The organism is Klebsiella oxytoca NBRC 105695, from assembly GCF_001598695.1.
GTDB classification, from domain to species: Bacteria; Pseudomonadota; Gammaproteobacteria; order Enterobacterales; family Enterobacteriaceae; genus Klebsiella; species Klebsiella oxytoca.
Genome location: NZ_BCZK01000019.1, coordinates 1 through 57,318, shown reverse-complemented (window position 1 = coordinate 57,318; position 57,318 = coordinate 1). Strand labels below are relative to the sequence as shown.

The 57,318-nt window shown below is 56.1% G+C and carries 53 protein-coding genes, 4 tRNA genes and 1 pseudogene (1 of these 58 only partly in view); 43 read left to right on the top strand and 15 right to left on the bottom strand.

Annotation, left to right across the window (positions count from 1 at the left end; all coding sequences use genetic code 11):
* The 7 genes from wzyE to KO1_RS24220 form a co-directional block, all read left to right on the top strand.
* Window positions 1–615 carry the 3' end of an ECA oligosaccharide polymerase gene (gene wzyE / locus KO1_RS24250; protein WP_004107667.1) on the top strand. Its footprint begins 732 nt before the window's first position, so the window shows 615 of its 1,347 coding nt (coding positions 733–1,347); its start codon lies off the left edge, out of view; its stop codon occupies window positions 613–615.
* Window positions 616–626: 11 nt separating this feature from the next.
* A complete protein-coding gene (wecG, locus tag KO1_RS24245; RefSeq protein ID WP_004107669.1) occupies window positions 627–1,367 on the top strand; it encodes a lipopolysaccharide N-acetylmannosaminouronosyltransferase in 741 nt (246 codons plus the stop codon).
* A 231-nt stretch (window positions 1,368–1,598) separates the two neighbouring features.
* Window positions 1,599–2,981 carry a bifunctional threonine/serine APC transporter ThrP gene (thrP, locus tag KO1_RS24240; RefSeq protein WP_004107670.1) on the top strand — a complete coding sequence of 461 codons (1,383 nt, stop codon included), beginning with the start codon at window positions 1,599–1,601 and terminating at the stop codon, window positions 2,979–2,981.
* Between the two features lie 105 nt (window positions 2,982–3,086).
* Window positions 3,087–3,163 (top strand) — tRNA-Arg (locus KO1_RS24235).
* A gap of 55 nt (window positions 3,164–3,218) precedes the next feature.
* A tRNA-His gene (locus tag KO1_RS24230) sits at window positions 3,219–3,294 on the top strand.
* Window positions 3,295–3,316: 22 nt separating this feature from the next.
* Window positions 3,317–3,403 (top strand) — tRNA-Leu (locus KO1_RS24225).
* Between the two features lie 45 nt (window positions 3,404–3,448).
* Window positions 3,449–3,525, top strand: a tRNA-Pro gene (locus tag KO1_RS24220).
* A gap of 584 nt (window positions 3,526–4,109) precedes the next feature.
* Here the strand turns inward: KO1_RS24220 and hemY are convergent.
* Genes hemY through hemC form a run of 4 tightly spaced genes read right to left on the bottom strand, consistent with a single transcriptional unit; the run spans window position 4,110 to window position 8,194 of the window.
* Window positions 4,110–5,306, bottom strand: a complete 1,197-nt coding sequence (gene hemY / locus KO1_RS24215) for a protoheme IX biogenesis protein HemY (protein WP_004107671.1) — start codon at window positions 5,304–5,306, stop codon at window positions 4,110–4,112.
* Between the two features lie 3 nt (window positions 5,307–5,309).
* Window positions 5,310–6,494, bottom strand: coding sequence for a uroporphyrinogen-III C-methyltransferase (gene hemX, locus KO1_RS24210; RefSeq protein ID WP_024274882.1), 1,185 nt, complete (start codon window positions 6,492–6,494; stop codon window positions 5,310–5,312).
* Between the two features lie 21 nt (window positions 6,495–6,515).
* Window positions 6,516–7,256: a uroporphyrinogen-III synthase gene (hemD, locus tag KO1_RS24205; protein WP_004107673.1), complete on the bottom strand. Its 741-nt coding sequence runs from the start codon at window positions 7,254–7,256 to the stop codon at window positions 6,516–6,518.
* The gene (gene hemC, locus KO1_RS24200) at window positions 7,253–8,194 is read right to left on the bottom strand and encodes a hydroxymethylbilane synthase (RefSeq protein ID WP_016808212.1); all 942 of its coding nucleotides are present in this window, start codon (window positions 8,192–8,194) and stop codon (window positions 7,253–7,255) included. Before hemC ends, hemD begins: the two co-directional genes overlap by 4 nt.
* 346 nt (window positions 8,195–8,540) lie before the next feature.
* On the opposite strand from hemC, the gene cyaA reads away from it, so the two are divergent.
* Window positions 8,541–11,090 (top strand): class I adenylate cyclase, encoded by a 2,550-nt coding sequence (cyaA, locus tag KO1_RS24195; protein WP_016808213.1) that lies wholly within the window; start codon window positions 8,541–8,543, stop codon window positions 11,088–11,090.
* A gap of 156 nt (window positions 11,091–11,246) precedes the next feature.
* Here the strand turns inward: cyaA and cyaY are convergent, their stop codons facing one another.
* Window positions 11,247–11,567, bottom strand: coding sequence for an iron donor protein CyaY (cyaY, locus tag KO1_RS24190; RefSeq protein WP_004107678.1), 321 nt, complete (start codon window positions 11,565–11,567; stop codon window positions 11,247–11,249).
* Window positions 11,568–11,705: 138 nt separating this feature from the next.
* On the opposite strand from cyaY, the gene lptM reads away from it, so the two are divergent.
* From lptM to corA, 8 genes are all read left to right on the top strand, one after another.
* Window positions 11,706–11,909 carry an LPS translocon maturation chaperone LptM gene (lptM, locus tag KO1_RS24185; protein ID WP_016808214.1) on the top strand — a complete coding sequence of 68 codons (204 nt, stop codon included), beginning with the start codon at window positions 11,706–11,708 and terminating at the stop codon, window positions 11,907–11,909.
* Between the two features lie 25 nt (window positions 11,910–11,934).
* Window positions 11,935–12,759, top strand: a complete 825-nt coding sequence (gene dapF / locus KO1_RS24180) for a diaminopimelate epimerase (protein ID WP_004107680.1) — start codon at window positions 11,935–11,937, stop codon at window positions 12,757–12,759.
* Window positions 12,756–13,463: a DUF484 domain-containing protein gene (locus tag KO1_RS24175; RefSeq protein WP_004107681.1), complete on the top strand. Its 708-nt coding sequence runs from the start codon at window positions 12,756–12,758 to the stop codon at window positions 13,461–13,463. Before dapF ends, KO1_RS24175 begins: the two co-directional genes overlap by 4 nt.
* A complete protein-coding gene (gene xerC / locus KO1_RS24170; RefSeq protein WP_004107682.1) occupies window positions 13,460–14,362 on the top strand; it encodes a tyrosine recombinase XerC in 903 nt (300 codons plus the stop codon). The genes KO1_RS24175 and xerC overlap by 4 nt, the downstream gene beginning before the upstream one ends.
* On the top strand, window positions 14,362–15,078 hold the full coding sequence (gene yigB, locus KO1_RS24165; RefSeq protein WP_016808215.1) for a 5-amino-6-(5-phospho-D-ribitylamino)uracil phosphatase YigB: 717 nt from the start codon (window positions 14,362–14,364) through the stop codon (window positions 15,076–15,078). Before xerC ends, yigB begins: the two co-directional genes overlap by 1 nt.
* Before the next feature lie 77 nt (window positions 15,079–15,155).
* The gene (gene uvrD, locus KO1_RS24160; RefSeq protein ID WP_016808216.1) at window positions 15,156–17,318 is read left to right on the top strand and encodes a DNA helicase II; all 2,163 of its coding nucleotides are present in this window, start codon (window positions 15,156–15,158) and stop codon (window positions 17,316–17,318) included.
* A 148-nt stretch (window positions 17,319–17,466) separates the two neighbouring features.
* On the top strand, window positions 17,467–17,523 hold the full coding sequence (gene ysgD, locus KO1_RS28945) for a YsgD/CorL family protein (RefSeq protein WP_349817343.1): 57 nt from the start codon (window positions 17,467–17,469) through the stop codon (window positions 17,521–17,523).
* 149 nt (window positions 17,524–17,672) lie between these two features.
* Complete coding sequence (gene corA / locus KO1_RS24155) at window positions 17,673–18,623, top strand: magnesium/cobalt transporter CorA (protein WP_004107687.1); 951 nt, start codon at window positions 17,673–17,675, stop codon at window positions 18,621–18,623.
* A gap of 41 nt (window positions 18,624–18,664) precedes the next feature.
* Here corA and rarD read toward each other — a convergent pair whose 3' ends face one another.
* Entirely contained in the window at window positions 18,665–19,558 is an 894-nt protein-coding gene (gene rarD / locus KO1_RS24150; RefSeq protein ID WP_004107689.1) for an EamA family transporter RarD, read from the bottom strand.
* A gap of 49 nt (window positions 19,559–19,607) precedes the next feature.
* On the bottom strand, window positions 19,608–20,072 hold the full coding sequence (gene yigI / locus KO1_RS24145; protein ID WP_004097567.1) for an acyl-CoA thioesterase YigI: 465 nt from the start codon (window positions 20,070–20,072) through the stop codon (window positions 19,608–19,610).
* A 155-nt stretch (window positions 20,073–20,227) separates the two neighbouring features.
* Between yigI and pldA the strand changes: the two genes are divergently transcribed.
* The 3 genes from pldA (at window position 20,228) to rhtC (ending at window position 23,679) form a co-directional block, all read left to right on the top strand.
* Window positions 20,228–21,100, top strand: coding sequence for a phospholipase A (pldA, locus tag KO1_RS24140; RefSeq protein ID WP_004107691.1), 873 nt, complete (start codon window positions 20,228–20,230; stop codon window positions 21,098–21,100).
* A 67-nt stretch (window positions 21,101–21,167) separates the two neighbouring features.
* The gene (gene recQ, locus KO1_RS24135) at window positions 21,168–22,994 is read left to right on the top strand and encodes an ATP-dependent DNA helicase RecQ (RefSeq protein ID WP_004107693.1); all 1,827 of its coding nucleotides are present in this window, start codon (window positions 21,168–21,170) and stop codon (window positions 22,992–22,994) included.
* A gap of 61 nt (window positions 22,995–23,055) precedes the next feature.
* Complete coding sequence (gene rhtC, locus KO1_RS24130; RefSeq protein WP_004107695.1) at window positions 23,056–23,679, top strand: threonine export protein RhtC; 624 nt, start codon at window positions 23,056–23,058, stop codon at window positions 23,677–23,679.
* Window positions 23,680–23,721: 42 nt separating this feature from the next.
* Here the strand turns inward: rhtC and KO1_RS28825 are convergent.
* Window positions 23,722–23,994 (bottom strand): annotated as a pseudogene (locus tag KO1_RS28825) (Rpn/YhgA-type helix-turn-helix domain-containing protein); the annotation flags it as partial.
* A 12-nt stretch (window positions 23,995–24,006) separates the two neighbouring features.
* Complete coding sequence (gene rhtB / locus KO1_RS24120; protein WP_004107699.1) at window positions 24,007–24,627, bottom strand: homoserine/homoserine lactone efflux protein; 621 nt, start codon at window positions 24,625–24,627, stop codon at window positions 24,007–24,009.
* A 109-nt stretch (window positions 24,628–24,736) separates the two neighbouring features.
* Here rhtB and pldB point away from each other — a divergent pair, with 109 nt between their 5' ends.
* From pldB to KO1_RS24105, 3 genes are all read left to right on the top strand, one after another.
* Window positions 24,737–25,729, top strand: coding sequence for a lysophospholipase L2 (gene pldB / locus KO1_RS24115; protein ID WP_004107700.1), 993 nt, complete (start codon window positions 24,737–24,739; stop codon window positions 25,727–25,729).
* Window positions 25,730–25,772: 43 nt separating this feature from the next.
* Entirely contained in the window at window positions 25,773–26,594 is an 822-nt protein-coding gene (gene yigL / locus KO1_RS24110; RefSeq protein WP_004107701.1) for a sugar/pyridoxal phosphate phosphatase YigL, read from the top strand.
* Window positions 26,595–26,661: 67 nt separating this feature from the next.
* Window positions 26,662–27,561, top strand: a complete 900-nt coding sequence (locus KO1_RS24105) for a carboxylate/amino acid/amine transporter (protein WP_064407147.1) — start codon at window positions 26,662–26,664, stop codon at window positions 27,559–27,561.
* Here KO1_RS24105 and metR read toward each other — a convergent pair.
* Entirely contained in the window at window positions 27,449–28,402 is a 954-nt protein-coding gene (gene metR, locus KO1_RS27700; protein WP_004107703.1) for an HTH-type transcriptional regulator MetR, read from the bottom strand. The genes KO1_RS24105 and metR overlap by 113 nt on opposite strands.
* A 231-nt stretch (window positions 28,403–28,633) precedes the next feature.
* On the opposite strand from metR, the gene metE reads away from it, so the two are divergent.
* The 6 genes from metE (at window position 28,634) to KO1_RS24065 (ending at window position 37,263) form a co-directional block, all read left to right on the top strand.
* The gene (gene metE, locus KO1_RS24090; protein WP_004107704.1) at window positions 28,634–30,895 is read left to right on the top strand and encodes a 5-methyltetrahydropteroyltriglutamate--homocysteine S-methyltransferase; all 2,262 of its coding nucleotides are present in this window, start codon (window positions 28,634–28,636) and stop codon (window positions 30,893–30,895) included.
* 300 nt (window positions 30,896–31,195) lie between these two features.
* Window positions 31,196–32,611, top strand: a complete 1,416-nt coding sequence (locus KO1_RS24085) for a PTS transporter subunit EIIC (RefSeq protein ID WP_016808224.1) — start codon at window positions 31,196–31,198, stop codon at window positions 32,609–32,611.
* Between the two features lie 22 nt (window positions 32,612–32,633).
* Window positions 32,634–34,379 carry a sulfatase gene (locus tag KO1_RS24080; RefSeq protein ID WP_064407146.1) on the top strand — a complete coding sequence of 582 codons (1,746 nt, stop codon included), beginning with the start codon at window positions 32,634–32,636 and terminating at the stop codon, window positions 34,377–34,379.
* Window positions 34,380–34,422: 43 nt separating this feature from the next.
* A complete protein-coding gene (locus KO1_RS24075; protein ID WP_004107711.1) occupies window positions 34,423–35,145 on the top strand; it encodes a GntR family transcriptional regulator in 723 nt (240 codons plus the stop codon).
* A gap of 40 nt (window positions 35,146–35,185) precedes the next feature.
* Window positions 35,186–36,478 (top strand): anaerobic sulfatase maturase, encoded by a 1,293-nt coding sequence (locus KO1_RS24070; RefSeq protein WP_064407145.1) that lies wholly within the window; start codon window positions 35,186–35,188, stop codon window positions 36,476–36,478.
* 95 nt (window positions 36,479–36,573) lie between these two features.
* A complete protein-coding gene (locus tag KO1_RS24065) occupies window positions 36,574–37,263 on the top strand; it encodes a transporter substrate-binding domain-containing protein (protein ID WP_023329104.1) in 690 nt (229 codons plus the stop codon).
* 3 nt (window positions 37,264–37,266) lie between these two features.
* On the opposite strand, the gene KO1_RS24060 is transcribed toward KO1_RS24065, so the two are convergent.
* Window positions 37,267–38,079: a dienelactone hydrolase family protein gene (locus KO1_RS24060; RefSeq protein ID WP_004117059.1), complete on the bottom strand. Its 813-nt coding sequence runs from the start codon at window positions 38,077–38,079 to the stop codon at window positions 37,267–37,269.
* Between the two features lie 267 nt (window positions 38,080–38,346).
* On the opposite strand from KO1_RS24060, the gene udp reads away from it, so the two are divergent.
* The 9 genes from udp to tatD all read left to right on the top strand — a co-directional run bounded on the left by udp (window position 38,347) and on the right by tatD (window position 46,250).
* Complete coding sequence (gene udp, locus KO1_RS24055; RefSeq protein ID WP_064407143.1) at window positions 38,347–39,108, top strand: uridine phosphorylase; 762 nt, start codon at window positions 38,347–38,349, stop codon at window positions 39,106–39,108.
* 138 nt (window positions 39,109–39,246) lie between these two features.
* The gene (rmuC, locus tag KO1_RS24050) at window positions 39,247–40,695 is read left to right on the top strand and encodes a DNA recombination protein RmuC (protein WP_004107774.1); all 1,449 of its coding nucleotides are present in this window, start codon (window positions 39,247–39,249) and stop codon (window positions 40,693–40,695) included.
* A 70-nt stretch (window positions 40,696–40,765) separates the two neighbouring features.
* A complete protein-coding gene (ubiE, locus tag KO1_RS24045) occupies window positions 40,766–41,521 on the top strand; it encodes a bifunctional demethylmenaquinone methyltransferase/2-methoxy-6-polyprenyl-1,4-benzoquinol methylase UbiE (RefSeq protein ID WP_004107776.1) in 756 nt (251 codons plus the stop codon).
* Between the two features lie 13 nt (window positions 41,522–41,534).
* The gene (gene ubiJ / locus KO1_RS24040) at window positions 41,535–42,140 is read left to right on the top strand and encodes a ubiquinone biosynthesis protein UbiJ (RefSeq protein WP_004107778.1); all 606 of its coding nucleotides are present in this window, start codon (window positions 41,535–41,537) and stop codon (window positions 42,138–42,140) included.
* Entirely contained in the window at window positions 42,137–43,777 is a 1,641-nt protein-coding gene (gene ubiB, locus KO1_RS24035) for a ubiquinone biosynthesis regulatory protein kinase UbiB (protein ID WP_024274886.1), read from the top strand. Before ubiJ ends, ubiB begins: the two co-directional genes overlap by 4 nt.
* A gap of 77 nt (window positions 43,778–43,854) precedes the next feature.
* Entirely contained in the window at window positions 43,855–44,106 is a 252-nt protein-coding gene (gene tatA, locus KO1_RS24030; protein ID WP_004107782.1) for a Sec-independent protein translocase subunit TatA, read from the top strand.
* A gap of 3 nt (window positions 44,107–44,109) precedes the next feature.
* On the top strand, window positions 44,110–44,649 hold the full coding sequence (gene tatB / locus KO1_RS24025; protein ID WP_004107785.1) for a Sec-independent protein translocase protein TatB: 540 nt from the start codon (window positions 44,110–44,112) through the stop codon (window positions 44,647–44,649).
* A gap of 2 nt (window positions 44,650–44,651) precedes the next feature.
* Entirely contained in the window at window positions 44,652–45,425 is a 774-nt protein-coding gene (gene tatC / locus KO1_RS24020) for a Sec-independent protein translocase subunit TatC (protein ID WP_004107787.1), read from the top strand.
* 30 nt (window positions 45,426–45,455) lie between these two features.
* Window positions 45,456–46,250, top strand: a complete 795-nt coding sequence (tatD, locus tag KO1_RS24015; RefSeq protein WP_160887395.1) for a 3'-5' ssDNA/RNA exonuclease TatD — start codon at window positions 45,456–45,458, stop codon at window positions 46,248–46,250.
* A gap of 6 nt (window positions 46,251–46,256) precedes the next feature.
* Here tatD and rfaH read toward each other — a convergent pair whose 3' ends face one another.
* Window positions 46,257–46,745 (bottom strand): transcription/translation regulatory transformer protein RfaH, encoded by a 489-nt coding sequence (rfaH, locus tag KO1_RS24010; RefSeq protein ID WP_004097595.1) that lies wholly within the window; start codon window positions 46,743–46,745, stop codon window positions 46,257–46,259.
* Between the two features lie 176 nt (window positions 46,746–46,921).
* On the opposite strand from rfaH, the gene ubiD reads away from it, so the two are divergent.
* The gene (ubiD, locus tag KO1_RS24005; protein WP_004107790.1) at window positions 46,922–48,391 is read left to right on the top strand and encodes a 4-hydroxy-3-polyprenylbenzoate decarboxylase; all 1,470 of its coding nucleotides are present in this window, start codon (window positions 46,922–46,924) and stop codon (window positions 48,389–48,391) included.
* 54 nt (window positions 48,392–48,445) lie between these two features.
* The gene (gene fre, locus KO1_RS24000; protein WP_004107791.1) at window positions 48,446–49,147 is read left to right on the top strand and encodes an NAD(P)H-flavin reductase; all 702 of its coding nucleotides are present in this window, start codon (window positions 48,446–48,448) and stop codon (window positions 49,145–49,147) included.
* Between the two features lie 42 nt (window positions 49,148–49,189).
* Here the strand turns inward: fre and KO1_RS23995 are convergent, their stop codons facing one another.
* The 3 genes from KO1_RS23995 to fadB all read right to left on the bottom strand — a co-directional run bounded on the left by KO1_RS23995 (window position 49,190) and on the right by fadB (window position 53,106).
* A complete protein-coding gene (locus KO1_RS23995) occupies window positions 49,190–49,501 on the bottom strand; it encodes a hypothetical protein (RefSeq protein WP_004107793.1) in 312 nt (103 codons plus the stop codon).
* Between the two features lie 242 nt (window positions 49,502–49,743).
* Window positions 49,744–50,907: an acetyl-CoA C-acyltransferase FadA gene (gene fadA, locus KO1_RS23990; RefSeq protein ID WP_004107794.1), complete on the bottom strand. Its 1,164-nt coding sequence runs from the start codon at window positions 50,905–50,907 to the stop codon at window positions 49,744–49,746.
* A 9-nt stretch (window positions 50,908–50,916) separates the two neighbouring features.
* Window positions 50,917–53,106, bottom strand: coding sequence for a fatty acid oxidation complex subunit alpha FadB (fadB, locus tag KO1_RS23985; RefSeq protein WP_049593752.1), 2,190 nt, complete (start codon window positions 53,104–53,106; stop codon window positions 50,917–50,919).
* Between the two features lie 191 nt (window positions 53,107–53,297).
* Here fadB and pepQ point away from each other — a divergent pair, with 191 nt between their 5' ends.
* From pepQ to hemG, 4 genes are read left to right on the top strand one after another with little or no spacing between them, the layout of a single operon-like run.
* A complete protein-coding gene (gene pepQ, locus KO1_RS23980; RefSeq protein ID WP_004107798.1) occupies window positions 53,298–54,629 on the top strand; it encodes a Xaa-Pro dipeptidase in 1,332 nt (443 codons plus the stop codon).
* Window positions 54,629–55,243 (top strand): IMPACT family protein, encoded by a 615-nt coding sequence (locus KO1_RS23975; RefSeq protein WP_004107800.1) that lies wholly within the window; start codon window positions 54,629–54,631, stop codon window positions 55,241–55,243. Before pepQ ends, KO1_RS23975 begins: the two co-directional genes overlap by 1 nt.
* Before the next feature lie 41 nt (window positions 55,244–55,284).
* Entirely contained in the window at window positions 55,285–56,736 is a 1,452-nt protein-coding gene (trkH, locus tag KO1_RS23970; protein WP_004107802.1) for a Trk system potassium transporter TrkH, read from the top strand.
* An 11-nt stretch (window positions 56,737–56,747) separates the two neighbouring features.
* Window positions 56,748–57,281 (top strand): menaquinone-dependent protoporphyrinogen IX dehydrogenase, encoded by a 534-nt coding sequence (gene hemG, locus KO1_RS23965; RefSeq protein WP_023329109.1) that lies wholly within the window; start codon window positions 56,748–56,750, stop codon window positions 57,279–57,281.
* Window positions 57,282–57,318: the final 37 nt, after the last annotated feature.

The following is a 57,318-nucleotide window of genomic DNA, read 5'->3' as shown; positions in this document are numbered from 1 at the left end:
CTCAAACGCTACGGAATGAACGTCAGCGGCGATGAAGCGTTTTATACTTTCCTCTATCTGACCCGCGATACCTTCTCGCCGTGGGAGAACCTGGCTCTGCTGCTGCAAAATTACGACAAGATTGAGTTTCAGGGCCTGGCGCCAATCGTCCGCGATTTCTATGTTTTTATCCCCAGCTGGTTGTGGCACGGTCGACCGACAATGGTGCTCAATACTGCGAACTATTTCACCTGGGAAGTGCTGAATAACCATTCTGGCCTGGCGATTTCGCCAACCCTGATTGGCTCGCTGGTGGTGATGGGGGGCGTCTGGTTCGTGCCGCTGGGCGCGGTAGCGGTTGGGCTGATTATTAAATGGTTTGACTGGCTGTACGAGCTTGGCAACCGGGAAACGAACCGCTATAAAGCGGCGATCCTGCACAGTTTTTGTTTTGGCGCTATCTTCAACATGATCGTGCTGGCGCGTGAAGGGCTGGATTCCTTTGGCTCTCGCGTGGTTTTTTTCCTCGTTATCTTTGGGATCTGCCTACTGGCGGCGAAACTGCTGTACTGGTTCCTCGATAGCGTCGGGCTGATTCATAAGCGGGCTAAACCGCTGACGCAACCTCAAGTCTGATAAGGGTGTACATGACTGAGACTACATCCGCGCCGTTGTACCTGCTGAGAGGGTTGCAACTCATTGGTTGGCGCGATATGCAACATGCTCTGGACTATCTGTATGCCGATGGCGAGATCCGTACGGGTACGCTGGTGGCGATTAATGCAGAGAAGATGCTGGCGGTAGAGGATAACCCCGAAGTTCGGGCGCTGATCGAAGCCGCAGAGTTTAAATATGCTGACGGCATCAGCGTGGTGCGCTCATTACGTAAAAAATACCCTCAGGCGCAGGTATCGCGCGTCGCCGGGGCTGATTTATGGGAAGCGCTGATGGCGCGCGCTGGCGCTCAGGGAACGCCGGTATTTCTGATCGGCGGTAAGCCCGAAGTGCTGGCGCAGACGGAACAGCAGCTTCGTCAGCGCTGGAACGTAAACATCGTCGGCAGCCAGGACGGCTATTTCGCTGCTGACCAGCGTCAGGCGCTGTTTGAACGTATTCGCGATAGCGGGGCGAAGATCGTCACCGTGGCGATGGGGTCGCCGCGTCAGGAGATCCTGATGCGCGATTGCCGGGAAGTTTATCCGCAGGCGCTTTATATGGGCGTAGGCGGAACCTACGATGTCTTTACCGGTCATGTTCAGCGAGCGCCGAAGTTCTGGCAGGACCTGGGGCTGGAGTGGTTTTATCGCCTGGTTTCGCAGCCGAGCCGAATAAAAAGGCAGGCGCGTCTGCTGCGCTATTTACGCTGGTATTATACCGATAAGCTTTGATATTCCACTGCGAGCGGGCGGGTTTACCTGGATATTCTGTGTAATGTCTTCACTCGCCTGATACTTTATTTGCCATTTCCCTCAAATTCATTAACCATTCGCATGCTTAAAACGCGACGGTCAGGTTTACCGTCGCGCAGGCAGGGCTATTCGTTCATAAAAATAACCGGCATAAGCCCATCTCGCCTGGGATGCGCTTAAATCCGGAGCAGGGCAAACACAAGAGGCTATATGACTGAGAAAAAAGCGGAACTTCAGCGGGGACTGGAGGCGCGGCACATTGAGCTAATCGCCCTTGGCGGCACGATTGGCGTGGGACTATTTATGGGGGCGGCAAGTACGCTGAAGTGGGCCGGACCTTCGGTTCTGCTGGCGTATATTATCGCGGGGCTCTTCGTCTTCTTTATTATGCGTTCGATGGGCGAAATGCTGTTCCTCGAACCGGTTACCGGCTCGTTCGCTGTTTATGCGCACCGCTATATGAGCCCGTTTTTTGGCTATCTGACCGCCTGGTCCTACTGGTTTATGTGGATGGCGGTCGGGATATCGGAGATTACGGCGATCGGGGTCTATGTCCAGTTCTGGTTCCCGGAGATGGCGCAGTGGATACCGGCGCTTATCGCGGTTGGGCTGGTCGCGCTGGCGAATCTGGCGGCGGTACGTCTGTACGGCGAAATTGAATTCTGGTTTGCCATGATTAAAGTGACCACCATTATTGTCATGATCGTGGTGGGGCTGGGCGTCATCTTCTTTGGCTTTGGCAACGGCGGACACTCCATTGGCTTTAGCAATCTGACCGAGCACGGCGGTTTCTTTGCCGGCGGCTGGAAGGGCTTTCTGACGGCGCTATGCATCGTGGTCGCCTCCTATCAGGGCGTCGAGCTTATCGGGATCACCGCCGGTGAAGCGAAAAATCCGCAGGTCACTCTGCGTAGCGCGGTCGGCAAAGTGCTGTGGCGAATCCTGATTTTCTATGTCGGGGCGATTTTTGTGATCGTCACTATTTTCCCGTGGGATCAGATAGGCTCCAACGGCAGTCCGTTCGTGCTGACCTTTGCCAAAATCGGTATCACCGCAGCGGCAGGGATTATCAACTTTGTGGTGCTGACGGCGGCGCTTTCCGGTTGTAACAGCGGAATGTATAGCTGTGGACGGATGCTCTACGCGCTGGCAAAGAATCGCCAGCTGCCTGCGGCCATCGCCAGAGTTTCGCGTAACGGCGTGCCGTCGGCGGGCGTGGCGCTGTCGATCCTGATTCTGCTGGTCGGTTCGTGCCTGAACTACATTATTCCTAATCCACAGCGGGTATTTGTTTACGTCTACAGCGCCAGCGTGCTGCCGGGAATGGTGCCATGGTTCGTAATTCTGATTAGCCAGCTACGTTTTCGTCTGGTACATAAAGAAGCGATGGCCAGCCATCCTTTCCGCTCGCTGCTATTCCCGTGGGCAAACTATTTAACCATGGCGTTCCTGGTTTGCGTGCTGATAGGGATGGGATTTAACGACGATACGCGTATGTCGCTCTTTGTCGGAATTATTTTCCTCGCCGCCGTGACGCTTATTTATAAGGTATTTGGCCTTGGTCGACGCGGAAATGTTGATAATGTGGCGTAATAAGCAACAAAACGCACAAAGCATGAGCAAACGATAATTTTCTTTTAAAAGGCACTAGACAGCGGGGTAGGAAGTCCGTATTATCCGACCCCGCAACGGCGCTAAGCGCCCGTAGCTCAGCTGGATAGAGCGCTGCCCTCCGGAGGCAGAGGTCTCAGGTTCGAATCCTGTCGGGCGCACCATTTACCCGGTGCTGGAGCTGCGGTGGTTTCAATACCGCGTAAAAGATTTGCAGTGGTGGCTATAGCTCAGTTGGTAGAGCCCTGGATTGTGATTCCAGTTGTCGTGGGTTCGAATCCCATTAGCCACCCCATTATTTAGAAAGTTGTGAAATTGCGAAGGTGGCGGAATTGGTAGACGCGCTAGCTTCAGGTGTTAGTGTTCTTACGGACGTGGGGGTTCAAGTCCCCCCCCTCGCACCACGACTTTATAAAGAATTGAACTAAAAATTCAAAAAAGCAGTACATCGGCGAGTAGCGCAGCTTGGTAGCGCAACTGGTTTGGGACCAGTGGGTCGGAGGTTCGAATCCTCTCTCGCCGACCAATTTTGAACCCCGCTTCGGCGGGGTTTTTTGTTTTCTGATTCTGCAAAAAAACGTTTATCTCCCTGATATCGCAAACAATACTTCGTTAACCCTGACGTCATTTATTGTCCAGAATAGTCCCAATTCTTTGTTCAGATAGATGCATCTTCTCCTGATCCTGTGCGATAATAATCGGGTAGATGCTCATTCCATCTCTTATGTTCGCCTTAGTGCCTCATAAACTCAGGAATGATGCAGAGCCGTTTTACGGTGCTTATCGTCCACTGACAGATGTCGCATTTTATATGCTAAATCATTCATGATGTGTCGAGACGGCCAGCACGGGAATCCCCAGGAGCTTACAAAGGTAAGTGACTGGAGTGAGCGTGTGCAGCTAACGAAGAGACAGCGTGAAGGATGAAGCATATAGCCTCATCAAACACCATGGACACTACGTTGAGTGAAGCACCCAATTTGTTGTCAAACAGACCTGTTTTAACGCCTGCCCTGGTTTCAGAGCAGGCGTTTTTTTCTTTTCAGGGAGCGGGAAACGTTCCGGCGGGAGAGGAAGTGATTCTCGCCCCCGGCGGAGGCGAGAGTGACATTACTGCTGCGGATTGTTTTGCAGGGTTAACAGCAGGCCGTCGCGACGCATCGTCGCCGCTTCTTCCGGCTGATGCAGGCGGTCAAGAGTATCCGCCAGCCATGCGTAGTCAAACGCATCCGGGCGCTGCTTGAGGGCTGCGCGGAACGCGATGCTGGCCTCCTGCCACTCACCGTGGCGCATCAGCGATTGCCCCAGCGTACTCCACAGCAGCGGACGATCGCCGACCGTTTTAAGCTGCTGACGCAGCACTTTTTCCAGCTGCTCAGGGTTATTGGTTTTCAGCCGCGGAATCGGCATAACCAGACGGTCGTCATAGTGCTTTTTCAGACCTTCGATAATAATCTGCTGCGCGGTATCATGATCGTCGCTTTCGATAAGACGATTCGCCATCGCCACCTGTAGCGCCACCTGGCTGCGGGTTTTACGGCTCTGGCTTTTCCACCAGTCGCGCAAACCTTCGCTGCCGCCGTCGGCCAGCGTTTTATCCATCAGACCAATCCACGCCAGCTGTTCCAGCTCAGCGCGATGCTCTTCATCGCTGACGTTGGCTTTCGCCATTGACGGAATGATATCCAGCAGCGAATTCCAGGCGCCGGTACGGATGTAGGCCTGCTCGGCAAGGCGCAGAACCTCCGGATGACGCGGCGTGATCTCCAACAGCCTATCGATACCGTGGCGGGCGGCGTGGTTTTCATTACGCGCCAACTGCAGACGTACGCGGGTTATTTCGACAGGGATCAGATCGTCACCGGCTAATTCAGCAGCGCGCTCCAGATGCTGGTTAGCGCGAGCTTCATCTCCACGCTGCTGGGCGGCTTCCGCTGCCAGCAGGTAGTTCACAACGGGCTGTTCAGCGTGATCGGCATTTTTCGCCATCAGCTTCTCAACCTGCTGGTAATCACCTTCCGCCAGCTTCAGCAGCGCCTGCTCTGTTTGCTTACGAGCGCGACGACGCTTACGGCCAACGAACCAGCCGCGGGTGTGCGCGCCGGTGCGGAAAATCCGCCGCAGTAGCCACTCAATGGCAAACAGTACCACCATGGTGAGGATCAGGATGATCGCAAGCCCGGTCACGCTGGTTTCAATATTGTAGTTATCGGTCTGGATTAGCACGTAGCCCTGATGACCCGCGATCATCGGCCCGACCACAATCCCGGCAAGCAGCAGCGCGAAGAGTAAGAGAATTTTCAACATGCGTTACTCTCCTTGTGGCGCAGGCGTTGGCGCGTGGGCTGCAGGGGCAGGGGCCGGCGCGCTGGTCTGGGGTTCAGCCGGCTGCGCCATCAGATTACGCACTCGCGTCTGCATTAGTTTCTCAAGCAGCGCCTGGCTTTGCAGGTTTTCCGGTACGTTCATGGTGATGCTTTGCTGGCTGAGCTTATCCACATCCTCAAGGAAGGCTTTGGTGGTGGCGTCTTCCGTGTCGTAGTAAGCGCGAACCCAGGTCGAGACGTTATCCAGAGCCTGTTTGTAGGTTTCTTCCTGATGGCGAGGGACAGCCTGCGCTGCGACCAGCAGACGGGAGCGAATATTTTCGCGCAGGTAGACGTCCTGGTTCGGCGCCAGCAGCGGCACGGCGGTTTCATCGCGGCGGCGAATGGTAATAAAGCTGTCCATAAAGTTCTGCCAGCTTTTTTGCAGGTTTACACGCCATTCGGTAATGGAGCTGGATAGCTCATCGCTATCGGAATCCATCGGCGTGTCGTCATCGTTGTTGTCCGCCAGACGGAGATTATCGATCTGGTTGGCGAGCTGGTTCACCTTCAGAATGATGCCGTCGTAGTCGACCTGACTCACGGCAGAAAGCGAGGCAATATCGTCGGTAATGGCGCGACGCGCGGCGATCAGGCTCGGATCGTTCATATCGGCGAGGCTGGCGTCGGCGCTTTTCAGCAGCGCGGCAGCGGTCGTTACGTCCTGATCGCTCCACAGCTTACGTCCGGCCAGTTTCACGAGGAAATCCGCCTGCGCGAGCAGCCAGGTTTTTGCGTCGCTGCCGGAAATAACCGCAACCTTCTCCTGAACTTCTTCCAGCTTCTTCGCCAGAGCCTCCTGCTGACGCTGCGCTTCCGTCAACTGGTCGGCCTGCTGTTTAATAATGCCTTCGAGTTCGCTTTTTTGGCTTTCCTGGGCTTTTTGCAGCGCGGCGATCTGGCTGGATAGCCCGGCGCTGGCTTCGCTCTGGCGGGTTGCCTGGGTCTTCGTCAGGCCATAAAGACCTATGCCAGCGGCGAGGGCGATAGCAATAGCTATTGCGCTCAGCGCGAGGCTGGTTTTACTGCCGCCGTTTTTCTTTTCTACGTTATTTTCTGGCTGTGACGTCGTGTCCACGGCCTCCCTGGTCTCTTCAACCACGGCGGATTGATTCTGTTGTTCCGTCATTATGGCTTCCAATGTTGAGAGTTATTGTAATGCGCGTAGCAGCGCATCGTTGTCGGCGCTATCGGCAACCTGGATATCCTGCCAGCCCAATTCTCTGGCCTGCTCGGCCAGACGTTCACTGACAACTAAAATGCGACAGCTCAGGAGCCAACGTTCGCGATACCACTGTGGTATCAGCGTCCAGAGCTGCTGCAGCATCTCGCCGCTGGTAATGACCAGCGTTGAAATACCGCGAGACTGCCAGCGCATTGCTTCTTCTGCGCCATCATAGTGCCTTGCACTACGTTGATAACATTCACAAAAAGTGACATCAGCACCGCGTTCGCGAAGCGTGTCACCGAGTAATTCCCGCCCGCCGTTACCGCGCAGGATGAGCGCTCTTTTCCCCGCAATGTTTTGTAATTCAGGTAATTGTAGCAAGACTTCGCTGATTTCCCGATCTAACGGATAGCGAACATGACGATTGCTGACTTTATGCAGGGCCAGCGCGGTGGTGCGGCCAATGGCAAAATAGTCAGGCGCCGAAGGCCAGCGCAGCCTTTGCTGCTGGAGGCGAGAGTGGGCAAACTCAACGGCGTGCTGGGACAGTGCGAAGAGCAAATCGCCAGCCGCGAGGTTTTCCAGCTGGCCGCCCAGCTCAGGAAGCTGACGTCCAGGGGTAAATTCAATGAGCGGGAAGCTCCAGGCCACGCGCCCCAGCGCGCGCAGGCGGCTGACTAACTCTTCGCCTTGCGGCAGCGGACGGGTGACCAGGATACTCATTGTGGACCTTCTCCTGCATAGACGACGGCAAGAATGTCACGTGCGCCGTTATTCAGAAGCTCTTCGGCGAGAGAGACGCCGAGCGTTTCTGCCTCTTCCGCACGGCCGCGCCGCTCGCCGCGCACCATTTGTGAGCCATCCGGCGCGCCAACCAGCGCGCGCAGCCATAGCTCACCGTCGATCAGTTCGGCATAGCTGCCGATCGGCACCTGACAGCCGCCTTCCAGCCGGGTGTTCATCGCCCGTTCAGCGCGTACGCGTATGGCCGTTTCCGTATGATTTAACGGGGCCAGTAGCGCTTTGGTCCATTCGTCGTCAAGACGACACTCGATGCCGACCGCGCCCTGGCCAACGGCGGGCAGTGATTGCTCCGGCGATAGCGGTTGACGAATACGCGCCTCCAGGTTCAGGCGTTTAAGCCCTGCGGCGGCAAGAATAATGGCGTCATACTCGCCGCTATCAAGCTTGCCCAGACGCGTGCCTACGTTGCCGCGCAGGGAGCGGATCGTGAGATCCGGCCGCGCTGCGGCCAGCTGACACTGGCGGCGTAAACTTGACGTGCCAACGATGCTGCCGTGCGGCAATTCATCAATGGAAGCGTAGTGGTTTGAGACAAACGCATCGCGCGGATCTTCACGCTCGCAGATGGTCACCAGCCCAAGCCCTGCGGGAAACTCCACCGGTACGTCTTTCATCGAATGGACGGCGATGTCGGCGCGGCCTTCCAGCATCGCCAGCTCTAACTCTTTCACAAACAGACCCTTACCGCCCACTTTTGCAAGGGGCGTATCAAGGATCACGTCGCCGCGGGTGACCATAGGCACCAGTTCAACGGAAAGCCCCGGGTGGCAGGACTCCAGACGCTCTTTCACATAATGTGCCTGCCATAGCGCAAGCGGGCTTTGCCGTGTGGCAATTCTCAAAACTTTGTCTAACATGCTTGTTACCGTCATTGTCGACCACTAACCATCCTAACATTGTTGTCTTAGGGATGTTAGTTTTGTGGGGTTAAGGGTCGCGGCCATCTTTTTAGCCTTTCATGCGTTTGCGAGTTGCCGCAAACGTAGTGAAGAATTTACACGTAGTAAAGGGTGCTACACTTGTATGTAGCGCATCTTTCTTTACGGTCAATCAGCAAGGTGTTAGATTGATCACGTTTTAAACCATTTGTCAGTCAGCAGTTCACCACAACCACACCGACGACGAATGGTGACGGTTTTTGTTGAAATACTGAAACTCTCCGTACTATTGTACGTCGGGTTTTTGAACATCAGGCGATATGTCTTGTACCTCTATATTGAGACACTGAAACAGAGACTGGATGCCATCAACCAATTGCGCGTGGATCGCGCCCTTGCTGCCATGGGACCCGCTTTCCAGCAGGTTTACAGTCTACTGCCGACATTACTACATTATCATCATCCGCTGATGCCGGGTTACCTTGACGGTAACGTTCCCCGTGGCATTTGCCTCTACACGCCTGATGAAACCCAACGTCACTATCTTGATGAGCTCGAGCTCAACCGTGGCATGCTGGCCAAGGAGCCGCCGAAAGGCGAGCTGCCGATCACCGGCCTTTACTCTATGGGCAGCACATCTTCCGTCGGCCAAAGCTGTTCGTCTGACCTGGATATCTGGGTTTGCCATCAGTCCTGGCTTGACACTGAAGAGCGTCAGCTGCTGCAGCGTAAATGTAGCCTGCTGGAGAGCTGGGCGGCATCGCTGGGCGTCGAGGTCAGCTTCTTCCTGATCGACGAAAACCGCTTCCGTCATAACGAAAGCGGCAGCCTGGGCGGCGAAGACTGCGGCTCCACCCAGCATATCCTGCTGCTGGATGAGTTTTACCGCACCGCGGTGCGCCTTGCCGGCAAACGTATTCTGTGGAATATGGTGCCGTGCGATGAAGAAGAGCATTACGACGATTACGTCATGAGCCTCTACGCGCAGGGCGTACTGACGCCGAATGAATGGCTGGATCTCGGCGGCCTGAGTTCTCTGTCGGCCGAAGAGTACTTCGGCGCCAGCCTCTGGCAGCTGTATAAAAGCATCGACTCGCCCTATAAGGCCGTGCTGAAAACGCTGCTGCTGGAAGCGTACTCCTGGGAGTACCCCAATAACCGCCTGCTGGCGAAAGATATCAAACAGCGCCTGCATGACGGTGAGATCGTTTCGTTTGGCCTCGATCCTTACTGCATGATGCTGGAGCGCGTGACGCTCTATCTGCAGGCCATCGAAGATGAAACGCGCCTCGATCTGGTGCGTCGATGTTTCTATTTAAAAGTCTGCGAGAAGCTGAGCCGCGAGCGCGCCTGCGTCGGCTGGCGTCGCGAAGTCGTCAGTCACCTGGTGAAAGAGTGGGGCTGGGATGAAAAGCGTCTGATGATGCTCGACAACCGGGCCAACTGGAAGATCGACGAAGTCCGTAAAGCGCACAACGAACTGCTTGATGCGATGATGCAGAGCTATCGCAACCTGATTCGTTTTGCGCGCCGCAATAACCTGAGCGTTTCCGCCAGCCCGCAGGATATTGGCGTGCTGACGCGTAAGCTGTACGCCGCCTTTGAAGCGCTGCCGGGGAAAGTCACCCTGGTAAACCCGCAAATTTCACCGGATCTGTCTGAGCCGAATCTGACCTTTATCCACGTGCCGCCGGGCCGCGCCAACCGCACCGGTTGGTATGTCTATAACCGGGCGCCGGACATGGAATCGATCATCAGCCATCAGCCGCTGGAATATAACCGTTATCTTAATAAGCTGGTGGCCTGGGCCTGGTTTAACGGCCTGTTGACGTCACGTACGCGCCTGTTTATTAAGGGCAACGGCATTGTCGATCTGGCGAAGCTGCAGGAGATGGTGGCCGATGTGGCGCATCACTTCCCGCTGCGCCTGCCTTCTCCGACGCCGAAAGCGCTGTACAGTCCGTGCGAAATCCGCCATCTGGCGATTATCGTCAACCTGGAATATGACCCGACGGCGGCCTTCCGCAATCAGGTGGTGCATTTTGACTTCCGCAAGCTGGATGTTTTCAGCTTCGGCGAAGAGCAAAAGTGCCTGATTGGCAGCATCGACCTGCTGTACCGCAACTCGTGGAACGAGGTGCGTACGCTGCACTTTAACGGCGAGCAGGCGATGATCGAAGCGCTGAAAACCATTCTTGGCAAGATGCACCAGGACGCCGCGCCGCCGGATAGCGTGGAGGTTTTCTGCTATAGCCAGCATCTGCGCGGTCTGATCCGCACTCGCGTACAGCAGCTGGTGTCTGAATGCGTTGAGCTGCGTCTTTCCAGCACCCGTCAGGATACCGGCCGCTTTAAAGCGCTACGCGTTTCCGGGCAGACCTGGGGGTTGTTCTTCGAGCGTCTTAACGTTTCGGTTCAGAAACTGGAAAACGCCATCGAATTCTATGGCGCGATTTCGCATAACAAATTGCACGGGCTGTCGGTGCAGGTGGAAACTAACCACGTCAGGCTGCCGCAGGTAGTGGACGGCTTTGCCAGCGAAGGGATTATTCAGTTCTTCTTCGAAGATGCGGATAACGATAACGGTTTTAACATCTATATCCTCGATGAGAGCAACCGCGCCGAGGTGTATCACCACTGCGAAGGTAGCAAAGAGGAGCTGGTGCGCGACGTCAGCCGCTTCTACTCTTCATCCCATGACCGTTTTACCTACGGTTCCAGCTTTATCAACTTTAACCTGCCGCAGTTTTATCAAATCGTCGACGTTGACGGTCGCGAGCAGGTGATTCCGTTCCGCAGCCAGGTGATTGCCGCTGCCACCGCTTCAGCCGGTCAGGATGCTGCCTCATCACCGATGCTACAGCACTACTCCTGAGCCTGAACTGCGGGCCTTGAGGGTGTAATAGGTTTGAAATCTTCTACGGGTGGACTTGCCGGGGGCGCTGCGCTTGCCCGGGCTACAGGGCGATAGGGATTGTTGTAGCCCGGATAAGGCGTTAGCCGCAATCCGGGGAATTCGTATCACGCTCTCTTAGCGAAAACTCACCGCTTCACCGGCCTGCATGGTCGCCGCCTGTTCCAGCAGATCCCAGAAGGTTTCGCCGCTGCGGTCGCATACCCACTCGTCGCCTTTTAAGTCGAAATGGTAGCCGCCTTGTTTCGTTGCCAGCCACACCTGATGTAGCGGTTCCTGACGGTTGATAATAATCTTGCTGCCGTTTTCAAAACTGATAGTCAGTACGCCGCCGTTGATTTCACAGTCGATATCGCTGTCGCCGTCCCAGTCGTCAAGGCGTTCTTCGATGGTCATCCACAGGGTATCGGCCAGGCGATGGAATTCACTGTCGTTCATGGTTCTTTCCCGCTTTTTTGATAGTGGCGGCAGTATAGCGCGAAACAAAAGCGCGCGCAGTGGGATGCTAAACGCTTGCTTTTACGTCTTCTCCTGCGATGATAGAAAGCAGTAAGAATGAATCACGGGCAACTATCCATGAAAAACGTTTTCCCAGCGCTTGCCGTTTTATTAGCGGTTCTCAGCCTTAGCGGCTGTGGTCTGAAAGGGCCGCTTTACTTCCCGCCGGCGGATAAAACGGCGCCTCCGCCGACTAAGCCGGTTGATAGCGGTATCCAGAGCTCTACGCCGGATCGTAACGATCGCGGCGATAGCGGTGGCCCGACCCAGGTGAATTACTGACAGTTCCGCGCAGCTGGAGTAGAAAATGCAGTTCTCTAAAATGCATGGCCTGGGTAACGACTTTATGGTCGTTGACGCAGTAACGCAGAATGTTTTTTTCTCACCTGAACTGATCCGTCGTCTGGCGGATCGGCATCTTGGCGTGGGTTTCGATCAGCTGCTGGTGGTGGAGCCGCCTTACGATCCGGAGCTCGACTTCCACTATCGTATCTTCAATGCCGACGGTAGCGAAGTGGCGCAATGCGGCAACGGCGCGCGCTGTTTCGCCCGCTTTGTGCGTCTGAAAGGCCTGACCAATAAACGTGATATCCGCGTCAGTACCTCGAATGGCCGTATGGTATTAAGCGTCACGGAAGACGATCTGGTGCGCGTCAATATGGGTGAGCCAAACTTCGAACCGTCCCAGGTGCCGTTCCGCGCCAACAAAGCGGAAAAGACCTATATTATGCGCGCCGCTGAACAGACAGTATTGTGCGGCGTGGTGTCGATGGGTAACCCGCACTGCGTTATCCAGGTTGATGATGTGGAAACCGCGACGGTGGAAACGCTCGGCCCGGTGATGGAAAACCACGAGCGCTTCCCGGAGCGGGCGAACATCGGCTTTATGCAGGTGATCAGCCGCTCTCATATTCGCCTGCGCGTGTATGAACGCGGTGCGGGGGAAACTCAGGCCTGCGGCAGCGGCGCCTGTGCGGCGGCGGCAGTCGGTATCCAGCAGGGATTACTGGGCGAGGAGGTCCGCGTGGAATTACCCGGCGGGCGTCTGGATATCGCCTGGAAAGGTCCGGGCCAACCGTTGTATATGACTGGCCCGGCGGCACATGTCTATGACGGATTTATTCATTTATGAAACAAGTCGGGGAAGAACAACAGGAACTTGCCAGCGAGCTAAACGATCGCGCAGTGGTGGACTATCTGTTGCAACATCCTGAATTCTTTATTCGTAATGCGGCGCTGGTGGAACACATGTCAGTGCCGCATCCGGTGCGTGGTTCGGTCTCGCTGGTGGAGTGGCACATGGCGCGGGCGCGGAACCATATCAACGTGCTGGAAGAAAATATGACGCTGCTGATGGAGCAGGCGACGGCTAACGAAAGCCTGTTTCAGCGCCTGTTTCACCTGCAAACGCGGCTGGCGGCGGCCGATAGCCTTGACGAAATGCTGAACCGCTTTCATCGCTGGGCGCGCGAGCTGGGTCTGGCGGGCGCCACGGTGCGCCTGTTTCCCGACCGCTGGCGGCTCGGCGCGCCTTCCAAATTCACTCATCTGGCGATAAGCCGTCAGGCGTTTGAGCCTATTCGCATTCAGCGTCTTGGACAACAGCGCCATTATCTTGGCGCTTTAAACGGCCCCGAGCTGCTGGTCGTGCTGCCGGAAGCTAAAGCCATCGGATCGGTGGCGATGTCGCTGCTGGGGGGAGACGACGCTCCCGGTGTGATGATATTCAGCAGTCGCGACCCCCAGCACTATCAGCAAGGGCAGGGAACGCAGCTATTGCAGGAAATCGCGTCGATGCTCCCGGGATTGCTGGAGCGCTGGATTGAACGCGCATGACCGACTCGCCTCTGTTTGCTCCCGTAGAACGCTTCTTACGCTATCTCGGCGTCGAGCGTCAGCTGAGCCCGATAACGCTGCTGAACTATCGCCGCCAGCTGGAAACGCTTATCGCGCTGGCGGATAGCGCCGGGCTGAAAAGCTGGCAGCAGTGTGATGCCGCCCAGGTCCGTAGCCTGGCGGTGCGCAGCCGTCGTCAGGGGCTGGGGCCTGCCAGCCTGGCCTTACGTCTCTCGGCCTTACGCAGCTTCTTTGACTGGCTGGTGAGCCAGGGTGAACTGGCCGCGAATCCGGCGAAGGGGATTTCGGCGCCGAAAATACCCCGCCATCTACCGAAAAATATCGACGTCGACGACGTTAATCGGCTGCTGGATATCGATCTCAACGATCCGCTGGCGGTACGCGACAGAGCGATGCTGGAAGTGATGTACGGCGCGGGGTTGCGTCTTTCGGAGCTGGTGAATCTCGATATTAAGCACCTCGATCTGGAATCCGGCGAGGTGTGGGTGATGGGCAAAGGCAGCAAAGAGCGCCGCCTGCCGATTGGCCGCAATGCGGTGGTGTGGATTGAGCACTGGCTCGATCTGCGCGGACTGTTCGGTGCCGATGAGGACGCCCTGTTCTTATCTAAACTGGGGAAGCGAATTTCCGCGCGCAACGTGCAAAAGCGCTTTGCCGAATGGGGCATAAAGCAGGGGCTCAACAGCCACGTGCACCCGCATAAGCTGCGCCACTCCTTCGCGACCCATATGCTGGAGTCGAGCGGCGATCTGCGCGGGGTGCAGGAGCTGCTGGGCCATGCTAACCTTTCCACCACTCAAATCTATACCCATCTCGATTTTCAACACCTTGCGTCGGTGTACGATGCGGCACATCCGCGCGCCAAACGGGGGAAATGATGCGTTTTTACCGACCTCTGGGCCAGATTTCAGCATTGACGTTTGACCTGGACGATACCCTTTATGACAACCGCCCGGTGATTGACCGGACGCTGCATGAGTCGCTGAGCTTTGTGCGCAGCTACCACCCTTCTCTGAGCCAATTTGACGCCAGCGAGCTTAACCGGCTGCGCCAGACGCTGCTGGCGTCAGAGCCGGAAATTTACCACGATGTGACCGAATGGCGCCGCCGCGCGCTGGAGCTGGGGATGATCAACGCCGGGCTTTCAGCGACGCTGGCGAAAACGGGGGCCGATGAAGCGATGGCGAATTTCGCTCACTGGCGCAGCCTGATTGACGTTCCGCAGGAGACGCACGATACGCTGGCGCAGCTGGCGGAAAAGTGGCCGCTGGTGGCCATTACCAACGGCAACGCCCAGCCGGAACTCTTTGGCCTGAGCGACTACTTCCGCTTCGTGCTGCGCGCGGGCCCTGACGGGCGCTCTAAGCCCTTTGCCGATATGTATCATCTCGCAGCGGAGCGGCTGGAGCTTCCTCTGGGGCAGATTCTGCACGTCGGGGACGATCTGACGACCGATGTCGCAGGCGCTATTCGCTGCGGCATGCAGGCCTGTTGGATCAAACCGCAGGGCGCAGATCTGATGCGCGCCGCCGATGGCCGCCTGCTACCGCACATCGAAATTTCACGGTTGGCATCTCTGACCTCGCTGATATAATCGTCAGTAGTTCTGTATAAATTAACAGTAGCCCGGCGAGCCAAACGTTGCCGGGCGCCTCATTTCCGGCGGTGCCAATGGACGTTTCTTACCTGCTCGACAGCCTCAATGACAAACAGCGTGAAGCCGTTGCGGCATCACGTACTAATATGCTGGTTCTGGCAGGAGCGGGCAGCGGCAAGACGCGCGTCCTGGTACACCGCATCGCCTGGCTGCTGAGCGTTGAGAACTGTTCCCCTTACTCCATCATGGCGGTGACCTTTACCAACAAAGCGGCAGCGGAAATGCGTCATCGTATTGGTCAACTGATGGGCACCACTCAGGGCGGTATGTGGGTCGGCACTTTCCATGGTCTGGCGCACCGTCTGCTGCGCGCTCATCACCTTGACGCCGGGCTGCCGCAGGACTTCCAGATCCTCGACAGCGAAGATCAGCTGCGCCTGCTTAAGCGCCTGATTAAGGCGATGAATCTCGATGAGAAGCAGTGGCCGCCGCGGCAGGCGATGTGGTACATCAACGGCCAAAAAGATGAAGGGCTGCGCCCGCATCATATTCAGAGCTACGGTAATCCGGTTGAGCAGACCTGGCAGAAGGTTTACCAGGCCTATCAGGAAGCCTGCGATCGCGCGGGGCTGGTGGACTTCGCCGAGCTGCTGCTGCGCGCCCACGAGCTGTGGCTTAACAAGCCGCATATCCTTCAGCACTACCGCGAGCGCTTTACCAATATCCTGGTGGATGAATTCCAGGATACCAACAATATTCAGTACGCGTGGATCCGACTGCTGGCGGGCGATACCGGTAAAGTAATGATCGTTGGCGATGACGATCAGTCGATTTACGGCTGGCGCGGCGCGCAGGTAGAAAACATCCAGCGCTTCCTCAATGACTTCCCCGGCGCGGAAACTATCCGTCTGGAGCAGAACTATCGCTCGACCAGCAATATCCTCAGCGCGGCGAACGCCCTGATTGAGAACAACAGCGGACGGCTGGGGAAAAAGCTGTGGACCGATGGCGCCGACGGCGAGCCGATTTCGCTCTACTGCGCGTTTAACGATCTTGATGAGGCGCGTTTTGTCGTCAATCGTATCAAAACCTGGCAGGAAAACGGCGGGGCGCTGGAGCAGTGCGCGATCTTGTATCGCAGCAACGCCCAGTCGCGCGTGCTGGAAGAGGCGTTGCTGCAGGCCAGCATGCCTTATCGTATTTATGGCGGCATGCGCTTCTTCGAACGTCAGGAGATCAAAGATGCGCTCTCCTATCTGCGCCTGATTGCCAACCGTAACGACGATGCGGCGTTTGAGCGCGTGGTCAATACCCCGACGCGCGGCATTGGCGATCGCACGCTGGACGTGGTGCGCCAGACCTCGCGCGATCGGCAGCTGACGCTGTGGCAGTCCTGTCGCGAGCTGTTAAAAGAGAAAGTTCTCGCCGGGCGCGCTGCCAGCGCTCTGCAGCGTTTTATGGAGCTTATTGACGCCATGGCGCAGGAGACAGCCGACATGCCGCTGCACGTGCAGACCGACCGGGTCATTAAAGATTCCGGCCTGCGCATGATGTACGAGCAGGAGAAAGGCGAGAAGGGCCAGACGCGTATCGAAAACTTAGAGGAGCTGGTGACGGCGACGCGCCAGTTTAGCTACAACGAAGAAGATGAAGATTTAATGCCGCTGCAGGCGTTCCTCTCGCATGCGGCGCTGGAAGCGGGAGAAGGGCAGGCGGACACCTGGCAGGATGCGGTACAGCTGATGACCTTGCACTCGGCGAAAGGGCTGGAGTTTCCGCAGGTATTTATCGTTGGCGTGGAAGAAGGGATGTTCCCGAGCCAGATGGCGCTTGATGAGGGCGGCCGCCTGGAGGAAGAACGCCGCCTGGCCTACGTCGGCGTGACTCGTGCCATGCAAAAACTCACGCTGACCTACGCGGAAACCCGTCGCCTGTACGGCAAAGAGGTTTATCATCGCCCCTCGCGCTTTATCGGCGAGCTGCCGGAGTCGTGCGTGGAAGAGGTGCGGCTGCGCGCCACGGTGAGCCGGCCGGTCAGCCATCAGCGCATGGGGACGCCGATGGCGGAAAACGACACCGGCTATAAGCTGGGCCAGCGCGTCCGCCACGCCAAATTCGGTGAAGGCACCATTGTGAACCTCGAAGGCAGCGGCGAACACAGTCGCCTGCAGGTTGCCTTTCAGGGGCAGGGGATCAAATGGCTGGTCGCGGCGTACGCCCGGCTGGAAACAGTGTAACAGTAAGAAAAATATCATTATTTTGTAATATTCTGCTACCTTTATACGTTAAGGAGCTTGATTTGCTCTTTAGCGTTCCGTTGCGTGTTGACGCCGTTTTTGCGCTGGCGTAACATGCGCGCACGATTACGCTAAGAGGACATTCGCCTTGGACACACCCAGTAGATGCTGGCTCAATTTCCTGCCCATCAGGAACAACTCCTAAGGCTATCCTCTTATGCTGATAGCCTTAGCGGTTGTCGGCGACCCGTTCTATTCCCGTCGCTCTGAGTCAGGCTTAATGGTCTGAAACCCAAATTGTTTCTGTGTGCCCACCGAACTGTCCGATAATTTTTTGCATTGGGAGTCCCGGTCATGCTGAGCGCATTTCAACTGGAAAACAATCGTTTAACGCGTCTGGAAGCCGACGAGATCAAGCACCTCGCCAGTTCGGTGTGGGTCGATCTGGTCGAGCCTGACGACGATGAACGAAGCCGTGTGCAAACGGAATTGGGCCAGAACCTGGCGACGCGCCCGGAGCTGGAAGACATCGAAGCGTCAGCGCGTTTCTTTGAGGATGAAGACGGTCTGCATATCCACTCATTTTTCTTTTTTGAAGATGCTGAGGATCACGCCGGTAACTCTACCGTGGCGTTTACTATCCGCGAAGGCCGTCTGTTCACCCTGCGCGAGCGGGAGCTGCCCGCTTTCCGCCTGTATCGCATGCGCGCCCGCAACCAGTCGATGGTGGACGGCAACGCCTACGAGCTACTGCTGGACCTGTTCGAAACCAAAATCGAGCAGCTGGCGGATGAAATCGAAAACATCTACAGCGACCTGGAAAAGCTTAGCCGGGTGATTATGGAAGGTCGTCAGGGCGATGATTACGACGAGGCGCTCTCTACGCTGGCGGAACAGGAAGATATCGGCTGGAAAGTCCGCCTGTGTCTGATGGATACCCAGCGCGCGCTGAACTTCCTCGTACGCAAGGCCCGTCTGCCGGCAGGGCAGCTGGAGCAGGCGCGCGAAATCCTGCGAGATATCGAATCCCTGCTGCCGCACAATGAATCGCTGTTCCAGAAGGTTAACTTCCTGATGCAGGCGGCGATGGGTTTTATCAACATCGAGCAGAACCGCATCATCAAGATCTTCTCGGTCGTCTCCGTCGTCTTCCTGCCGCCGACCCTGGTGGCTTCCAGCTATGGCATGAACTTTGAGTTTATGCCTGAGCTGCACTGGAGCTTTGGCTATCCCGGCGCGATTGTCTTTATGATGCTCGCTGGCCTGGCGCCCTATCTGTACTTTAAGCGTAAAAACTGGCTGTAAAAAAAGGAGCTTCGGCTCCTTTTTTGCGTACCGGTCTGGCTTTATGCCCTACGCGTACGACGTATTGTGTAAACCGCATCCATTACGAAAATCGCCAGCGCCACCCAGATAAAAGCAAAGGTCACCATCTTATCCGCTCCCGGCACCTCGCCGTAGAAGGTCACCGCCAGCAGGAACATCAGCGTTGGGCCGATATACTGGAAGAAGCCCAGCGTAGAAAGGCGCAGGCGGGTCGCCGCGCCGGTAAAGCACAGCAGCGGAATAGTGGTGACCACGCCCGCCGCCATCAGCAGCAGGTTCAGCGACCACGGGTTCTGCCCCATATGGCTGGTCGGGCTATCGGCTATACCAAACAGATAAATCGCGGCGACCGGCAGCAGCCAGAGCGTTTCAAACAGCATGCCGGTTTGTGCATCCACGGCGATCTTTTTACGTAGCAGACCATAAAAAGCGAAGCTGAACGCCAGGCCCAGCGCGATAATCGGCAACGAGCCAAAAGTCCAGAGCTGCACCAGAACGCCGCAGGCGGCCAGCAGCACCGCCAGCCACTGCATCCGACGAAAACGCTCCCCGAGGAAGATCATCCCCAGCAGAATATTCACCAGCGGGTTGATAAAGTAGCCCAGGCTGGCTTCCAGCATATGATGGTTATTGACCGCCCAGATAAACAGCAGCCAGTTACCGCCCACCAGCACGGCAGACAGGGCCAGTAGAAACACCTTCTTCGGCGTTTTCAGTAGCCTTTTGACCTGCGGCCACTGACGACTGATGCTGATTAGCGCGACCATAAAGAAGAAGGACCAGATCACGCGGTGAGTCAGAATTTCATCGGCGGGAACATAGTAGATAAGCTTGAAGTACGCTGGCGCGATACCCCAGATAAAATAGGCGGCCAGGGCCAGGAGAACCCCCACCCGCGTTTGTTTAGCGTCCATCGGTACAAATCCATTGCCAAAGAGAATGATGTTACTCGATTTAAGCCGATCAACCCACCATATACGTCGCCGTAGCGCTGGCGATATACACCTGCTCTTCGTTATGCAGTTCGACGCGGGCCACCGCCACCTTGTTACCGGCGCGCAGCAGGCTGCTGGTGGCGGTAAAGCGCTCCCCACGACCCGGACGCAGGTAGTCGACGCGCAGATCGATGGTGCCCATCCGCGACAGGCGCTGGCGCAGCTCTTCTTCATTGATGGTGTCGTGGCGAGTCAGGGTGCTGCCGACGCATACCAGCCCCGCCGCGACGTCCAGCGCTGAGGCAATCACTCCGCCATGTAAAATACTCTGCGCCCAGTTGCCGACCATCATTGGTTGGTTGTTGAAACTCAGCTGGGCGAACTCTTTTTCATAGCGCTCCAGCTCCAGCCCTAAGGCGCGATTAAAGGGCATGTGGTAGACGAAGATTTCTCCCACCAGCTTCAGGGCGGCGGCGGCGGTCAGTTCAGACATAACAACATTTCCATAGGTTAATGAAATGTTGATTTTATGCTTCTAAAATATTGATTTCTACTTTAAGAACGGATAACAGGTCAGAAGACGTATAAATAGGTAGAATGCTGCCTGGGTTAAACAGAAATAATAAATATCCATCCAGGAGAACAGCAATGCGTATCTCTTTGGCCTGCCTGCTGGCGCTTGTTGCGCTTCCGGCCGGCGTTCTGGCGCAGGACGCGCCGGTGAATAAACAGGTCCACCACACTCCGGCCGTTCGCGGGAGTATTATCGCCAACCTGTTACAGGACCATGATAATCCCTTCCTGCTCTATCCCTACGAGAGCAACTATCTGCTCTATACATGGACCAGCGATCTCAATAAAGAAGCGATTCGCAGCTACGACTGGGCTGAAAACGCGCGTAAAGACGAAGTGAAGTTCCAGCTTAGCCTGGCGTTTCCATTATGGCGCGGGATTTTGGGCGAGAATTCGCTGCTGGGCGCTTCTTATACGCAAAAATCCTGGTGGCAGCTCTCCAACAGCAAAGAGTCCGCGCCGTTTCGCGAAACCAACTACGAGCCGCAGCTGTTCCTCGGGTTTGCGACCGATTACTCATTTGCTGGCTGGACGCTGCGCGACGTTGAAATGGGTTATAACCACGACTCTAACGGTCGTTCCGATCCCACTTCCCGCAGCTGGAATCGCCTCTATACTCGACTGATGGCGCAAAATGGCAACTGGCTGGTCGAGGTGAAGCCCTGGTACGTGATTGGCAGCACCGACGATAACCCGGATATCACCAAATATATGGGTTATTACCGGCTGAAAGTGGGCTACCAGCTGGGCGACGCTATTCTCAGCGCTCAGGGGCAATATAACTGGAATACCGGCTACGGCGGCGCCGAGCTTGGGGTAAGCTATCCGATCACCAAACACGTGCGCGTCTATACTCAGGTCTATAGCGGTTATGGCGAGTCGCTTATCGATTATAACTTTAATCAAACCCGCGTCGGCGTCGGGCTGATGCTCAACGATCTGTTTTAATCGTTGCACTCTGGCTCTCAGGCGCTGAAAATAGCGCCTGTTTTCTTTTCAGGCATATGGGGTCAACGTGGCGCAGGCGGAAGTATTGAATCAGGAATCGCTGGCTAAGCAGGTTTTACAAGAGACCTTCGGCTACCAGCAGTTTCGCCCGGGCCAGGAAACCATTATCGATACGGCACTGGCCGGGCGCGATTGCCTGGTGGTGATGCCGACCGGCGGCGGCAAGTCGCTGTGTTATCAGGTGCCGGCGCTGGTGCTGGGCGGTCTGACCGTCGTGGTCTCGCCGCTCATCTCCTTGATGAAGGATCAGGTCGATCAGCTGCTGGCTAACGGCGTGGCGGCGGCGTGCCTGAATTCAACCCAGAGCCGGGAGCAGCAGCAGGAGGTGATGGCCGGCTGCCGCAGCGGGCAGATTCGCCTGCTGTATATCGCCCCGGAGCGCCTGATGCTGGATAACTTCCTCGAGCATCTTACGCACTGGAATCTGTCGATGGTGGCGGTGGATGAGGCGCACTGTATTTCCCAGTGGGGCCATGATTTCCGTCCGGAATACGCTGCGTTAGGGCAGCTGCGCCAGCGGATACCGCAAATCCCGTTTATGGCGCTGACCGCCACCGCCGATGACACCACGCGTCGCGACATTGTTCGCCTGCTGGGCCTGAGCGACCCGCTTATCCAGGTCAGCAGCTTCGACCGACCCAATATCCGCTACATGCTGATGGAGAAGTTTAAGCCGCTGGATCAGCTGATGCGCTACGTACAGGATCAGCGCGGCAAATCAGGCATTATCTACTGCAATAGCCGATCGAAAGTGGAGGATACCGCCGCACGCCTGCAAAGTCGCGGCATCAGCGCGGCGGCCTATCACGCCGGCCTGGAAAATCATATCCGCGCCGACGTACAGGAGAAATTCCAGCGCGACGACCTGCAAATCGTGGTGGCTACGGTAGCCTTCGGGATGGGGATCAACAAACCGAACGTCCGTTTTGTGGTGCATTTCGATATCCCCCGCAATATTGAATCCTATTACCAGGAGACCGGCCGCGCCGGGCGCGATGGGCTGCCTGCCGAGGCGATGCTGTTTTACGATCCGGCGGATATGGCGTGGCTCAGGCGCTGCCTTGAGGAGAAACCCGCCGGGCCGCTGCAGGACATTGAACGCCATAAGCTCAACGCGATGGGGGCTTTTGCCGAAGCGCAAACCTGCCGCCGCCTGGTGTTGCTCAACTACTTTGGCGAGGGGCGCCAGGAGCCGTGCGGCAACTGTGATATCTGCCTCGACCCGCCGAAACAGTACGACGGTTTAATGGACGCGCGGAAGGCGCTGTCGACGATTTACCGCGTCAACCAGCGCTTTGGTATGGGCTACGTGGTGGAAGTGCTGCGCGGCGCCAATAACCAGCGTATTCGCGATATGGGGCATGATAAGCTGCCGGTATACGGCATTGGGCGCGAGCAGAGCCATGAGCATTGGGTTAGCGTGATCCGCCAGCTGATCCATTTAGGCCTGGTCACGCAGAATATTGCCCAGCACTCTGCGCTACAGCTTACCGAGGCCGCGCGTCCGGTTCTGCGCGGCGACGTGACGCTACAGCTTGCCGTGCCGCGTATTGTGGCGCTGAAGCCAAAAGCGATGCAGAAATCCTTTGGCGGCAATTACGATCGTAAGCTTTTTGCCAAGCTGCGCAAACTGCGTAAGGCGATTGCCGACGAAGAGAATATCCCACCCTACGTCGTGTTTAACGATGCAACACTGATTGAAATGGCTGAGCAAACGCCGCTGACGGCCGGCGAGATGCTTAGCGTCAACGGCGTCGGCACGCGTAAGCTCGAGCGTTTTGGTAAAGAGTTTATGGCCCTGATCCGCGCGCACGTGGATGGCGATGATGAGTAGTCAGCCGGACGAAAAAGTGCAAATATAGTTTTCGTCCTGACTATTTTCCTGCGAGTTAATTATGTTGACGCTTTTCTTCACCGTCGCGCTGGTGCATATCATTGCGCTGATGAGTCCTGGCCCGGACTTTTTCTTTGTTTCGCAAACCGCCGTTAGCCGCTCTCGTAAGGAGGCGATGATGGGCGTGCTGGGTATCACCTGCGGGGTAATGGTATGGGCGGGCGTAGCGCTGCTCGGCCTGAACCTGATTATCGAGAAGATGGCCTGGCTGCATACCATTATTATGGTCGGCGGCGGCCTGTATCTGTGCTGGATGGGCTTCCAGATGCTGCGTGGCGCGCTGAAAAAAGGCGAAGCGGCGGCAGCGGTAGAGCCTCAGGTTGAGCTGGCGCGCAGCGGCCGGAGCTTTCTGAAAGGGCTGCTGACTAATCTGGCGAACCCAAAAGCGATTATCTATTTCGGCTCCGTGTTCTCGCTGTTCGTCGGCGATAGCGTCAGTTCTGGCGCGCGCTGGGGGATTTTTCTGCTGATCGTACTGGAGACGCTGGCCTGGTTCACGGTGGTTGCCAGCCTGTTCGCCCTGCCGGGCATGCGCCGTGGCTATCAGCGGATGGCGAAGTGGATCGACGGCATCGCCGGTACGCTATTCGCCGGCTTCGGTATTCATCTGATTATTTCACGCTAACCCTTCTGCGTCCCGCCCAGGAGGTTATGGGCGGGCCGGGTATTAATGATGGAGCTGCTGCAAATCGTCGGACGTGAGACCGGTCATTTCCATCACCGCAGTAGTATCAATACCCCGCTCGAGCATGGCCTTTGCGACGTTAAGTAGCGCAGCGCGTTTGCCCTCTTTTATGCCTTCCTCAAGCCACTTTTCTGCCAGAGTCATCAGTACACCTCCATGTTGCGGCACCCGCTGTGCCAGCTCATAGAATAGCGGCCGAACATCCTGCTCTTCTCCCGCCTGGGCCCTATATTTTATCAGTACGGTAATTTTTTGTTTATCTATACATCACGCGTGGCGGGCGGAGGCCAGCAGGGCGCCGACCAGCATAAACAGCGAACCAAAGACCTTATTCAGCGCCTTCATCTGTTTTGGCCCCTTGATCCATGCAGCGATACGCTGGGCCAGCGTGGCGTAGCCAATCATGACGATAATATCGACCACGATAGTGGTAACGCCAAGTACCAGATACTGCATTACCTGAGGCTGGTGCGGCACGATAAACTGCGGGAAGAGCGCGGCGAGAAATACGATGCTTTTCGGATTGGTCAGATTCACGAATACCGCGCGCTTAAAGAGTTTGCCGCGGGTCTGCGCTTTCGCAAGGGTATTCAGATCGAGAGAGCCTGCGGCTCGCCACTGCTGAATGCCGAGCCAGATAAGATAAGCGGCGCCCGCCCATTTCAGGATTTCAAAAGCTAACAGCGATCGAGAGAAGAGCGTCCCCAGGCCGACGCCGACCAGCACGATGTGAATGCCGAGCCCGGTCTGTAGCCCGGCAATAGAGGCCGCCGCGCCGCGATAGCCGTGGTTAATAGAGGTGGTCATGGTATTTATTGCCCCGGAGCCCGGCGACAGGCTGAGAATAATAGATGTTAGCAGATAGGCAAACCACCACTCGAACGTCATGAGAAACTCCCTGATTGTCTGTTTTTATGCCACAATACGCTATTGTGTAAGCATTGTGTGATGCACGACAAAAAAACGATTTTCAGCGGTTATTAGGGGTGTAAGCCCGATGTTTTTGCAGCAAAAGGACTGGGAAACACGAGAAAACGCGTTTGCGGCTTTTACCATGGGGCCACTAACCGATTTCTGGCGTCAGCGGGAAGAGGCTGAATTTACGGGCGTGGATGACGTTCCGGTGCGCTTTGTGCGCTTCTGCGCCAAAAGTCACGACCGGGTCGTGGTGATCTGTCCGGGTCGTATTGAAAGCTACGTTAAGTACGCCGAACTGGCTTACGATCTTTTCCGCAGCGGCTTTGACGTGATGATTATCGATCATCGCGGCCAGGGGCGTTCCGGGCGCATGCTTTCCGATACCCACCGCGGGCACGTCGTAAATTTCAGCGATTACGTTGACGATCTCGCCGCTTTCTGGCAACAACATGTCGTGCCGGGGCACTGGCGGAAACGGTTTATTCTTGCCCATTCCATGGGTGGCGCTATTGCGACGCTATTTTTGCAGCGCCACCACCAGCATTGCGACGCGATGGCGCTCTGCGCGCCGATGTTCGGCATTGTTATGCGCCTGCCTGACTGGATGGTGCGCCACATTCTCGATTGGGCTGAGGGCCATCAGCGCATTCGTGAAGAGTATGCCCTCGGTACCGGCCGCTGGCGGGCGCTGCCCTTTGCGGTCAACGTACTGACGCACAGCCGTCAACGCTATCGTCGCAACCTGCGTTTTTACGCCGATGAGCCGCAGCTGCGGGTCGGCGGGCCAACGTTCCATTGGGTGCGCGAGGGGATCCTTGCGGGCGAAGAGGTGCTGGCCGGCGCGGAAAAAGACGTTACGCCAACATTATTGCTCCAGGCGGAAGAAGAGCGTGTAGTCGATAACCGTATGCACGATCGCTACTGTGAACTTCGCGCCGCAGGCGGCCATCCCTGCGAAGGGAATAAGCCGTTTGTCATAGAAGGGGCATACCATGAGATCCTTTTTGAAAAGGACGCCATGCGCTCGGTCGCGCTAAACGCTATCGTCGATTTTTTTGCTCGACATACTTAATCCGGCGAAACGCTCGTCGCCCTGTTTAGAGGTTAAAATTTTTATGTACCAGGTTGTTGCGTCTGACTTAGATGGCACGCTGCTTTCTCCCGATCACTGCTTAACCCCCTACGCCAAAGAGACGCTGAAACTGCTTACCGCACGCGGTATCAATTTCGTGTTCGCGACCGGCCGCCACTACATCGATGTTGGGCAAATTCGCGATAATCTCGGCATTAAATCCTATATGATCACCTCTAACGGCGCCCGCGTACATGATAGCGACGGGAAGCAGATCTTCGCTCATAACCTTGATCGCGATATCGCCGCTGACCTGTTCGAGATGATGCGAAACGATCCGGCGATCGTAACCAACGTTTATCGTGAAGATGAGTGGTATATGAACCGCCACCGTCCGGAAGAGATGCGCTTCTTCAAAGAGGCAGTGTTTAACTACAAGCTGTACGAGCCGGGCGAGCTGGACCCGGAAGGGATCAGCAAAGTCTTTTTCACCTGCGATAAGCATGAGCATCTGCTGCCGCTGGAGCAGGCGATCAATGCCCGCTGGGGCGATCGGGTGAACGTGAGCTTCTCTACCGTCACCTGCCTCGAAGTGATGGCGGGCGGCGTGTCGAAAGGCCATGCGCTGGAGGCCGTGGCGAAAATGCTCGGCTATAGCCTGAAAGAGTGTATCGCCTTCGGCGACGGTATGAACGATGCGGAAATGCTGTCAATGGCGGGCAAGGGCTGCATTATGGCCGACGCGCACCAGCGCCTGAAGGACCTGCATCCAGAGCTGGAAGTGATCGGCAGCAACGCTGATGACGCCGTACCCCACTATCTGCGTAAACTCTATCTCGACGAAAAAAGCTTGACGACTGAGTAATAATTAAACAGTTGTCAACCTGTCACTTCGCTACAATGAGTGTTCTTTACTCTATGAGACATTCATTGTGGCGCTACTGATAATCACCACGATTCTGTGGGCCTTCTCTTTTAGCCTCTATGGCGAATACCTTGCAGGTCACGTCGACAGTTATTTCGCGGTGCTGGCGCGCGTTGGTCTGGCGGCGCTGGTCTTTTTACCTTTCCTGCGCACCCGCGGGCAAAGCCTGTCAACCATCGGCCTGTATATGCTGGTGGGGGCGATGCAGCTCGGCATTATGTATATGCTGAGTTTCCAGGCCTATCTGTACCTGACGGTATCTGAACTCCTGCTGTTTACCGTCCTGACGCCGCTCTATATCACGCTGATTTATGATGTAATGAGCCGCCGCCGCCTGCGCTGGGGCTACGCCTGCAGCGCGCTGCTGGCGGTGATCGGCGCGGGTATTATTCGCTACGACCAGGTGACAAATCATTTCTGGACCGGTTTGATCCTGGTGCAGCTCTCCAATATCAGCTTCGCGATTGGCATGGTGGGCTACAAGCGCCTGATGGAAACGCGTCCGATGCCGCAGCATAATGCCTTCGCCTGGTTCTATGTCGGGGCGTTTCTGGTGGCGGCGGTTGCCTGGTCGATACTGGGCAATGCGCAGAAAATGCCGGAAACTTCTCTACAGTGGGGCATTCTGGTGTTCCTTGGCGTGGCGGCATCGGGGATCGGCTACTTCATGTGGAACTACGGCGCCACCCAGGTGGATGCCGGTACGCTCGGCATCATGAACAATATGCACGTACCTGCCGGGCTGCTGGTGAATCTTGCTATCTGGCAGGAGCAGCCCCGTTGGCCAAGTTTTATTACGGGAGCTCTGGTGATCCTGGCCTCGCTGTGGGTCCATCGACGCTGGGTCGCTCCGCACTTCGCACAAACGGTAAATGGTCGCAAGCGTGGTTCCGCGCTGAGCGAATAAACGCCTCGGTCACCGGCTGGCGCTGTTCGCCGTCGCGTACCGCGGCGTATAGCCGGCTCCACAGTCCCTCGCCCAGGGTTTTGGTCACCACCAGACCCTGGCGCTCAAAGCTTTCCACAACCCAGTGCGGCAGGGCGGCGATGCCCATCCGCGCCGCCACCATCTGAATTAACAGCAGCGTATTGTCGACGCTCTTCAGCTGCGGGCTGATCCCCGCAGGCTGCAGGAAGTGACGCCAGATATCCAGACGAGCGCGCTGGACCGGGTAAATCAGCAGCATCTCGGTTGCTAAATCCTCAGGCGCAATGCGCGTCTTTGTCGCCAGCGGATGATCCGGCGCCATCACCAGACGCACTTCGAAATCAAACATTGGCGAATAGTGCAGACCGCTGCGCGGCAGGATATCGGAGGTCATGACCAGATCCAGCTCACCCTGCTGCAGGCCCGGCTGCGGGTCGAAGATCACGCCGGACTGAAAGTCCACTTCCACATGCGGCCAGCGGGCGCGGAAGCTCTCCAGCGCCGGCGTGAGCCATTGTATACAGCTATGGCATTCGATGGCGATACGCAGACGAGTTTGCTGCGGCTCATTGCAATCCTGCAGGGCGCGGCTGATTTGCGGCAGCACCTGGTTGGCCAGCTGGAGCAGGATTTCACCCTGCGGCGTAAAGCGCAGCGGCTGACTTTTACGCACAAACAGACGGAAGCCAAGGCGCTGTTCCAGATCGCTGAACTGGTGGGACAAGGCGGATTGAGTCTGGTGCAGGGCCGCTGCTGCGCCTGCCAGCGAACCGCTGTTCCGCAACGCCTGGAGCGTTTTCAGGTGTTTAATTTCGATCATGAAAGTCCTTCACTTCGCCATGAATAATTTGCGCTTGAGGAATATACAGTAACTGCCAATTATGGATGTGTAAACATCTGGACGGCTAAATCCTTTATCTTTCGAATTTATGGTGCGTTGGCTGCACTTCCTCACCCCAGTCACTTACTTCAGTAAGCTTCTGGTGATGAGCAAGTTTGCCGCCTTCCCTAAATCCGAAATCTTTCGGATTGCAATTATGAGGCTCAAAAAATGACAATTATTAATCACACCCTCGGTTTCCCTCGCGTTGGCCTGCGTCGCGAGCTGAAGAAAGCGCAAGAAAGCTATTGGGCGGGCAATATCAGCCGCGAAGAACTGCTGGCCGTTGGCCGGGAACTGCGCGCTCGCCACTGGGAACAGCAAAAGCAGGCGGGCGTTGATCTGCTGCCGGTTGGCGATTTCGCCTGGTACGACCATGTTCTGACCACCAGCCTGTGGCTTGGCAACGTGCCGGCTCGTCATCAGAACAAAGACGGCTCCGTTGATATCGATACTCTGTTTCGCATGGGTCGCGGCCGCGCGCCGACCGGCGAACCGGCCGCGGCGGCGGAAATGACCAAATGGTTTAACACCAACTACCACTACATGGTGCCGGAATTCGTGAAGGGCCAACAGTTCAAACTGAGCTGGAACCAGCTGTTGGATGAGGTGGACGAAGCGCTGGCGCTGGGCCACAAAGTGAAGCCCGTCCTGCTTGGGCCAGTCACCTATCTGTGGCTTGGTAAGGTGAAAGGCGAGTCGTTCGATCGTCTGAACCTGCTGCACGATATTCTGCCGGTTTACCAGCAGGTGCTGGCGGAGCTGGCAAAACGCGGCATTGAGTGGGTGCAGATTGATGAACCGGCGCTGGTGCTCGAGCTGCCGCAGACGTGGCTGGACGCTTTCAAACCGGCTTATGAGGCGCTTAATGGCCAGATTAAGCTACTGTTGACCACCTACTTTGAAGGTATTACCGATAACCTCGACACCATTACCGCGCTGCCGGTGCAGGGTTTGCATGTGGATCTGGTCCATGGCCAGGATGATGTCGCCGAACTGCATAAGCGCCTGCCTGCCGACTGGCTGCTCTCCGCGGGCCTGATCAACGGTCGCAACGTCTGGCGCGCCGATCTGAGCGAAAAATACGCGCAGGTTAAAGGGATTGTCGGCAAACGCGAGCTGTGGGTCGCCTCTTCCTGCTCCCTGCTGCACAGCCCGATCGATTTGAGCGTGGAAACGCGGCTTGATGCCGAAGTGAAGAGCTGGTTTGCCTTCGCCCTGCAAAAATGCCAGGAACTGGCGCTGCTGCGCGATGCGCTGAACAGCGGCGACACCGCTGCGATTGCTGACTGGAGCGCACCGATCCGGGCCCGTCGCTATTCAACCCGCGTGCATAACGCGGCGGTAGAGAAGCGTCTGGCAGCCATAACCGCTCAGGACAGTCAGCGTCAAAGCGGCTACGAAGTTCGCGCCGAAGCGCAGCGCGCCCGCTTTAAGCTGCCGGCCTGGCCGACCACCACCATCGGTTCTTTCCCGCAGACTCCCGAGATCCGCGGCCTGCGTCTGGACTTCAAAAAAGGCCATCTCGACGCTAACCGCTACCGCACCGGCATCGCTGAACACATCAAGCAGGCGATCGTCGAGCAGGAACGGCTGGGGCTGGACGTGCTGGTACACGGTGAGGCCGAACGTAACGACATGGTGGAATATTTTGGCGAACATCTGGACGGCTTTATCTTCACCCAGAACGGCTGGGTACAGAGCTACGGTTCCCGCTGCGTTAAGCCGCCGGTGGTGATTGGCGACGTCAGCCGTCCGGAGGCGATCACCGTCGAGTGGGCAAAATACGCACAGTCGCTGACCGACAAACCGGTAAAAGGCATGTTGACCGGTCCTGTGACCATTCTTTGCTGGTCCTTCCCGCGCGAGGACGTCAGCCGTGAAACGATTGCGAAACAGATTGCCCTGGCGCTGCGCGACGAAGTGGCGGATCTGGAAGCCGCCGGTATCGGCATCATCCAGATTGACGAACCGGCGCTGCGCGAAGGGCTACCGCTGAAACGTAGCGACTGGGAGGACTATCTGGCGTGGGGTGTGGAAGCTTTTCGCATCAATGCCGCGGTGGCGAAAGATGACACCCAGATCCATACCCATATGTGCTATTGCGAGTTCAACGACATCATGGACTCTATCGCCGCGCTGGATGCGGACGTGATTACCATCGAAACCTCGCGCTCTGATATGGAGCTGCTGGAGTCGTTTGAAGAGTTCGACTATCCGAATGAAATCGGGCCGGGGGTGTACGATATTCACTCGCCGAACGTCCCAGACGTGGAGTGGATCGAGGCGCTGCTGAAGAAAGCCGCGCAGCGCATCCCGGCAGAGCGCCTGTGGGTAAACCCGGACTGCGGCCTGAAAACCCGCGGCTGGGCGGAAACCCGTGCTGCGCTGGCCAACATGGTTAAAGCCGCGCAGAACCTGCGTCAGGCATAGTATAACCACGCTTTCCGGTGTCCGGATGACAGCATAATAACCCCTGAGCCACTCAGTGCTCTTTCCCCCGGTGGGGGCTACGGATCGCCGCCGCCTGCGGGCCGGTAGCCCGGGTAAGCACAGCGCAACCCGGCGAATGTGCTTATCCTGACCACTCTCTGCTCAAGGAGGCTTCGGCCTCCTTTTTTGTTCTTCCCTGCCAAAAATCGATCGCTGGTGCGCCTTTATGACGATCCTCACAAACATAATAACATTATATTGTTATAACAATTGCCAGTAAAATAATAAAGGAACCTCTGTATGGACTACAACCAGGTGGCAAACGCGATTGTGGGGCACTGTGGCGGCTTAGCTAATTTTCTGCATGTGACCAACTGTATGACGCGCGTACGAATGACGATAAGCGATCAAACACGAGTCAATATCGCCGCGCTTAAAAGCATTGAAGGCGTACTCGGGGTCGTTGAGGACGATACCCTGCAGGTTATTGTCGGGCCGGGAAAATCGTCGAAGGTCGCAAATGTGATTAACGATCTGCTTAAGGGCCAGCCTGCGGACGCTACTCCGTTAAGCAACGTTGAGCAAAAAGCTCAGCTGGCGCGGGAAAAGGCGAAAAAACAGACCCGCACCAAAGTTATCCTTAAGCATATTGCCAATATTTTTGTGCCGATCCTGCCATCGTTGATTGCCGCCGGTATCCTGATGGGAATTAATAACGTGCTGGTGAACTCAGCCGCTTCCTGGGCGCTGGCGCATCATGTGGCGGCGCCGGGAGACCTGTCGCCTACCCAGGTGGTGCTCGATCAACGGCATATGCTCGGCATCAGCCAGTTCCTTGATATCGTCTCTAAAGCGCTGTTCGGCTTCCTCGCCATTTATACCGGCGCGACGGCGGCGAAGGAGTTTGACGGAAACGCGGTGATGGGCGGCCTGCTGGGGGCGATCACCATCGTGCCGCAGATTACCGCGCTGGGGCTGATCCCGGGGCAGGGCGGGCTGATTGGCGTCATTCTTTGCGCCTGGCTAATGTGCCTGCTGGAAAAACGGGTGCGGCGCTTTGTCCCGGATATTGTTGATGTTGTGGTCACGCCAACTATCGTGTTGGTGGTGATGGCAGCGGCGCTGCTGCTGGTGATTATGCCCGTGGCGGGCGTCATTTCTAACGGTATTCTGCACGGGCTAAACGGCCTGCTCTCTACCGGCGGCATTGCGGCTGGGTTTGTCCTCTCCGCGCTTTTCCCCTTCCTGATTTCGCTTGGTCTGCATCACGGCCTGTTCCCTATTCATCTGGAGATGATTAACGCGACCGGCCACGCGCCGCTTTTTGCCATCCAGATTATGTCCAACGCCGGGATGGTGGGTGCCGCGACGGCGGTGCTGCTGCTGACGCGCGACCCGATGATGAAGAAAATCGCTAAAGGGGCGATCCCGACCTCTATTCTGGCGGTGGGTGAACCGACCATTTTCGGCGTCAATATTCCGGCAGGATTTGCCTTTATAACCGGCTCCATCGGCGCTGGTTTCGGCGGAATGATGGTGGTGCTGCTGGGCGTCTCAACCAACGGCGTTGGCGCCGCCGGGCTGTCCGCGCTGCCGCTCATCGCCGACGGCAAATATTTGCAGTACATCATCTCATGGTTAACCGGCTGCGCTGCAGCCTTCGTGCTGACCTATATCGTCGGCAAAGTACGCGGTTACGATAAAGAAACGGCGTGAAGGAAGAGTGAAGGAGTAAAGCATGAAAGCGATAATGTTGATGTTTGATTCGCTGAATAAGCGCCTGCTGTCGGCCTACGGCAGCGACAGGGCGATCACGCCGAATTTCCAGCGGCTGAGGGAGCGTACGGTTCGTTTTGACAACTGCTATGTCGGCAGCATGCCCTGCATGCCCGCACGCCGGGAGCTGCATACCGGACGCTATAACTTTTTACATCGCGGCTGGTCGCCAATCGAGCCGTTCGATGATTCGGTTCCCGAGCTGCTGAAGAAGAACGGTATCCACACCCACCTGGTGACGGATCACAAACACTACTGGCGCGACGGCGGAGCGACCTATCACTCTCGCTACAGCACCTACGAGTTTGTGCGCGGTCAGGAGGGCGATGCCTGGAAAGGGGTGGTGGATAAGCCGCAATATCGCTACGAATCCGGCGAGCCGGAGGAGATCAAACAGCGGCGGATCGCCAGCCGGATTCAGCATCAGATCAACGTGCAGTTTATGCAGAACGAAGAGGATCATCATCTGGCGAAGACGATCGGCAAAGGGCTGGGGTTTATCGACGCCAACCATGCCAGCGATAACTGGTTTCTGCAGCTGGAGTGTTTCGACCCGCATGAGCCGTTTTTCGTGCCGGAAAAATATCTCAAGATGTACGGCATTGACGATCCTGCGCAGTTCGACGGCTGGCCGCCTTACTACTTCGTCACCGAAAGCGACGAACGCAAGAGCATGATCCAGAAATACTATATGGCGCTGCTGACGATGGTGGATGCGTACGTCGGTAAGGTGCTGGACTATATGGATCGTTACGATCTCTGGCGCGACACGATGCTGATCGTCAACACCGACCACGGTTTTTTGCTCGGCGAGCACGAGTGGTGGGGGAAAAATATTATGCCGCTGTATAACGAAGTGGCAAATATTCCGCTGTTTATCTGGCATCCGCACTATGGCGGCGCGGGCGAGTCTCGTCAGGCGCTGGCGCAGACCATCGATATCGCCGCGACGCTGCTGGATTGTTTTGGCCTGAATAAACCGGCGGATATGCAGGGCGTGTCGCTGCTGCCCGCGCTGCGCGACGATACCCCTGTCCGCGACTATGCTCTGTTTGGCTATCACGGTTGCCATATTAATATTACCGATGGTCGCTACGTCTATATGCGCTCGCCCGTTAAGCAAGGCGTCGATGGCCTGTTCGAATACACCCTGATGCCGACCCGTATCAATCGTCGCTTCACGCCACAGGAGCTGCGCGAAACGACGCTGCATCCGCCGTTTCGCTTTACCAAGGGCTGTCCGGTAATGAAAATTCCCGCTGAGTCGGTGATGACCCGCGGCGCCGATCGCTTCGGTCATCGACTATATGATTTACACACCGATCCGACGCAGCAAACCCAGTGCCGGGATGAACACGCGGCGCGGCGGCTGCGGGAGCAGATGATCTGCATGATGAAGGAGAACGATGCGCCCGCTGAGCTGTATGCGCGCTATGGCCTGGATGATGCGCAAAGCCCGCTGCTGGGGCTGGATCCGCATCTGCTACCGGAGCTGGCCGCCTTTACGCCGCAGGTGCGCTACGGCCTGTTTGCGCTACTGCAGCATCTGGAGGGCAGCGGGCAGCATGTTCTGGCTGACAAACTGCGGGCCGCCTGTCAGCCGGACTGGGCGCGGCAAAATTTGTGGGCTTTCGTGCAGAACGAGGTTCCGGAGGAGCAGCATCAGAGCGTGTACTATAAGATGGCGTTAGAAATGCGACTTGATTAAGGGGTACCCCCGGCTGCGGCCGGGGAACAGGAGTGCGAAGTTAATGAAAGAAGAACTGGACTATTCTCGCGGCGCGAAACCATTGTACGCCCAGCTTCACGATATCCTGCTGGAAAAGCTGAGAACCGGGGCCTACAAAAAGAATGATGTCCTGCCGACCGAAGCCGAGTTTGAAGAGCTGTTCGGCGTCAGCCGCATCACCGCCCGGCGCGCGCTGGCCGAGCTGGCCGCGAAAGGGCTGGTAAAACGCCAGGCTGGAATCGGCACTATGGTTATCAGCACCTCAGAGAAACAGGGCGTCAAAACCCGTATCCGGCTGGTTGATGGCCAGCAGCAGCACTCTATTTCGCGACATAATCTGACACTCGAGCAGCTGTTGCCGCCGGCGGAAGTGGCGCAGGCCTTCGCTCTCCCGGCGGGGCAGAAAATTCAGCGTCTCACCCGCACGATCTATCGACAAAATGAACTGCCCGCGCAGGTAAACTATATCTGGCTGACGCCGCGTCTGGGCGAGCTGACTTTAGACGCGTTTAAAGAAGGTTTGTATAGTGCGCTGGAACAGCGCGGCGAGAATATTGACAGCTATAAAGACACCATTACCGCCGAGCTGCCGACGGCCCAGGACTGCGACATTCTGCAGGTTGCCGCAGGCGAGCCGCTGCTGGTGAAGACTCGCCAGGGATTTAACGATCGCGGCGAGCTGGTGGAATATACCATCGCCCGCCATATCGCCAGCTGCTATCAGTACATTGTAGAGAACAGTTAATGGCAGCATTTACCGGGCCATCAAATCTGGGGAAATTAGCATGATTCATGGCTGCCACGTGATGGCAAAGCCGAGCGGCTCGGTGTGTAACATCGATTGCACCTACTGCTTTTATCTGGAAAAAGAAGCGCTTTATCCGGAACGGAATAAAAACTGGCGCATGTCCGATGAGACGCTGGAAAACTATATTCGCCAGCATATTGCCGCCCAGTCCGGCGATGCGGTGACCTTTGCCTGGCAGGGCGGCGAGCCGACCATGATGGGGCTGCCGTTTTTTCGCCGGGTCGTTGAGCTGTGCGGCCAGTACGCCAACGGTAAGAAGATAGAACATGCGCTGCAAACTAACGGCGTCCTGGTGGACGAAGAGTGGGCGCGTTTTTTTGCCGAACAGGGTTTTCTGGTGGGTTTGTCGATAGACGGCCCGGCGCATCTGCATAACCAGTACCGCGTTAACCGCGCCGGAAAGGGTACCCACGAAAAGGTTGTTGCGGCGATGGCGCTGCTGAAGGCGCATAACGTCGAGTTCAATACCCTGACCGTCGTCGGCAAGCATAACGTCGATCATGCCCGTGAAGTGTATGATTTCCTGCTGGCGGCCGGTTCGCGCTATATGCAGTTTATCCCGCTGGTCGAACGGATGAGCAGCGACGCCTCGGCGGCGCTCCAGCTGGTGCTCCCGGGTGAGAGCGCGGCGCGGCTGGCGCCCTGGACGGTACCCTCCTGGCAGTTCGGCGAGTTTCTTAACCAAATTTTCGATATCTGGGTGCGTCGCGACGTCGATCGCGTCTATGTGCAGATGTTTGACGTTGCCCTGGCGGCATGGACCGGTCAGCCGCCGGTACTTTGCGTACATTCGCCAACCTGCGGGCACGCTTTTGCGCTGGAATCGAACGGCGATCTGTATAACTGCGATCACTTTGTTTATCCGGAGCATAAGCTGGGTAATATTCATCAGCAGAGCATCCGCGAGCTGAATAATAGCGAGCAGGCCATCGCCTTTGGTCAGGCAAAACAAGAGACGCTAACGGCGGATTGCCGCAGCTGCGAGTTTCGCTTTGCCTGCCACGGCGGTTGTCCGAAACATCGCTTCGCCGTTTCCCCGAGCGGTCGCCCCGGCCATAGCTACCTGTGCGCAGGCTACCAGCACTTTTTCAAACACGTGACGCCGTATATGAACGTCTGGCGGCAGCTTCTGGAAAACGGTTATCCGCTCCCGGCCATGATGCAGTGGCTGGCGCAAGAAGAGCAGCAGCCGAAAACGGCTTCCCGCAACGACCCTTGCCCCTGCGGCAGCGGACGTAAATATAAAAAATGCTGCGGCGCGCAGCATTGATATGCTTAAAGTAATACGTCAAAGCCCTGGCGCTGGAGATGGCCAGAGTTAATCATTTACTGAATGGGTCTACTGTCACTCTTCGGAGATGAATGATGATTGAACGCCACGAGCAAAAGAAGTATTTACGTTTTGCCATTAATCTGGGCAACCCGGTTCTTACGATACTGTCGCCAGATGGATCGCCGGGGGGGATAACCGTCGAACTGGCAAAGAAACTGGCGACTGAGAGCCAGCGTGAAGCGCGGTTGGTGACCTGGCCAACGGCCGGGCAGGTCGTGGATGCGGCGCTGATGGATCAATGGGATATCGCTTTTCTGGCTATCGACCCGGCGAGGGAAGATAAGCTTCGCTTTACGCCCTCCTACGTCACGATCGAGAGTTCGCTGATGGTTAAAAAAGAGAGCAAGATTCAATCGGTTCAGGAGATGGACCGCGAAGGTTCAGTAATCAACGTGGGCAAAGGTGCGGCCTACGAGTTGTATCTGATTCGCACGCTAAAACATGCGACGCTGCGCCAATATGCCACTTCGCAGGATGCTATACAGGCGTTCATCAACGGCGAAGGTGATATGGTGGCCGGTATTCGTCAGCCTCTGGAGAAAGCCGCGCGGGATAATCCACAGTTTCGCGTTTTACCCGATAGTTTTAGCCAGATACATCAGGCGATATGCGTGCCGCGCAATGCGACACAGCACTATGAATTTATTTGCCGCTGCCTTTCTTCATGGATAGCGGACGGGACTATTGCCGGGATGGTGAGTCACCATATCGGCAATAGTTGATTTTTACCCCCGCTTACCGCCGTACTGCGCAAACCACGCCAGCATTCGCTGCCAGCCGTCTTTCGCCGACTCTTCATGATAGCTGGCGCGATAGTCGGCATTAAAAGCGTGGCCGGCCTGCGGATAAACCACAATTTCCGCCGTGGCGTTGGCCGCCCGTAGCGCCTGGCGCATGGTTTCTACCGTATCCTGTGGGATGCTGTCATCTTTTGCGCCATACAGCCCTAAAACCGGCGCATTCAGATCGACGGCGACATCGACCGGATGCTTCGGCGAATTAAGCGTTTTTTCGCCGACCAGCTTGCCGTACCAGGCGACGGCGGCTTTTAGCTGCGGGTTATGCGCAGCGTACAGCCAGGTGATGCGCCCGCCCCAGCAGAAACCGGTAATGAGCAGACGGTGGGCGTCGCCGCCGTGGCGGTAGGCCCAGCTAGCCACGTGATCGAGGTCGGCCAGCACCTGAGAATCCGGCACCTTTGTGACCAGCCCCTGGAACAGAGAAGGAATGTCGCTGTAATCGTTAGGATCGCCCTGGCGGAAGTACAGCTCCGGTGCGATAGCCAGATACCCCTCCTTTGCCAGACGGCGGCAGATATCGCGGATATGTTCATGCACGCCGAAAATTTCCTGAACCACGATAACCACCGGCAGCGAACCGTCGACGCTGCGCGGGCGGGCATGGAATGCCGGCATGTTATCTCCCTGCGAAGGGATGGATGTCTCCCCGGAGACGATGTTCTCATCTGATGTGTGAACGGCAGTTGAGGCGTGCGGCGTGGCTGCAGGTGCAAAGCCGGTTGGCTTGATTGTCGTCATGGTATTCTCCGTACCCTCAATTTATTAGCGCATCAATAACTATAGCTGCTCTGGACAGGACGTTAACCAAACACAGTGCCCGAAACCGGCTATCTTTTGTTCAGGGTTCTGAGATTTAGCTTGTTAATGTGATGTTTATCACTATTTTATGGAAAGTTATTGCAATGAATTTCATTCATGGTGATTGGTATCACAAAACTGAACCAGCAGCTTCTGTAAAGTACCGTTTTGCTTCTGCTGATAATTCGACCCACAGAGGAGTTTTTTATGTCCAAGTCTGATGTTTTTCATCTCGGCCTCACCAAAAACGATTTACAAGGGGCTACGCTGGCTATCGTCCCTGGCGATCCGGAGCGTGTGGAAAAGATCGCCGCGCTGATGGATAAGCCGGTTAAGCTGACATCTCACCGTGAATTCACCACCTGGCGCGCCGAGCTGGATGGTAAAGCAGTGATTGTCTGCTCTACCGGTATCGGCGGCCCATCGACCTCTATCGCCGTGGAAGAACTGGCCCAGCTCGGCATCCGTACCTTCCTGCGTATTGGTACCACCGGCGCCATTCAGCCGCACATTAACGTAGGTGATGTTCTGGTGACCACCGCTTCTGTCCGCCTGGACGGTGCAAGCCTGCACTTTGCGCCGATGGAGTTCCCGGCGGTGGCTGATTTTGAATGTACTACCGCGCTGGTTGAAGCGGCGAAGTCTATTGGCGCAACCACCCATATCGGCGTGACCGCCTCTTCCGACACCTTCTATCCGGGCCAGGAACGTTACGATACCTTCTCCGGCCGCGTCGTTAGCCGCTTTAAAGGCTCGATGGAAGAGTGGCAGGCGATGGGCGTAATGAACTATGAAATGGAATCCGCCACTCTGCTGACCATGTGCGCCAGCCAGGGCCTGCGCGCCGGAATGGTTGCCGGGGTTATCGTCAACCGTACCCAGCAGGAGATTCCGAACGCGGAAACCATGAAGCAAACCGAAAGCCACGCGGTGAAAATTGTCGTGGAAGCGGCGCGCCGCCTGCTGTAATTATTCTCTCTTCGTATAAGGGTCGGATTCTTCGGCCCTTCTTTTTTGCGTAGCGCCTCGCAGGAAAACCCTTTCAAACTGGACGTTTGTACAGCACAATTCTATTTTGTGCCGTAAGTCGTTGCCGCAGGGGGCGTTGTGGATATCTCAATTATTATTAGTGCCGTCGTGGCGCTGGCCGTGGGGCTGATTGTCGGCTGGCTGGCGACCAAAGCGCACGCCGATCAAATTCGCGCCGATCTCATCGAAGAGCGGCGCGAGCTGGATATTGAGCTGAGCGCCACCCGCCAACGGCTGGTACAGGAGTCTCACTGGCGCGAAGAGTGTGAACTGCTGAATAACGAGCTGCGCAGCCTGCGCGAAATCAACGCCTCGCTGGAAGCTGACCTCCGCGAAGTGACCACTCGTCTTGAATCCACTCAGCTGCATGCGGAAGACAAAATCCGCCAGATGGTTAACAGCGAGCAGCGGCTTAGCGAGCAGTTTGAGAATCTGGCGAACCGTATTTTTGAGCACAGTAATCGCCGGGTAGATGAGCAGAACCGCCAGAGCCTGCATGGTCTGCTGACGCCGCTGCGCGAACAGCTGGATGGCTTTCGTCGGCAGGTGCAGGATAGCTTTGGCCAGGAAGCGCGGGAGCGTCACACCCTGGCCCATGAAATCCGCAATCTTCAGCAGCTAAATGCGCAGATGGCCCAGGAAGCGCTAAATCTGACCCGCGCGCTAAAAGGCGATAACAAAACCCAGGGCAACTGGGGCGAGGTGGTGTTGACCCGCGTACTGGAAGCATCGGGGCTGCGGGAAGGCCATGAATATCAAACTCAGGTGAGCATCGAAACGGAAAACCGCGCGCGGATGCAGCCTGATGTGATCGTCCGTTTGCCGCAGGGAAAGGACGTGGTCATCGATGCCAAAATGACCCTGGTGGCCTATGAGCGCTACTTCAACGCTGACGATGATTACACCCGAGAAGCGGCGCTGCAGGAGCATATTGCTTCCGTACGCAACCATATGCGCCTGCTGGGACGCAAAGATTATCAGCAGCTGCCTGGGCTGCGCTCGCTTGACTATGTTCTGATGTTTATCCCGGTGGAACCGGCCTTCCTGCTGGCAATCGATCGCCAGCCGGAACTCATTAGCGAAGCGCTGAAAAACAACATCATGCTGGTGAGCCCGACCACGCTGCTGGTGGCGCTACGGACCATCGCCAATCTCTGGCGCTATGAACATCAGAGCCGTAACGCGCAGAAAATTGCCGAAAGAGCGGGGCGTCTGTATGACAAGATGCGTCTGTTTGTTGACGATATGTCGGCCATTGGCCAGAGCCTGGATAAAGCCCAGGATAACTACCGTCAGGCGATGAAAAAGCTCGCCTCCGGGCGCGGTAACCTGCTGGTACAGGCGGAGTCATTTCGCGGGCTGGGGGTGGAGGTTAAACGTGGGATTAATCCTGACTTAGTCGAACAGGCAGCCGCGCAGGATGAAGAATACTTCCTTACAGAAGACGGTAACACGCAGGAAGATAAAGACTTTTCTGCCGATAAGGCCGTTGCCGCTGCGTATGAGAACCGTCCTCAGCCGCGTTGAAGCGTATGGGAAGTGCGCTAAACCTGTTACACTCAACGAACATTTTCTTGATAAGTAAGCAGGCATAGAGATGGTTGAGGATTCACAAGAAACGACGCATTTTGGCTTTCAGACTGTCGCCAAAGAGCAGAAAGCTGACATGGTGGCGCATGTATTTCATTCTGTGGCCGCAAAATATGACGTAATGAACGATCTGATGTCGTTCGGTATTCATCGTTTGTGGAAGCGTTTCACCATCGACTGCAGCGGCGTCCGCCGTGGGCAAACCGTGTTGGATCTGGCCGGAGGAACCGGCGATCTGACGGCGAAATTTTCTCGCCTGGTCGGCGAAACCGGCCGCGTGATGCTGGCGGATATCAACGACTCTATGCTGAAAATGGGCCGTGAAAAGCTGCGCAATATCGGCATTGTCGGCAACGTGGAATACGTCCAGGCGAACGCCGAAGCGCTACCTTTTGCGGACAACACCTTTGACTGCATTACGATTTCTTTCGGTCTGCGTAACGTGACGGATAAAGAAAAAGCGCTGCGCTCTATGTACCGCGTATTAAAGCCGGGTGGCCGTCTGCTGGTGCTGGAATTCTCAAAACCGATTATTGAGCCGCTTAGCAAAGCCTACGACGCCTATTCCTTCCATATCCTGCCGCGCGTAGGCGAGCTGGTTGCGAAAGACGCCGAAAGCTATCGTTATCTTGCTGAATCTATTCGAATGCATCCCGATCAGGACACGCTGAAAGGCATGATGCAGGATGCAGGATTTGAAAACGTCGACTACTACAACCTCACGGCAGGCATCGTTGCGCTACACCGCGGTTATAAGTTCTGACAGGAGGGACGCTATGCCTTTCAAACCACTGGTTACCGCCGGTCTTGAGACGGTTCTGAATACCTTCCTCTGGCGCGATCGGGCGTTGAAACCTGCCCGTCAGCGTCTGCTGGGGAAAGTGCTGCGTGTCGAACTGCAGGAGCTCTCCGAACCCGTGGTGCTGGTTTTTAGCGAGCGCCAGGTCGATGTGCTGGGGGCGTGGGAAGGCGAGGCAGACTGCACCGTGCGTACTCGCCTGAGCGTGCTTCCGCAGCTACGTAATCGCCAGCAGCTTACCGCGCTGATTCGCAGCGGCGATCTTGAAGTGCAGGGCGATCTGCAGGTGGTACAAAATACCGTTACGCTGTGCGATCTCGCGGAGTTCGATCCGGCTGAACTGCTCGCCCCGTATACCGGGGATGTGGTTGCGGAAGGCTTTAGTAAAGTATTCCGCGGCGGTGCTCGTTTTCTTCTGCGTGGTGCTCAGCGCCAGCAGCGCTATGTTGCGGAAGCGATTACCGAAGAGTGGCGCCTGGCGCCGGGTCCGCTGGAGCTGGCCTGGTTTGCTGAAGAAACCACAGCCGTTGAGCGAGCGCTGGCCGCGCTGGAAAAACGGCTGGAAACGCTGGAGGGCAAATGACGCCAGGAGAATTACGGCGCCTGTATTTCATCGTCCACACCTTTTTGAGCTACGGGCTTGATGAGCTCATTCCTAAAATGCGTATCACGCTGCCGCTGCGAATCTGGCGGCGGATGCTGTTCTGGATGCCAAACCGCCATAAAGAACGTCCTCTTGGCGAGCGCCTGCGCCTTGCGCTGCAGGAGCTGGGTCCGGTGTGGATCAAGTTTGGCCAGATGCTCTCGACCCGTCGCGACCTGTTCCCTCCCCACATTGCCGATCAGCTGGCCATGCTGCAGGATCGCGTTGCGCCTTTTGATGGTCTGCAGGCCAAAAAGCAAATTGAGCAAGCCATGGGCGGCCTGCCGGTAGAAGCCTGGTTTGATGATTTCTCTGTTGAACCGCTTGCTTCCGCTTCTATTGCCCAGGTGCATACCGCGCGCTTGAAAGAGAACGGCAAAGAAGTGGTCATTAAAGTGATCCGCCCGGATATCGTGCCGGTTATCAAAGCTGATATGAAGCTCATCTACCGCCTTGCCCGCTGGGTGCCTCGTCTGTTACCGGACGGTCGTCGCCTGCGCCCGCAGGAAGTGGTGCGTGAATACGAAAAAACGCTGCTGGATGAGCTCAACCTGCTGCGTGAATCGGCTAACGCTATTCAGCTGCGGCGCAACTTTGAAGATAGCCCGATGCTTTATGTCCCGGAAGTTTACTCGGACTACTGCAGTGAAGGCATGATGGTGATGGAGCGGATTTACGGGATCCCGGTTTCCGACGTCGCCGCGCTGGAAGCGCAGGGGACCAACATGCAGCTGCTGGCTGAGCGCGGCGTGCAGGTCTTCTTTACTCAGGTTTTCCGCGACAGCTTCTTCCATGCCGACATGCATCCGGGCAACATTTTCGTCAGTCGTAACCACCCGGAAGACCCGCAGTATATTGGTATAGACTGCGGTATCGTCGGCTCGCTGAACAAAGAAGATAAACGCTATCTGGCGGAAAACTTTATTGCCTTCTTTAATCGCGACTACCGTAAGGTTGCGGAACTGCACGTTGATTCCGGCTGGGTTCCCGCAGATACCAACGTCGAAGAGTTCGAATTTGCCATTCGTACCGTCTGCGAGCCTATTTTTGAAAAACCGCTGGCGGAAATCTCGTTTGGCCATGTGTTGTTGAACCTGTTTAACACGGCGCGACGTTTCAATATGGAAGTGCAGCCGCAGCTGGTTCTGCTGCAGAAGACATTACTTTACGTAGAAGGAGTAGGTCGCCAGCTCTATCCTCAGTTAGACTTGTGGAAAACGGCGAAACCGTTCCTTGAGTCGTGGATTAAAGATCAGGTGGGCATTCCGGCTCTGGTGCGGGCTTTTAAAGAGAAGGCGCCGTTCTGGATTGAGAGAATGCCGGAAATACCTGAGCTGGTGTATCAGAGCCTGCAGCAAAGCAAGCAGTTACAGAATAGCGTCGATACCATCGTGCGCGACATCCAGGTGCGGCACGTGCGCCAGGGGCAGTCCCGTTATCTGTTTGGTATAGGCGCGGTTTTATTACTGAGTGGTACGCTGCTGTTCATCCACCGCCCTGAGTGGGGCATGATGCCCGGCTGGCTGATGGTCGCTGGCGTCGTAACCTGGCTTATCGGCTGGCGTAAGACGAACTGACGGCAGTCGCCTTTATCACTGCGCATAACGTGTATAATGCGTCCTATTAATTCATCATCTGTCATAGGGGAATGTGTATGGGTGGTATCAGTATTTGGCAGTTACTCATTGTTGTCGTCATTGTGGTTCTGCTTTTTGGGACAAAAAAGCTGAGCTCGCTCGGTTCCGATTTGGGGGCGTCGATCAAAGGTTTTAAAAAGGCCATGAGCGACGACGATAAACCGGAAAAATCCGCGCCGGATGCAGATTTCGCGGCAAAAACCCTTGCTGATAAGCCGGATGACGCAAAAAAAGACGAGACTAAACGCCACGACAAAGAGCAGGTGTAATTCGTGTTCGATATCGGTTTTAGTGAACTTCTGCTGGTATTCGTGATTGGCCTCATCGTTTTGGGGCCACAACGACTACCGGTAGCGGTAAAAACGGTAGTCAGCTGGATCCGTACGCTGCGGTCGCTGGCGGCTACCGTACAAAATGAAATAACCCAGGAATTAAAACTGCAGGAGTTTCAGGAAAGCCTTAAGAAGGTGGAAAAGGCCAGTCTGGATAACCTGACGCCTGAGCTAAAAGCATCTATGGATGAGCTGCGAGAAGCGGCTGAATCTATGAAGCGATCCTATTCCGCCCACGATCCTGAAAAAGCCAGCGACGAAGCCAACACGATTCATAACCCGGTCGTAAAAGGGAGTGAAGAGCAGCGCAAGGACGTGACGCCAGCAACGGCTGAACATCAGGCCAGCGCGCCTGAGCACGTACCTGAACCCGTGTCTGAAGAGCTCCCCGTTTCGCAGAGTGAAATCCCGGCAGAGAAAGTAAAAGTTGCCGTGGCGGCTTCCGATTCCTCCTCCCCCGTATCGAGTGATAAACAGTAAAAATGGGCGTAGACGATACTCAACCGCTAATTACGCATCTGATTGAGCTGCGCAAGCGCTTAATCAACAGCATTCTTGCGATTCTGGTCATTTTCCTGGCGTTGGTTTATTTCGCCAATGATATCTATCAGCTGGTTTCTGCGCCGCTTATTCGGCAGATGCCGGTTGGCGCGACCATGATCGCAACGGATGTGGCCTCGCCTTTCTTCACGCCGATCAAGCTGACCTTCATGGTATCGATAATTTTGTCGGTGCCGGTAATTTTGTATCAGGTTTGGGCCTTTGTGGCGCCAGCGCTGTATAAGCACGAACGTCGATTGGTTATGCCGCTGCTGGTCTCCAGTACGTTGCTGTTCTATATCGGCATGGCTTTTGCCTACTTTGTTGTTTTCCCGCTGGCGTTTGGTTTTCTGACCCATGCGGCGCCGGAAGGCGTACAGGTCTCGACCGATATTCGCAGCTACCTCGACTTTGTGATGGCGTTGTTTATCGCCTTTGGCGTCTCATTTGAGGTTCCCGTGGCCATCGTCCTGCTGTGCTGGATGGGCGTCACCACGCCGGAAGACCTGCGTAAGAAACGCCCCTATGTTCTGGTTGGCGCATTTGTCGTTGGGATGCTGCTGACGCCGCCGGATGTGTTCTCGCAAACGCTGCTGGCGATTCCTATGTACTGCCTGTTTGAAGTCGGGGTCTTCTTCGCGCGGTTCTATACCGGTAAGCGCCTGACGCGTGACGAGGATGCCGCAGCCGAAGAGGCGCAGGGCAAAGAAGAATAAAGCGCAACCGCCCGTCAGGGCGGTTGCCGTATGGGAGTGATGATGTTTGATATCGGCGTGAATCTGACCAGCTCGCAGTTTTCCCGCGATCGGGACGAGGTTATTGCCCGAGCCCGGGCGGCGGGAGTCACAGGAATGCTGTTGACGGGGACCAACCTTCATGAAAGCGCGCAGGCGCAGCAGCTGGCGCATGGTTATTCCGGATGCTGGTCAACGGCCGGTGTTCATCCCCACGACAGCCGCAGCTGGACGGAATCGGCCGCGGCAGCGGTCTACGAGCTGGCCCGCGAGCCAGAGGTCGTTGCGATTGGCGAATGCGGGCTGGATTTCAACCGCAACTTTTCAACGCCTCAGGAGCAAGAGGCGGCGTTTAGCGCCCAGCTGGCGCTCGCTGCGGAACTGTCGATGCCGGTATTTTTGCACTGCCGCGATGCGCACGACCGTTTCCTGGCCCTGCTAACCCCGTGGCTTGATAAGCTTCCGGGGGCCGTGGTGCATTGCTTTACCGGTAGCCGCGAAGAGATGCGCGAATGCGTGGAGCTGGGATTATTTATTGGCATTACCGGCTGGGTATGCGATGAGCGTCGGGGGCTGGAGCTGCGGGCTCTCCTGGCCGATATCCCGGCCGATCGCCTGCTGATTGAGACCGATGCGCCGTATCTGCTGCCGCGGGATATGCAGCCAAAACCCGCTTCCCGCCGCAATGAGCCTGCATATCTGCCGCATATTCTGTCTCGTATCGCGGAGTGGCGCGGAGAAGAAGCGCCGTGGCTGGAAGAGATTACCGATGCTAACGTCAGAAGGCTCTTTGGCGTGCGTTTTTAGACGCCGTCAGATTTTATAAAAGTCAGTATTTTTGACGCTTTGTAATACCTGCTTGTTAAGCAGATTCAGCAGCAGCATAGAGCGGGCTTCGCCATCCGGTTCGGTAAAGATAGCCTGGAGACCCTCAAAGGCGCCATCGGTGATCAGCACGCTGTCGCCTTCATGCGGCGTTTCCGGGTCGGTAATACCTTCCGGTTTGTAGATGGAGAGCTGATGAATAACCGCAGACGGCACGATCGCGGGCAGCGCGCCGAAACGCACAAAGCTGTTCACGCCGCGCGTTGCGCTGATGGTGGTGGTATGAATCACTTCCGGGTCAAACTCGATAAACAGATAGTTTGGGAACAGGGGTTCGCTGACCGTCGTGCGTTTACCGCGGACGATTTTTTCCAGTTCGATCGTTGGCATCAGGCAATTGACGGCCTGCCGCTCGAGATGTTCCTGGGCGCGCTCAAGCTGCCCACGTTTGCAATAAAGTAAATACCAGGCTTGCATAATAACTCTTTCCACTCTACTAGCAGCAAGCATAACAAAAGGCCGGGGCGATCGCGAAATCATTGCAGTTGAAAGCTAAATTTCAGCGTTCTTTCACGCTAATTTAACAAAAATACAGCATAGCTCCGGCGAACGCCGTATAATCAGCCGCCTGTATAGAGGTCAATAACAACTCCATGAAATACCACGATCTACGCGAATTTCTGACATTACTGGAGCAGCAGGGGGAATTGAAACGGATTTCCCTGCCGGTCGATCCTCATCTGGAAATTACCGAAATTGCCGATCGCACCTTGCGTGCTGGCGGTCCGGCCCTGCTATTTGAAAATCCTAAAGGCTACGCGATGCCGGTGTTGTGTAATCTTTTCGGCACGCCGCGGCGAGTTGCGCTGGGGATGGGGCAGGAGGATGTCAGTTCTCTGCGCGAAGTGGGTAAGCTCCTGGCATTCCTGAAAGAGCCGGAACCACCAAAAGGTTTCCGCGATCTGTTTGATAAGCTGCCGCAGTTCAAGCAGGTGCTGAATATGCCGACTAAGCGTCTGCGCGGGGCGCCATGCCAGCAAAAAATTATTCAGGGCGATGATGTCGATCTGGGCCGCATCCCGATCATGACCTGCTGGCCGGAAGATGCCGCACCGCTGATCACCTGGGGCCTGACGGTGACGCGCGGCCCGCATAAAGAGCGGCAAAATCTGGGCATTTATCGCCAGCAGCTGATTGGCAAGAACAAGCTGATTATGCGCTGGCTATCGCATCGCGGCGGCGCGCTGGATTTCCAGGAGTGGTGCGCAGCGCGCCCTGGCGAGCGTTTCCCGGTCTCCGTTGCGCTGGGTGCCGATCCGGCAACCATTCTCGGGGCGGTGACTCCGGTTCCCGACACCCTCTCCGAGTATGCATTTGCCGGGCTGCTGCGCGGTACGAAAACCGAAGTCGTGAAGTGCATCTCTAACGATCTGGAGGTGCCCGCCAGCGCAGAGATTGTGCTGGAAGGGTATATTGAAGTCGGTGAAATGGCGCCGGAAGGGCCGTATGGCGATCATACGGGCTACTACAATGAAGTGGATAATTTCCCGGTCTTTACCGTTACCCATATTACTCAGCGTGAAGACGCTATCTACCATTCGACCTACACCGGACGTCCGCCGGACGAACCCGCGGTACTGGGCGTTGCGCTGAACGAAGTCTTCGTCCCTATTCTGCAAAAGCAGTTTCCTGAGATTGTGGATTTCTATTTACCACCTGAAGGCTGCTCCTATCGCCTGGCGGTGGTCACGATGAAGAAGCAGTACGCCGGTCACGCGAAACGCGTCATGATGGGAGTCTGGTCCTTCCTCCGTCAGTTCATGTATACCAAGTTTGTTATCGTCTGCGATGATGATGTCAACGCGCGTGACTGGAATGATGTGATTTGGGCGATTACTACCCGTATGGACCCGGCGCGTGATACGGTAATGGTAGAAAATACGCCAATTGATTATCTGGATTTTGCCTCACCGGTTTCCGGTTTGGGTTCAAAAATGGGGCTGGATGCCACAAATAAATGGCCCGGTGAGACCCAGCGCGAGTGGGGTCGTCCGATTAAGAAAGATCCTGAGGTGACGGCGCGCGTTGACGCCATCTGGGATGAACTGGCCATCTTCAAATAACAGTAAGCGGGGCTACGCCGCTGTTTTGCACAATAGACCCGACAGAGGGGACGCATGACAACCTTAAGCTGTAAAGTGACCTCGGTGGAGGCGATTACCGATACTGTGTATCGCGTTCGATTAGTGCCGGAAGCGGCGTTTTCTTTCCGGGCTGGTCAGTATCTGATGGTCGTGATGGACGAACGCGATAAGCGCCCATTCTCCATGGCTTCTACGCCGTCGGAACAGGAGTTTATCGAACTGCATATCGGTGCATCTGAACTTAATCTGTATGCGATGGCAGTGATGGATCGGATCCTGAAAGAGCGTGAAATCGAGGTCGATCTGCCGCATGGCGAAGCCTGGCTGCGCGATGATGAAGAACGCCCGCTGATTTTAATCGCTGGGGGAACGGGCTTCTCTTACGTGCGTTCGATTTTGCTTACCGCGCTGGCGCGCAATCCAAACCGCGATATCGCTATCTATTGGGGCGGACGCGAAGCGAAGCATCTCTATGATCTGGCGGAACTGGAAGCATTAAGCGTGCAGCATCCGGGCTTACGCATCGAGCCCGTGGTTGAGCAGCCTGACGCTGAGTGGCGTGGCCGTACCGGAACCGTACTCACCGCGGTCCTGCAGGATTACGGTACGCTGGGCGATCATGATATCTATATTGCAGGTCGCTTCGAGATGGCTAAAATTGCCCGCGATCTGTTCTGCAACGAGCGCGGCGCCCGCGAAGAGCGTCTGTTTGGCGACGCGTTTGCCTTTATCTGATTGCCGCTGTGAAGGCATCCGGGCGTTGGTCCGGATGCTGTTCTAGCGCGCATCGCTAAAGTAAACGTACAGCGGTCGATCGTTTTCCAGCAAACAGAGCATTTTCCCTACGGGGTTCCCTTCTTTTTCCAGCGTGGCGGCTAACTGCGTCGCGATATGCTGGCTGCCTATCTTCTCATCATAGCGTTCGGTATTAATATTGGTGATGGTCAGGTCCTTGAGCCGCTCGCTTTCCGGATTCTGCGCCATTTTATTGATTCCCCATGAGAGGCATGCCTGAGCGTTATCCTGTTCGCTGGCAAGAGCAGCGCCAGAGAATGCGGTGAGCAGAAGTATGAAAGGGAGTGTTTTCATAAGTCGTTATTATCCTTAGTCAACGTGACGTATCCGGTGATAATAGCTGAATAGCGGAAATAAAAAACCCGCCCCTGACAGGCGGGAAGAACGGCAACTAAACCTTCTCCCCGTTATCATTCACGCTGCCTTTTTGTTGGCTGCGCTCGCTCACCCCGGTCACAGAGTTATCTATGCTCCCGGGGATTTGCTCGGTTGCCGCCGCGATGCCGCGCGAATGATTCAGGGAATTAACTCTTTGCTTAAACCCGCTCGAATACCGTCGCGATCCCCTGACCTAAACCAATACACATCGTCGCCAGGCCGAACTGCGCATCTTTGCGCTCCATCTGGTTGATGAGCGTGGTGCTGATGCGCGCGCCTGAACAGCCGAGCGGATGGCCCAGGGCGATCGCGCCGCCGTTGAGATTGATCTTCTCGTCGATCTGTTCCATCAGTCCCAGATCTTTAATGCACGGCAGGATCTGCGCGGCAAAAGCTTCGTTCATCTCGAACACATCGATATCGCTGGTGGTGAGCCCGGCTTTTTTCAGCGCCAGCTTTGACGCGGGAACCGGGCCGAAGCCCATTATTGACGGGTCGCAGCCGACGACGGCCATCGAACGCACGCGAGCGCGAGGCTTCAGGCCCAGCTCGCGGGCGCGACTTTCGCTCATTAACAGCATGGCTGCGGCGCCATCGGAGAGGGCAGAAGAGGTACCCGCCGTTACGGTACCGGTGACGGGATCGAACGCGGGCCTCAGCGCAGCCAGCGCTTCTACCGTCGTCTCCGGGCGAATCACTTCATCATAGCTGTATGACTTCAGTACGCCGTCGGCGTCGTGACCGCCGGTCGGAACAATCTCCGTTTTGAATGCGCCAGATTGCGTCGCGGCCCAGGCGCGGGCGTGGGAGCGGGCTGCAAACTGATCCTGCATTTCCCGGCTGATGCCGTGCAGGCGCGCCAGCATTTCTGCGGTCAGCCCCATCATCCCGGCGGCTTTAGCGACGTTCCGGCTCAGGCCCGGGTGAAAATCCACACCGTGGCTCATCGGGACGTGGCCCATATGTTCTACGCCGCCAATCAGGCATACGCTGGCATCGCCGGTCATGATCATGCGGGCCGCGTCGTGAAGCGCCTGCATGGAAGAACCGCACAGTCGATTGACCGTGTTGGCGGGCACGGAATGCGGGATTTCCGCCAGCAGCGCCGCGTTGCGGGCAATATTGAAACCCTGTTCAAGGGTCTGCTGAACGCATCCCCAGTAAATATCATCAATGGCGCTTGCTTCAAGGGATGGATTACGTGAAAGCAGGCTACGCATCAGGTGCGCGGAGAGATCTTCCGCGCGCACATGGCGAAAGGCGCCGCCCTTCGAACGGCCCATCGGGGTACGAACTGCATCGACAATGACAACCTGTTCCATTGTGACTCCTTAAGCCGTTTTCAGCTCGCCTGGCGCACGGGCAGGCTCAACCGGGGGATAGTACGGTTCGTTATGACGCGCTTTGCTGCGCAATCCTTCCGGCACGTCATACAGCGGACCGAGATGCTGATACTGCTGCGCCATATCGAGATATTTTGCGCTACCGAGGGTATCCAGCCAGCGGAACGCGCCGCCGTGGAACGGAGGGAAGCCGAGACCATAGACCAGCGCCATATCGGCTTCCGCCGGGCTGGCGATAATGCCCTCTTCAAGACAACGCACCACTTCGTTGACCATCGGGATCATCATGCGGGCGATAATCTCTTCATCGCTGAAATCACGCTTCGGCTGGCTGACTTCCGCCAGCAGGCTATCGACTGCGGCATCCTCTTCCTTCTTCGGCTTACCTTTGCTGTCTTCTTTGTAGCGCCAGAAGCCGAGGCCATTTTTCTGGCCGAAACGGTTAGCGTCGAACAGCGCATCGATCGCATCGCGATAATCTTTTTGCATCCGCTGCGGGAAGCCCGCCGCCATGACTGCCTGCGCGTGATGCGCGGTATCAATGCCAACGACGTCCAGCAGATAGGCCGGGCCCATCGGCCAGCCAAACTGCTTTTCCATCACTTTGTCGACTTTGCGGAAGTCTGCGCCGTCGCGCAGCAGCTGGCTGAAACCGGCGAAGTAGGGGAACAGCACGCGGTTAACAAAGAAACCGGGGCAGTCGTTGACCACAATTGGCGTTTTACCCATTTTGCTGGCCCAGGCGACCACTTTCGCAATGGTTTCGTCCGAGCTTTTTTCACCGCGAATGATCTCGACCAGCGGCATCCGGTGCACCGGATTAAAGAAGTGCATTCCGCAGAAGTTTTCCGGGCGCTTCAGTACGCTGGCCAACTCGCTGATGGGAATGGTGGAGGTATTCGATGCCAGCACGGTATCCGGACGGACTTTGTCTTCCGTTTCCGCCAGCACCGCTTTTTTCACTTTCGGATTCTCAACAACGGCTTCGACCACGACGTCCACGCGCTCAAAGCCGGCGTAATCCAGGGTTGGCTGAATAGTGGAAATAACGCCAGCCATTTTGAGACCATCGATTTTGCCGCGCTCAAGCTGTTTATTCAGCAATTTGGCCGCTTCGGTCATGCCGAGCGTCAGCGATTTGTCGTTGATATCTTTCATGACTACCGGCACGCCTTTCCATGCCGATTGGTATGCAATGCCGCCGCCCATAATCCCCGCGCCCAGTACGGCCGCGTGTTTTGGCGTGTCGGTATCTTTAGTCAGCTTCTTCGCTTTCGCTTTAACATACTGATCGTTAAGGAAGATACCTACCAGCGCCCGCGCCTCGTGGGTATGCGCCAGCGGGACAAAACTTTTGTTTTCCAGATTCAAGGCTTCTTCGCGGCCAAAGCGGGCGGCGGCTTCAATGGTTTTAACGGCAGTAATGGGCGCAGGGTAGTGTTTCCCGGCGGTTTGCGCCACCATGCCTTTGGCGATGGTAAAACTCATCGCGGCTTCAATTTTACTCAGGTGAAGAGGCTCCAGCTTCGGCTGGCGCTTCGCCTTCCAGTCCAGGTCACCTTTAATGGCCTGACGCAGAATTGCTATCGCGCCATCGAGCAGTTTTTCATGTTTAACCACGCCATCGACGAGGCCGATTTTTAAGGCCTGTTCGGCGCCAACGTCTTTACCTGCGGCAATGATTTCCAGCGCGCTGTCCGCGCCAAGCATCCGCGGCATCCGCACCGAGCCGCCAAAGCCCGGCATGATACCCAGCTTCGTTTCCGGCAGGCCAATGCGCAAATCCGGCGTCGCCAGGCGATAATCGGTCGCCAGCACGCATTCGCAGCCGCCGCCCAGCGCATAGCCGTTGACGGCGGAAATAGTGGGAACCGGTAAATCTTCCAGGCGATTAAATACGCTATTGGCGAAATGCAGCCACTGGCTTAACTGTTCTTGCGGAACCAGGAACAGGGAAAGAAATTCAGTGATATCCGCACCGACGATAAAGGCTGCTTTCTCAGAGCGCAGCAGTAGCCCTTGCAGATCTTTTTGTTTTTCGAGCACGTCCAGCGCTTCACCGAGGCTGGCTACGGTTGCGGTATCAAGCTTATTGACCGAGCCGGGGGCATCGAATACCAGTTCGGCAATGCCGTCTTCCCGCCAGTCGAGGTACAGGGTGTCGCCTTTGTAGAGCATGTCAGTCTCCTGAATCCAGCAATATGATCTGGTCGTACCAGATGCAACGGAGTGTGGAATTTATGTTAAGAAAATGCAAATAAGTCTTTAAATAAATGCTGGTCGGATCACACCCGCTAGAGATCACCCCGTCTGGAGCCAATGTGCTAAGATGCGAAGATTCACGATCCAATAAAATCAAAGGATAAAAGATGGAATCCCTGGCCGGTCTCTATAAAAATCATATCGTTACCTTACAAGAACGCACCCGCGATGTTCTGGCCCGCTTTAAGCTGGATGCTCTGTTGATTCACTCAGGTGAACTGGTCAACGTCTTTCTTGACGATCATCCGTATCCATTTAAGGTCAACCCACAGTTCAAAGCCTGGGTACCGGTTACGCAGGTTCCGAACTGCTGGCTGCTGGTGGACGGCGTCAACAAACCAAAGCTGTGGTTCTATCTGCCGGTTGATTACTGGCATAACGTAGAACCGTTGCCGACGTCATTCTGGACCGAAGAGGTGGAGGTGATCGCCCTGCCGAAAGCGGATGGTATCGGCAGCCAGCTGCCTGCCGCGCGTGGCAATATCGCTTATATCGGACCGGTACCGGAACGTGCGCTGGGGCTGGATATTGCGGCGGATAAAATCAACCCGAAAGGGGCGATCGATTATCTGCACTACTATCGCTCTTATAAAACTGACTATGAGCTGGCCTGTATGCGTGAAGCGCAGAAGTCGGCGGTTAACGGTCATCAGGCTGCTCATGAAGCTTTCCTCTCCGGGATGAGCGAGTTTGATATCAACCAGGCCTATCTGACCGCGACCGGCCATCGCGACACTGATGTGCCGTACAGCAATATTGTGGCGCTGAACGAGCATGCCTCCGTACTGCATTACACAAAGCTTGATCATCGTGCGCCTGCAGAGATGCGTAGCTTCCTGCTGGATGCGGGCGCGGAATACAACGGCTATGCAGCCGACCTGACCCGTACCTGGGCGGCGCATGGCGATAATGACTATGCTCAGTTGATTAAAGACGTTAATGATGAACAGCTGGCGCTGATTAGCACCATGAAGGCGGGCGTGAGCTACGTGGATTATCATGTCCAGTTTCATCAGCGCATCGCCAAACTGCTGCGTAAACATCAGATAGTCAAAGACATGAGCGAAGAAGCGATGGTGGAAAATGACCTGACCGGACCATTTATGCCGCACGGTATTGGCCACCCCTTAGGTCTGCAGGTTCATGACGTTGCTGGTTTTATGCAGGATGATACCGGTACCCACCAGGCCGCGCCGGCAAAATATCCTTACCTGCGCTGCACGCGCGTTCTGCAGCCGCGCATGGTGTTGACGATCGAGCCGGGTATCTACTTTATCGAATCGCTGCTGGCGCCGTGGCGCGAAGGACAGTTCAGCAAACACTTTAACTGGCAGAAAATTGAAGCGCTGAAACCCTTTGGCGGTATCCGTATCGAAGACAACGTCGTGATCCACGAAAACAGCATCGAAAATATGACGCGCGATCTGAAACTGGCGTAATGGAAAGCTGGTTGATACCGGCCGAGCCGGTCACCGTCGTTGAAGAGATCAAAAAGAGCCGCTTTATTACGCTGTTGGCCCATACCGATGGCGTAGCGGCGGCAAAGGCGTTTGTCGAGTCAGTCAGGGCGGATCACCCGGATGCGCGTCATCACTGCGTAGCGTGGGTTGCAGGGCCGCCAAATGATTCTCAGCAGCTGGGTTTTTCCGACGATGGCGAACCGGCGGGAACGGCGGGGAAACCAATGCTGGCGCAGCTGATGGGCAGCGGCGTCGGCGAGATAACCGCTGTCGTCGTGCGCTACTACGGTGGTATTCTGCTGGGCACCGGCGGCCTGGTGAAAGCGTATGGCGGCGGTGTACATCAGGCGCTAGCGCAGCTCACAACACAGCGCAAGACGCCGCTCACCGCATATACTTTGCAGTGTGAATACGGGCAGTTGGCCGGGATTGAAACGCTGTTGGCTCAGTTCTCAGGAAAAATTGTCGAAAGCGAATATCAGGCGTCTGTTCAGCTGCGCGTGGCGCTTCCCCAGGCTGAAGTGGCGCTATTTTCAGCAAAGCTGGCTGATTTTAGTCGCGGTTCGTTGCAATTACTGAAGATTGACGAATAATCCCCACCTGATTTTTTTGCATATCAAAGGAAGCGCCAGAGATGCATTTTCGCGCGATAACCCGAATCGTTGGACTGTTGGTCATTTTGTTTTCGGGGACGATGATCCTTCCGGGATTAATAGCTCTGATATATCGCGATGGTGCGGGGCGAGCGTTTACCCAGACCTTTTTCGTTGCCCTGGCCATCGGTTCGCTGCTGTGGTGGCCTAATCGTCGTGAGAAGGGAGAACTGAAATCCCGGGAAGGATTTCTGATTGTGGTTCTCTTCTGGACCGTGCTGGGTAGCGTGGGGGCATTGCCGTTTATCTTTGCGGAGCAGCCGAACCTGACGGTGACGGATGCATTCTTTGAATCTTTCTCCGGTCTGACAACGACGGGGGCAACCACGCTGGTGGGGCTCGATTCGTTACCCCATGCTATTCTTTTCTACCGGCAGATGCTGCAGTGGTTTGGCGGGATGGGGATCATCGTTCTGGCGGTAGCGATACTGCCGATACTGGGCGTCGGGGGGATGCAGCTGTATCGGGCCGAAATGCCCGGACCGCTGAAAGATAACAAAATGCGGCCGCGGATTGCAGAGACGGCAAAAACGCTGTGGCTTATTTATGTCCTGCTGACGGTGGCCTGCGCGCTGGCGCTGTGGTTTGCCGGGATGCCGGCATTTGACGCCATCGGCCATAGCTTCTCTACTATCGCGATTGGCGGGTTCTCCACCCATGATGCCAGCGTGGGTTACTTTAATAGCCCAACAATTAACTCCATTATTGCGGTTTTCCTGCTGATTTCTGGCTGTAACTACGGCCTGCACTTTTCATTACTGAGCGGGCGCAGCCTGAAAGTGTACTGGCGAGACCCTGAATTCCGTATGTTTATCGGCGTGCAGTTTACGCTGGTGGTGGTATGCACCCTTGTACTGTGGCTGCATGACGTCTATAGCTCGGCGTTAATGACGGTCAACCAGGCGTTTTTCCAGGTGGTGTCGATGGCGACAACGGCGGGCTTCACGACCGACAGTATTGCGCGCTGGCCGCTATTTTTGCCGGTGCTCCTCCTCTGTTCGGCTTTCATCGGCGGCTGCGCCGGGTCCACCGGCGGTGGACTAAAGGTTATTCGTATCCTGCTGCTTTTTAAGCAAGGCAACCGCGAGCTTAAACGTCTGGTACACCCTAATGCGGTCTACAGTATTAAACTGGGAAACCGTGCACTGCCGGAGCGTATCCTCGAAGCCGTCTGGGGATTCTTCTCCGCGTATGCGCTGGTGTTTATCATCAGTATGCTGGCGATAATTGCTACCGGCGTGGATGATTTCTCGGCCTTTGCTTCAGTCGTCGCCACGCTGAACAACCTTGGACCGGGACTGGGCGTAGTGGCGGATAACTTCGCCACGATGAACCCTGTCGCGAAATGGATCTTGATTGCTAATATGCTGTTTGGTCGTCTGGAAGTGTTCACCTTACTGGTGCTATTTACTCCGACTTTCTGGCGCGAATAACAGGAGTGCCTGTGAAAACTTTGATTCTCTTTTCCACCCGCGACGGACAGACGCGCGAGATCGCCTCGTTTTTGGCCTCTGAATTAAAAGAGCAGGGGATCGATTCGGACACGGTTGATCTCAACCGCACTAACGAGGTGGAGTGGCCTTTATACGATCGCGTTGTGATAGGCGCATCAATCCGCTACGGTCATTTTCATCCAGCGCTGGAACGGTTTGTAAAAACGCATCTTCAATCGCTACAGGCGCTGCCGGGGGCTTTTTTCTCGGTCAACCTCGTGGCGCGTAAGCCAGAAAAACGAACGCCGCAAACTAATAGCTACACGCGCAAGTTTCTGCTCAACTCGCCCTGGCAGCCCCAGCATTGCGCGGTGTTTGCCGGTGCGCTCCGCTATCCACGCTATCGCTGGTACGATCGCTTTATGATTCGTCTTATTATGAAGATGACCGGCGGCGAGACCGATGTCAGTAAAGAAGTGGTCTATACCGACTGGCAGCAGGTAGGCAGATTTGCACGGGAAATTGCGCAAATGACCAGCAAATAGCGCGTTAAATCACCCCGGTGATGGAAAGTTGAGCGAA

Coding starts and splice junctions, on each gene's coding strand:
- wecG (WP_004107669.1), top strand. CDS start 627: ATGACTGAGACTACATCCGCGCCGTTGTACCTGCTGAGAGGGTTGCAA.
- thrP (WP_004107670.1), top strand. CDS start 1,599: ATGACTGAGAAAAAAGCGGAACTTCAGCGGGGACTGGAGGCGCGGCAC.
- hemY (WP_004107671.1), bottom strand. CDS start 5,306: ATGTTGAAAATTCTCTTACTCTTCGCGCTGCTGCTTGCCGGGATTGTG.
- hemX (WP_024274882.1), bottom strand. CDS start 6,494: ATGACGGAACAACAGAATCAATCCGCCGTGGTTGAAGAGACCAGGGAG.
- hemD (WP_004107673.1), bottom strand. CDS start 7,256: ATGAGTATCCTGGTCACCCGTCCGCTGCCGCAAGGCGAAGAGTTAGTC.
- hemC (WP_016808212.1), bottom strand. CDS start 8,194: ATGTTAGACAAAGTTTTGAGAATTGCCACACGGCAAAGCCCGCTTGCG.
- cyaY (WP_004107678.1), bottom strand. CDS start 11,567: ATGAACGACAGTGAATTCCATCGCCTGGCCGATACCCTGTGGATGACC.
- lptM (WP_016808214.1), top strand. CDS start 11,706: ATGAAAAACGTTTTCCCAGCGCTTGCCGTTTTATTAGCGGTTCTCAGC.
- dapF (WP_004107680.1), top strand. CDS start 11,935: ATGCAGTTCTCTAAAATGCATGGCCTGGGTAACGACTTTATGGTCGTT.
- KO1_RS24175 (WP_004107681.1), top strand. CDS start 12,756: ATGAAACAAGTCGGGGAAGAACAACAGGAACTTGCCAGCGAGCTAAAC.
- xerC (WP_004107682.1), top strand. CDS start 13,460: ATGACCGACTCGCCTCTGTTTGCTCCCGTAGAACGCTTCTTACGCTAT.
- yigB (WP_016808215.1), top strand. CDS start 14,362: ATGCGTTTTTACCGACCTCTGGGCCAGATTTCAGCATTGACGTTTGAC.
- uvrD (WP_016808216.1), top strand. CDS start 15,156: ATGGACGTTTCTTACCTGCTCGACAGCCTCAATGACAAACAGCGTGAA.
- corA (WP_004107687.1), top strand. CDS start 17,673: ATGCTGAGCGCATTTCAACTGGAAAACAATCGTTTAACGCGTCTGGAA.
- rarD (WP_004107689.1), bottom strand. CDS start 19,558: ATGGACGCTAAACAAACGCGGGTGGGGGTTCTCCTGGCCCTGGCCGCC.
- yigI (WP_004097567.1), bottom strand. CDS start 20,072: ATGTCTGAACTGACCGCCGCCGCCGCCCTGAAGCTGGTGGGAGAAATC.
- pldA (WP_004107691.1), top strand. CDS start 20,228: ATGCGTATCTCTTTGGCCTGCCTGCTGGCGCTTGTTGCGCTTCCGGCC.
- rhtC (WP_004107695.1), top strand. CDS start 23,056: ATGTTGACGCTTTTCTTCACCGTCGCGCTGGTGCATATCATTGCGCTG.
- rhtB (WP_004107699.1), bottom strand. CDS start 24,627: ATGACGTTCGAGTGGTGGTTTGCCTATCTGCTAACATCTATTATTCTC.
- pldB (WP_004107700.1), top strand. CDS start 24,737: ATGTTTTTGCAGCAAAAGGACTGGGAAACACGAGAAAACGCGTTTGCG.
- yigL (WP_004107701.1), top strand. CDS start 25,773: ATGTACCAGGTTGTTGCGTCTGACTTAGATGGCACGCTGCTTTCTCCC.
- metR (WP_004107703.1), bottom strand. CDS start 28,402: ATGATCGAAATTAAACACCTGAAAACGCTCCAGGCGTTGCGGAACAGC.
- metE (WP_004107704.1), top strand. CDS start 28,634: ATGACAATTATTAATCACACCCTCGGTTTCCCTCGCGTTGGCCTGCGT.
- KO1_RS24085 (WP_016808224.1), top strand. CDS start 31,196: ATGGACTACAACCAGGTGGCAAACGCGATTGTGGGGCACTGTGGCGGC.
- KO1_RS24080 (WP_064407146.1), top strand. CDS start 32,634: ATGAAAGCGATAATGTTGATGTTTGATTCGCTGAATAAGCGCCTGCTG.
- KO1_RS24075 (WP_004107711.1), top strand. CDS start 34,423: ATGAAAGAAGAACTGGACTATTCTCGCGGCGCGAAACCATTGTACGCC.
- KO1_RS24070 (WP_064407145.1), top strand. CDS start 35,186: ATGATTCATGGCTGCCACGTGATGGCAAAGCCGAGCGGCTCGGTGTGT.
- KO1_RS24065 (WP_023329104.1), top strand. CDS start 36,574: ATGATTGAACGCCACGAGCAAAAGAAGTATTTACGTTTTGCCATTAAT.
- KO1_RS24060 (WP_004117059.1), bottom strand. CDS start 38,079: ATGACGACAATCAAGCCAACCGGCTTTGCACCTGCAGCCACGCCGCAC.
- udp (WP_064407143.1), top strand. CDS start 38,347: ATGTCCAAGTCTGATGTTTTTCATCTCGGCCTCACCAAAAACGATTTA.
- ubiE (WP_004107776.1), top strand. CDS start 40,766: ATGGTTGAGGATTCACAAGAAACGACGCATTTTGGCTTTCAGACTGTC.
- ubiJ (WP_004107778.1), top strand. CDS start 41,535: ATGCCTTTCAAACCACTGGTTACCGCCGGTCTTGAGACGGTTCTGAAT.
- ubiB (WP_024274886.1), top strand. CDS start 42,137: ATGACGCCAGGAGAATTACGGCGCCTGTATTTCATCGTCCACACCTTT.
- tatA (WP_004107782.1), top strand. CDS start 43,855: ATGGGTGGTATCAGTATTTGGCAGTTACTCATTGTTGTCGTCATTGTG.
- tatC (WP_004107787.1), top strand. CDS start 44,652: ATGGGCGTAGACGATACTCAACCGCTAATTACGCATCTGATTGAGCTG.
- tatD (WP_160887395.1), top strand. CDS start 45,456: ATGGGAGTGATGATGTTTGATATCGGCGTGAATCTGACCAGCTCGCAG.
- rfaH (WP_004097595.1), bottom strand. CDS start 46,745: ATGCAAGCCTGGTATTTACTTTATTGCAAACGTGGGCAGCTTGAGCGC.
- ubiD (WP_004107790.1), top strand. CDS start 46,922: ATGAAATACCACGATCTACGCGAATTTCTGACATTACTGGAGCAGCAG.
- fre (WP_004107791.1), top strand. CDS start 48,446: ATGACAACCTTAAGCTGTAAAGTGACCTCGGTGGAGGCGATTACCGAT.
- KO1_RS23995 (WP_004107793.1), bottom strand. CDS start 49,501: ATGAAAACACTCCCTTTCATACTTCTGCTCACCGCATTCTCTGGCGCT.
- fadA (WP_004107794.1), bottom strand. CDS start 50,907: ATGGAACAGGTTGTCATTGTCGATGCAGTTCGTACCCCGATGGGCCGT.
- fadB (WP_049593752.1), bottom strand. CDS start 53,106: ATGCTCTACAAAGGCGACACCCTGTACCTCGACTGGCGGGAAGACGGC.
- pepQ (WP_004107798.1), top strand. CDS start 53,298: ATGGAATCCCTGGCCGGTCTCTATAAAAATCATATCGTTACCTTACAA.
- KO1_RS23975 (WP_004107800.1), top strand. CDS start 54,629: ATGGAAAGCTGGTTGATACCGGCCGAGCCGGTCACCGTCGTTGAAGAG.
- trkH (WP_004107802.1), top strand. CDS start 55,285: ATGCATTTTCGCGCGATAACCCGAATCGTTGGACTGTTGGTCATTTTG.